The sequence below is a fragment of the Pseudomonas sp. MCal1 genome, from assembly GCF_026341415.1.
Classification (GTDB): domain Bacteria; phylum Pseudomonadota; class Gammaproteobacteria; order Pseudomonadales; family Pseudomonadaceae; genus Aquipseudomonas.
Window position 1 is genome coordinate 186,532 of the sequence record NZ_JAKUMP010000009.1, and the last position, 56,673, is coordinate 243,204.

Annotated in this window: 52 protein-coding genes and 1 riboswitch (2 of these 53 cut by a window edge); of the genes, 23 read left to right on the forward strand and 29 right to left on the reverse strand. The window is 60.6% G+C overall.

Annotation, left to right across the window (positions count from 1 at the left end):
* Window positions 1-1,220, reverse strand: the 5' portion of a protein-coding gene (locus tag MKZ87_RS16640; protein ID WP_085697802.1) for a putative bifunctional diguanylate cyclase/phosphodiesterase. Its footprint begins 904 nt before the window's first position; the window shows 1,220 of its 2,124 coding nt (coding positions 1-1,220); its start codon is at window positions 1,218-1,220; its stop codon lies off the left edge, out of view.
* Window positions 1,221-1,570: 350 nt separating this feature from the next.
* On the opposite strand from MKZ87_RS16640, the gene MKZ87_RS16645 reads away from it, so the two are divergent.
* The 7 genes from MKZ87_RS16645 to MKZ87_RS16675 all read left to right on the forward strand — a co-directional run bounded on the left by MKZ87_RS16645 (window position 1,571) and on the right by MKZ87_RS16675 (window position 6,611).
* Window positions 1,571-2,239 carry a polysaccharide lyase family 7 protein gene (locus MKZ87_RS16645; RefSeq protein WP_227233749.1) on the forward strand — a complete coding sequence of 223 codons (669 nt, stop codon included), beginning with the start codon at window positions 1,571-1,573 and terminating at the stop codon, window positions 2,237-2,239.
* A gap of 366 nt (window positions 2,240-2,605) precedes the next feature.
* Window positions 2,606-2,968: a DUF6124 family protein gene (locus MKZ87_RS16650; RefSeq protein ID WP_085697804.1), complete on the forward strand. Its 363-nt coding sequence runs from the start codon at window positions 2,606-2,608 to the stop codon at window positions 2,966-2,968.
* 266 nt (window positions 2,969-3,234) lie between these two features.
* Window positions 3,235-3,666 carry a hypothetical protein gene (locus MKZ87_RS16655; RefSeq protein WP_085697805.1) on the forward strand — a complete coding sequence of 144 codons (432 nt, stop codon included), beginning with the start codon at window positions 3,235-3,237 and terminating at the stop codon, window positions 3,664-3,666.
* An 811-nt stretch (window positions 3,667-4,477) separates the two neighbouring features.
* Entirely contained in the window at window positions 4,478-5,020 is a 543-nt protein-coding gene (locus MKZ87_RS16660) for a hypothetical protein (protein ID WP_139832586.1), read from the forward strand.
* Window positions 5,021-5,176: 156 nt separating this feature from the next.
* Window positions 5,177-5,338, forward strand: coding sequence for a hypothetical protein (locus MKZ87_RS16665; RefSeq protein ID WP_170929723.1), 162 nt, complete (start codon window positions 5,177-5,179; stop codon window positions 5,336-5,338).
* A gap of 114 nt (window positions 5,339-5,452) precedes the next feature.
* Complete coding sequence (locus MKZ87_RS16670) at window positions 5,453-5,896, forward strand: hypothetical protein (protein WP_085697806.1); 444 nt, start codon at window positions 5,453-5,455, stop codon at window positions 5,894-5,896.
* A gap of 154 nt (window positions 5,897-6,050) precedes the next feature.
* Window positions 6,051-6,611 carry a hypothetical protein gene (locus MKZ87_RS16675; RefSeq protein WP_139832587.1) on the forward strand — a complete coding sequence of 187 codons (561 nt, stop codon included), beginning with the start codon at window positions 6,051-6,053 and terminating at the stop codon, window positions 6,609-6,611.
* A gap of 217 nt (window positions 6,612-6,828) precedes the next feature.
* Here the strand turns inward: MKZ87_RS16675 and fba are convergent, their stop codons facing one another.
* The 6 genes from fba to tkt all read right to left on the reverse strand — a co-directional run bounded on the left by fba (window position 6,829) and on the right by tkt (window position 13,070).
* The gene (fba, locus tag MKZ87_RS16680; RefSeq protein WP_007959708.1) at window positions 6,829-7,893 is read right to left on the reverse strand and encodes a class II fructose-bisphosphate aldolase; all 1,065 of its coding nucleotides are present in this window, start codon (window positions 7,891-7,893) and stop codon (window positions 6,829-6,831) included.
* A 125-nt stretch (window positions 7,894-8,018) separates the two neighbouring features.
* A complete protein-coding gene (locus MKZ87_RS16685) occupies window positions 8,019-8,351 on the reverse strand; it encodes an MliC family protein (RefSeq protein ID WP_085697807.1) in 333 nt (110 codons plus the stop codon).
* 56 nt (window positions 8,352-8,407) lie between these two features.
* Complete coding sequence (locus MKZ87_RS16690; protein ID WP_085697808.1) at window positions 8,408-8,629, reverse strand: hypothetical protein; 222 nt, start codon at window positions 8,627-8,629, stop codon at window positions 8,408-8,410.
* A gap of 34 nt (window positions 8,630-8,663) precedes the next feature.
* On the reverse strand, window positions 8,664-9,827 hold the full coding sequence (locus MKZ87_RS16695; RefSeq protein WP_266201339.1) for a phosphoglycerate kinase: 1,164 nt from the start codon (window positions 9,825-9,827) through the stop codon (window positions 8,664-8,666).
* Between the two features lie 12 nt (window positions 9,828-9,839).
* Window positions 9,840-10,892 (reverse strand): erythrose-4-phosphate dehydrogenase, encoded by a 1,053-nt coding sequence (epd, locus tag MKZ87_RS16700; RefSeq protein ID WP_085702883.1) that lies wholly within the window; start codon window positions 10,890-10,892, stop codon window positions 9,840-9,842.
* Window positions 10,893-11,072: 180 nt separating this feature from the next.
* Complete coding sequence (gene tkt / locus MKZ87_RS16705; RefSeq protein WP_085697811.1) at window positions 11,073-13,070, reverse strand: transketolase; 1,998 nt, start codon at window positions 13,068-13,070, stop codon at window positions 11,073-11,075.
* Between the two features lie 271 nt (window positions 13,071-13,341).
* Here tkt and MKZ87_RS16710 point away from each other — a divergent pair, with 271 nt between their 5' ends.
* From MKZ87_RS16710 to MKZ87_RS16725, 4 genes are all read left to right on the forward strand, one after another.
* Window positions 13,342-14,337: an ArsR/SmtB family transcription factor gene (locus MKZ87_RS16710; protein WP_007959700.1), complete on the forward strand. Its 996-nt coding sequence runs from the start codon at window positions 13,342-13,344 to the stop codon at window positions 14,335-14,337.
* A gap of 18 nt (window positions 14,338-14,355) precedes the next feature.
* Window positions 14,356-15,546, forward strand: a complete 1,191-nt coding sequence (metK, locus tag MKZ87_RS16715) for a methionine adenosyltransferase (RefSeq protein ID WP_011336330.1) — start codon at window positions 14,356-14,358, stop codon at window positions 15,544-15,546.
* A gap of 203 nt (window positions 15,547-15,749) precedes the next feature.
* A complete protein-coding gene (gene ligB / locus MKZ87_RS16720) occupies window positions 15,750-17,426 on the forward strand; it encodes an NAD-dependent DNA ligase LigB (RefSeq protein WP_085702885.1) in 1,677 nt (558 codons plus the stop codon).
* Between the two features lie 98 nt (window positions 17,427-17,524).
* Window positions 17,525-17,920 carry a DUF1090 domain-containing protein gene (locus tag MKZ87_RS16725; protein ID WP_085697814.1) on the forward strand — a complete coding sequence of 132 codons (396 nt, stop codon included), beginning with the start codon at window positions 17,525-17,527 and terminating at the stop codon, window positions 17,918-17,920.
* 132 nt (window positions 17,921-18,052) lie between these two features.
* On the opposite strand, the gene MKZ87_RS16730 is transcribed toward MKZ87_RS16725, so the two are convergent.
* The gene (locus tag MKZ87_RS16730; RefSeq protein ID WP_085697815.1) at window positions 18,053-18,502 is read right to left on the reverse strand and encodes a c-type cytochrome; all 450 of its coding nucleotides are present in this window, start codon (window positions 18,500-18,502) and stop codon (window positions 18,053-18,055) included.
* Window positions 18,503-18,630: 128 nt separating this feature from the next.
* On the opposite strand from MKZ87_RS16730, the gene MKZ87_RS16735 reads away from it, so the two are divergent.
* Window positions 18,631-19,803, forward strand: coding sequence for a murein transglycosylase A (locus tag MKZ87_RS16735; protein WP_085702886.1), 1,173 nt, complete (start codon window positions 18,631-18,633; stop codon window positions 19,801-19,803).
* Window positions 19,804-19,852: 49 nt separating this feature from the next.
* Here the strand turns inward: MKZ87_RS16735 and MKZ87_RS16740 are convergent, their stop codons facing one another.
* Both MKZ87_RS16740 and MKZ87_RS16745 read right to left on the reverse strand, forming a co-directional pair.
* Window positions 19,853-20,236, reverse strand: a complete 384-nt coding sequence (locus tag MKZ87_RS16740) for an MAPEG family protein (protein WP_085697817.1) — start codon at window positions 20,234-20,236, stop codon at window positions 19,853-19,855.
* Window positions 20,237-20,275: 39 nt separating this feature from the next.
* Entirely contained in the window at window positions 20,276-21,109 is an 834-nt protein-coding gene (locus tag MKZ87_RS16745; protein ID WP_085697818.1) for an EamA family transporter, read from the reverse strand.
* A 219-nt stretch (window positions 21,110-21,328) separates the two neighbouring features.
* Between MKZ87_RS16745 and MKZ87_RS16750 the strand changes: the two genes are divergently transcribed.
* Both MKZ87_RS16750 and MKZ87_RS16755 read left to right on the forward strand, forming a co-directional pair.
* Window positions 21,329-22,498, forward strand: coding sequence for an MFS transporter (locus MKZ87_RS16750; RefSeq protein ID WP_085702887.1), 1,170 nt, complete (start codon window positions 21,329-21,331; stop codon window positions 22,496-22,498).
* Between the two features lie 104 nt (window positions 22,499-22,602).
* Window positions 22,603-23,868 (forward strand): cation:proton antiporter, encoded by a 1,266-nt coding sequence (locus MKZ87_RS16755; RefSeq protein ID WP_085697820.1) that lies wholly within the window; start codon window positions 22,603-22,605, stop codon window positions 23,866-23,868.
* Window positions 23,869-23,913: 45 nt separating this feature from the next.
* Here the strand turns inward: MKZ87_RS16755 and MKZ87_RS16760 are convergent, their stop codons facing one another.
* A complete protein-coding gene (locus MKZ87_RS16760; protein WP_085702888.1) occupies window positions 23,914-24,792 on the reverse strand; it encodes a formate/nitrite transporter family protein in 879 nt (292 codons plus the stop codon).
* A 73-nt stretch (window positions 24,793-24,865) separates the two neighbouring features.
* Window positions 24,866-25,273, reverse strand: coding sequence for an acyl-CoA thioesterase (locus MKZ87_RS16765; protein ID WP_011336338.1), 408 nt, complete (start codon window positions 25,271-25,273; stop codon window positions 24,866-24,868).
* Window positions 25,274-25,470: 197 nt separating this feature from the next.
* A riboswitch (S-adenosyl-L-homocysteine riboswitch) is annotated at window positions 25,471-25,569 on the forward strand.
* Window positions 25,570-25,592: 23 nt separating this feature from the next.
* Here MKZ87_RS16765 and ahcY point away from each other — a divergent pair.
* The 4 genes from ahcY to MKZ87_RS16785 all read left to right on the forward strand — a co-directional run bounded on the left by ahcY (window position 25,593) and on the right by MKZ87_RS16785 (window position 31,109).
* The gene (gene ahcY / locus MKZ87_RS16770; protein ID WP_234206085.1) at window positions 25,593-27,002 is read left to right on the forward strand and encodes an adenosylhomocysteinase; all 1,410 of its coding nucleotides are present in this window, start codon (window positions 25,593-25,595) and stop codon (window positions 27,000-27,002) included.
* Between the two features lie 192 nt (window positions 27,003-27,194).
* The gene (gene metF, locus MKZ87_RS16775) at window positions 27,195-28,040 is read left to right on the forward strand and encodes a methylenetetrahydrofolate reductase [NAD(P)H] (protein WP_085697823.1); all 846 of its coding nucleotides are present in this window, start codon (window positions 27,195-27,197) and stop codon (window positions 28,038-28,040) included.
* A 147-nt stretch (window positions 28,041-28,187) separates the two neighbouring features.
* Window positions 28,188-29,000, forward strand: coding sequence for a substrate-binding periplasmic protein (locus tag MKZ87_RS16780; protein ID WP_085697824.1), 813 nt, complete (start codon window positions 28,188-28,190; stop codon window positions 28,998-29,000).
* A gap of 222 nt (window positions 29,001-29,222) precedes the next feature.
* On the forward strand, window positions 29,223-31,109 hold the full coding sequence (locus MKZ87_RS16785) for a DEAD/DEAH box helicase (RefSeq protein ID WP_085702890.1): 1,887 nt from the start codon (window positions 29,223-29,225) through the stop codon (window positions 31,107-31,109).
* Window positions 31,110-31,248: 139 nt separating this feature from the next.
* Here MKZ87_RS16785 and MKZ87_RS16790 read toward each other — a convergent pair whose 3' ends face one another.
* Both MKZ87_RS16790 and MKZ87_RS16795 read right to left on the reverse strand, forming a co-directional pair.
* Window positions 31,249-31,842, reverse strand: coding sequence for a YceI family protein (locus tag MKZ87_RS16790; protein WP_085697911.1), 594 nt, complete (start codon window positions 31,840-31,842; stop codon window positions 31,249-31,251).
* A gap of 32 nt (window positions 31,843-31,874) precedes the next feature.
* On the reverse strand, window positions 31,875-32,426 hold the full coding sequence (locus tag MKZ87_RS16795; RefSeq protein ID WP_085697826.1) for a cytochrome b: 552 nt from the start codon (window positions 32,424-32,426) through the stop codon (window positions 31,875-31,877).
* Window positions 32,427-32,757: 331 nt separating this feature from the next.
* Between MKZ87_RS16795 and MKZ87_RS16800 the strand changes: the two genes are divergently transcribed.
* Window positions 32,758-33,258, forward strand: a complete 501-nt coding sequence (locus tag MKZ87_RS16800) for a hypothetical protein (protein WP_234206088.1) — start codon at window positions 32,758-32,760, stop codon at window positions 33,256-33,258.
* A 387-nt stretch (window positions 33,259-33,645) separates the two neighbouring features.
* Here the strand turns inward: MKZ87_RS16800 and MKZ87_RS16805 are convergent, their stop codons facing one another.
* Window positions 33,646-35,430 (reverse strand): flavin monoamine oxidase family protein, encoded by a 1,785-nt coding sequence (locus tag MKZ87_RS16805; protein WP_085702891.1) that lies wholly within the window; start codon window positions 35,428-35,430, stop codon window positions 33,646-33,648.
* Between the two features lie 223 nt (window positions 35,431-35,653).
* Between MKZ87_RS16805 and MKZ87_RS16810 the strand changes: the two genes are divergently transcribed.
* Both MKZ87_RS16810 and MKZ87_RS16815 read left to right on the forward strand, forming a co-directional pair.
* Window positions 35,654-37,060, forward strand: a complete 1,407-nt coding sequence (locus tag MKZ87_RS16810) for an adenosylmethionine--8-amino-7-oxononanoate transaminase (protein ID WP_085702892.1) — start codon at window positions 35,654-35,656, stop codon at window positions 37,058-37,060.
* A gap of 152 nt (window positions 37,061-37,212) precedes the next feature.
* Window positions 37,213-37,932, forward strand: coding sequence for a 16S rRNA (uracil(1498)-N(3))-methyltransferase (locus MKZ87_RS16815; RefSeq protein WP_085702893.1), 720 nt, complete (start codon window positions 37,213-37,215; stop codon window positions 37,930-37,932).
* Between the two features lie 4 nt (window positions 37,933-37,936).
* Here MKZ87_RS16815 and MKZ87_RS16820 read toward each other — a convergent pair whose 3' ends face one another.
* Window positions 37,937-38,839, reverse strand: coding sequence for a transporter substrate-binding domain-containing protein (locus MKZ87_RS16820; RefSeq protein WP_085702894.1), 903 nt, complete (start codon window positions 38,837-38,839; stop codon window positions 37,937-37,939).
* A gap of 41 nt (window positions 38,840-38,880) precedes the next feature.
* Complete coding sequence (locus tag MKZ87_RS16825) at window positions 38,881-40,122, reverse strand: D-amino acid dehydrogenase (RefSeq protein ID WP_085697831.1); 1,242 nt, start codon at window positions 40,120-40,122, stop codon at window positions 38,881-38,883.
* Between the two features lie 108 nt (window positions 40,123-40,230).
* Here MKZ87_RS16825 and MKZ87_RS16830 point away from each other — a divergent pair, with 108 nt between their 5' ends.
* Complete coding sequence (locus MKZ87_RS16830; RefSeq protein WP_085697832.1) at window positions 40,231-41,187, forward strand: LysR family transcriptional regulator; 957 nt, start codon at window positions 40,231-40,233, stop codon at window positions 41,185-41,187.
* Between the two features lie 51 nt (window positions 41,188-41,238).
* Here MKZ87_RS16830 and trhA read toward each other — a convergent pair whose 3' ends face one another.
* Window positions 41,239-41,856 carry a PAQR family membrane homeostasis protein TrhA gene (trhA, locus tag MKZ87_RS16835; RefSeq protein WP_011336351.1) on the reverse strand — a complete coding sequence of 206 codons (618 nt, stop codon included), beginning with the start codon at window positions 41,854-41,856 and terminating at the stop codon, window positions 41,239-41,241.
* A 141-nt stretch (window positions 41,857-41,997) separates the two neighbouring features.
* Here trhA and MKZ87_RS16840 point away from each other — a divergent pair, with 141 nt between their 5' ends.
* On the forward strand, window positions 41,998-42,918 hold the full coding sequence (locus tag MKZ87_RS16840; protein WP_085697834.1) for a LysR substrate-binding domain-containing protein: 921 nt from the start codon (window positions 41,998-42,000) through the stop codon (window positions 42,916-42,918).
* Between the two features lie 40 nt (window positions 42,919-42,958).
* Here the strand turns inward: MKZ87_RS16840 and madM are convergent, their stop codons facing one another.
* The 11 genes from madM to MKZ87_RS16895 all read right to left on the reverse strand — a co-directional run.
* Entirely contained in the window at window positions 42,959-43,723 is a 765-nt protein-coding gene (madM, locus tag MKZ87_RS16845; protein ID WP_266201347.1) for a malonate transporter subunit MadM, read from the reverse strand.
* Between the two features lie 5 nt (window positions 43,724-43,728).
* Window positions 43,729-44,121, reverse strand: coding sequence for a malonate transporter subunit MadL (madL, locus tag MKZ87_RS16850; RefSeq protein ID WP_025109166.1), 393 nt, complete (start codon window positions 44,119-44,121; stop codon window positions 43,729-43,731).
* Window positions 44,122-44,185: 64 nt separating this feature from the next.
* Window positions 44,186-45,106, reverse strand: a complete 921-nt coding sequence (gene mdcH, locus MKZ87_RS16855) for a malonate decarboxylase subunit epsilon (protein ID WP_227233777.1) — start codon at window positions 45,104-45,106, stop codon at window positions 44,186-44,188.
* Window positions 45,103-45,723, reverse strand: a complete 621-nt coding sequence (locus MKZ87_RS16860; protein ID WP_085702896.1) for a malonate decarboxylase holo-ACP synthase — start codon at window positions 45,721-45,723, stop codon at window positions 45,103-45,105. Before MKZ87_RS16860 ends, mdcH begins: the two co-directional genes overlap by 4 nt.
* Entirely contained in the window at window positions 45,717-46,502 is a 786-nt protein-coding gene (gene mdcE, locus MKZ87_RS16865) for a biotin-independent malonate decarboxylase subunit gamma (protein WP_085697838.1), read from the reverse strand. Before mdcE ends, MKZ87_RS16860 begins: the two co-directional genes overlap by 7 nt.
* Window positions 46,499-47,350 (reverse strand): biotin-independent malonate decarboxylase subunit beta, encoded by an 852-nt coding sequence (locus MKZ87_RS16870; protein WP_085702897.1) that lies wholly within the window; start codon window positions 47,348-47,350, stop codon window positions 46,499-46,501. The genes mdcE and MKZ87_RS16870 overlap by 4 nt, the downstream gene beginning before the upstream one ends.
* Window positions 47,343-47,642 (reverse strand): malonate decarboxylase subunit delta, encoded by a 300-nt coding sequence (locus MKZ87_RS16875; protein WP_003229075.1) that lies wholly within the window; start codon window positions 47,640-47,642, stop codon window positions 47,343-47,345. The genes MKZ87_RS16870 and MKZ87_RS16875 overlap by 8 nt, the downstream gene beginning before the upstream one ends.
* The gene (locus MKZ87_RS16880; protein ID WP_085697840.1) at window positions 47,642-48,514 is read right to left on the reverse strand and encodes a triphosphoribosyl-dephospho-CoA synthase; all 873 of its coding nucleotides are present in this window, start codon (window positions 48,512-48,514) and stop codon (window positions 47,642-47,644) included. The genes MKZ87_RS16875 and MKZ87_RS16880 overlap by 1 nt, the downstream gene beginning before the upstream one ends.
* Window positions 48,514-50,184, reverse strand: coding sequence for a malonate decarboxylase subunit alpha (gene mdcA / locus MKZ87_RS16885; protein ID WP_085697841.1), 1,671 nt, complete (start codon window positions 50,182-50,184; stop codon window positions 48,514-48,516). The genes MKZ87_RS16880 and mdcA overlap by 1 nt, the downstream gene beginning before the upstream one ends.
* A 128-nt stretch (window positions 50,185-50,312) precedes the next feature.
* A complete protein-coding gene (locus tag MKZ87_RS16890; RefSeq protein WP_085697842.1) occupies window positions 50,313-50,783 on the reverse strand; it encodes a chemotaxis protein CheW in 471 nt (156 codons plus the stop codon).
* Window positions 50,776-56,673 carry the 3' portion of an Hpt domain-containing protein gene (locus MKZ87_RS16895; protein WP_266201351.1) on the reverse strand. 15 nt of this gene lie beyond the right edge of the window, so the window shows 5,898 of its 5,913 coding nt (coding positions 16-5,913); its start codon lies beyond the right edge, outside the window — the gene reads right to left on this strand; it ends in the stop codon at window positions 50,776-50,778. The genes MKZ87_RS16890 and MKZ87_RS16895 overlap by 8 nt, the downstream gene beginning before the upstream one ends.

The window sequence follows — 56,673 nt, forward strand, 5'->3', positions numbered from 1 at the left end:
CAATCCGGGTAGGTGGCGATGCCGATGCTCGCACCCAAAGCAATATCGAGGCCTTCGATCTGCTGACAGATCGACACCCGCTCGATGAGTTTCTCGGCGATCTTCGCCGCTTGTTCGGGGAATTCCAGATCCAGCAGCGCGGTGAATTCATCGCCACCCATCCGCGCCAGAATGTCGAACGGCCGCAGGCAGGCTTTCAGTTGTTCGGAGACCCAGCGCAACACCCGGTCCCCGGCATCATGCCCGAGGGAATCGTTGACCCTTTTGAAGCCGTCGAGATCGAGGTACATCAGCACCCAGCTGCTGTCCGTGCGCTCGCCGCGCAGCAACAGGTTTTCCACAGTCTGGTAGAAACCCCGACGATTGAGCAGCCCGGTCAGCGGATCAGTGACCGCTTGAAATTCCAGCTGTTGATGCAGATGGCGCACCACCGACATGTCCAGGACCGTCACCACCATCGCGTGCTGTTCACTCGGCAACGCTGCGCAGGACAAGGCCACCGGCACCTGCTGGCCTGGTGCGGTACGCAGCAACGCGTCGTGTAAGCGCAACGTCTCGCCGCGTTTGTAACTGGCATAAAACTCGGAATCGACCCACAGCGGAATGTGCGGTTTCTGCAGGAAATCGAGAAACTCCTGCCCTTCCAATTCCTTTACCGGTGCATTGAGCAGCCGGGAAATCGCCGGGTTGGCGAAGCGGATCAGACCCTCCTCGCCCAGTACCAGAATCCCTTCGGCAGCGTTATCCAGCACCGACGCATTGAAGGCCCGCGCCGACTCCAGATCCTGACTCAGGCGCTGCAACGCCCGGCGATTGCGTTGATGTTCCAGCAACGCCTGGACTTTGGGTTTGAGAATCTGCGGATCGAACGGTTTGAACAGGTAATCCACCGCACCGCTGGCATAGCCCTTGATCACGGCGTCCTGGGACTGCTCGTTGGCGGTGAGGAAAATGATCGGGGTCAGGCGCGTGCGCTGGCTGCCGCGCATCAGACGCGCGACTTCAAAACCGTCCATGCCCGGCATCTGCACATCCAGCAGCACCAGATCGACGTCGTGTTCGAGCAGCAAACTGAGGGCTTCGAAACCGGAAGCTGCGGTCATAACCTGCCAGTCCTGGCGCTGCAGCAAGGCGCGCATGCTGATCAGATTTTCAGGGTAATCATCAACGATCAAAAGGACTGAGCTGCCTTCACCTGGCTGGGGTTGCGCGCATTCCATGCTGCTTCTCTTGTCGGGACATCTTGTGTCGGGGCATCTCGGATCAGTGTTCCGGCGTTTTCTCGTGAAAACCGTACAGTCACTGAGCGTTCACTCTAGTCCGGGATCTGTAAAAGCAATAGCTGTCATCCAGCCATCATTTAACCAAACCGATAGGCAGCCGACTAACGGTCACCGCTGAAGCCCTCGAAAACCGGGAAACATGGCATTTCGACAGGTTGTTGACGCCAATCATCCGCCAGACGGCCGTTAACAAAAAATCCCACTACGCTTATAAAGGCCGCCCCCAAGAACCGCGGGCTAGAGCATCTGGCACGCGCGTACAACTGCAACAGAGTGGAAGAACCGACATGATCGACCTCGCAACCTGGAACCTCAGCGTTCCCGTTGGCAGCCCGCCCTACACCGTCGAAACCTCCAGACTGGTGAACGGCTTCAAGGATCAGTACTTCCATTCCGACACCGGCACCCTGTTCTTCTGGTCCCCGGTGACCGGCTCGAAAACCGAAAACGCCATCTACCCGCGTACCGAACTTCGTGAAACCTACAGCAACGGCACCCTGCGCAACTGGTATTACCCGGACGCCGACAACCTGCTGCGCGCGACCCTCTCGGTCAACAAGGTGCCCAGCTCCGGCAAGATCGTCATCGGGCAGATCCATGCCTATGAAAGCCAGAAGCCGATGCTCAAGCTTGAGTACCAATACAAAGACAAAACCGAGACCGGCAACCTGGTGATCAAACTGCGCACCCATCCGGATCAGGACGAAAGCCGCGTCATCACCCTCGCCACCGGGATCAAACTCAATCGCGAGTTCAACTACCTCATTCACCTGAGCCCCGGCGGCGCGCTGGGCGTGAGTGCGGCCGGGTATCAGTGGGATTCGCAGATCAGCGCGACGTGGCGCAACAAGCCGCTGTATTTCAAGGCCGGCGTGTATGTGCAGGACAACACCGGGTACACCAGCGAGGGCGGGCAGGTGACGTTCAGCAAGCTGGATATCGATCACAATAAATAGCGGTGGCACACACGTTTAAGGCTGCTGTTTAAAGACGATTCGCGTTACGTCCTGAAGCCTACAACGGCTTGCGTCGCTGCCTACCGGTACGCCAGAATCCGCCGGCTTGTGCGCCTGGAGGGCCGTCGGTAACTTGATTCGGGTCACTGATTCGCAGTGATCGGGTTTAGTAGCCTGTGGTGTTTTCAGCTACGTGCAACGCGCTGTCCATCAGACATTCCAGTCTGACTGTGATGGTGGCTGTGCGCAGGGCGCTTCGGCGCGCCGGTTAATGCTGAATACTCCCCGGTCTACTAACCTGCGCACAGCTGCCACCCTTCTTTTAGTAGGGAAGGACCGGCAGCTCCTTACAGGAGTTTTCAGCTTATGTTCAAACCTACGCCTAACCCGCCAGAAACCGATCCGGCCTCCCCCTACGATTCCCTCGACCCCAAAAAACTCAACGAAGCCGCCGAACGCGCCCTCGACCACTACCTCTGCCCCGGCGCCCGTATCATGGCCACGGTCAACGAACCCGACCCCATGTACTTCGCCAACCCCGCCTACAACACCGAATCCCTCCTGGCCAACGCCAGCGAAACCCTCGGCTCCGCCAGCGAAATGCTCAACAACTTCGCCGCCACCCTCCCTCCCGCCGACCGCAAGACTGCGATAGGCATTGCGCAACTGGTGATGCTTGGAGAACTGGCGGTGAATCAGGCGCTGGACCACGTGGAGCCAAAAACTTAATCAGCAACTGGCTGAGGTAACTCATCTACCACAGAACCCGCCATAGGCGGGTTTTCTTCGCGCAGTACCGAAAAACTGCCAACAATAAATCCGTCACCTTCTTAATACGTCGCAAAAAACCAGTATCGACATATAACTATTCGATTTTGAACAAATAAGTAATTGATATAAAAAACTGTCATATTTGACAGTTAGAAAAACCAGAAAAACAACTCACACTATTGACACCAAAGCCAACAAACCTCGAGTAACCAAGAGAGAGCATCATGGCCAAGTACGTCGTACTTCCAGGAGTAACTCTTTATTACAGCGACGCTGTACAGCACCCACTAAAGTCACCATTCGGGGTTAATATGAAAGACCCTCAAAATGTTGTCTACCAGATTCACGGACTACCTTATGCGTCTTACCAGCGCCTATCCGGTATCAGCATAAAACTCCCCGCCAACACACCAATGGCTGGGGACTTGTCTCTCTATATCGACAACGTAACAATGGAAAAATATATCCAGACAATCATAAAAACCCTACGCACCATTTTCCACTCGACAGCGGCGCGACTCAATAGGTACGCCCGCATGAAGCTTAATAGTTTAGGAGCCATAAATCATGGCACAACCGACATACATAGTGACTTCAGCTACAACGTTTTTTTATTCGGACTCTACAATTCCTGCCGAAAAAACTATCGGCATTGACACTAAGTTTCCCCAAAACGCCGCTTATACACTATATGGAAAACCCTATGGGCAATTCCAGAGGCTAGGTGAATTCAACTTGGCTATTGACCCTTCAATCCCTTTACAAGTTGGCCAAACACCCGATGCATATGGTGACAACATCATGACCAACAACCCTGCCAATTTGTTCTCACATAACCGTCAAATATTAGGACCTCAACCGCTTAAAGTTTTTGCTGGAATGCCGGCCATGAGAATACTGGACACTGGAGATATTGAATGCTACGGCTCGGTGACTGATACAGCGAACAACAGGATTTACATAATCCTCTCCAGCGATCATTACCATACAACAGCCATAACCCAAGAACAACGAAACGTACCAAGTTGGGCCAGACAGAAATTTTTAACTAGTAGGATAAGACACACACGATCGCAGAGCATATAAAAACCGCCATATACAAAATCACAAATCTTCCCTATCAAGCTATATCCCCCCAACAACCAAACGGAGAATCAAACCATGAGCACTTCCACACCAACAATATCAACCCAGCGGTCAGTTCCATTTGTGCTTTTCCCATTCGACTCTATAGGTAGGGGCGCGAAATGCTGGATTAGAAGACCTGACGGCACAAGCGAAACAGTCGTATTAGACAACATAGATATGATTAACAGAAAAATTTACGCCACACGTCTCGACGGAACAAGTATTACCGAGGAAATCTCTGACATTGAACTATACCGAGAGAGCTACGTTGAGTGGCAAGCAGCCACAAAAAAATAGCGAGTTAACTTTTTAAAACATCAAAAGATGATGGAGAACAGAATGACTATCTTTCACTCCCAGGGCGAAGGTTTGCAATACAAAATTGGCGACACTATCAACTTCACCCACGACGGGTCAGCACTTTTCGACATGCGAATAATTGGAATCGACCAGACCGCAACCTCTTTAATTGCCGCACCTAATAGTGCTCCAAGCAAACTGAAACCCTACCTATTCAGGAATACAACACTCCTTACAAAAATAAGTTTCAAAGAACCGCCTAAAAACCAACTTTCAGTTGGTACGCAAACGCTCACTGCTTATCCAAGGAATGGTAATGGTGCAGTCTCAGGCGGCTTGATTGCATTTTGGGGAACGCCCGGTGCCGGGAGCACTAATTGGGATGACGGTGAGCCACCCTTAGTTCCACGCCCAGAGCACGCTTGGAATGTCCCTGATTATCCTGGGCAACAAACAAGTTGGCACTCGAACCTTTGCGTTTGCTGGAGGTGTCAGGCGATTTACGCTGCTGCCACTGCTTCTCTTGGTCATCCTGCAACGCCATGGGGAGATTATAGGTACGGTGACCCAGTGAAACCTTGAAAGATCAGAAAGGTGAGCTTAAAAAAATAGAAAAAAGGGGAGAAAAAGGGGACGGATTTATTTATCAACAAATAAATCTTCCCCTTTTTCCTTCCATGTAGACCATTCGATTTTTATACACCGCAAAATACTCACCAGCCAACGGAGGCACTTCACATGGCTAAGTACATCGTTTCTCCTGCACCTCTAGTTTTTTACTCCGATAGCAATATTCCAGCAGAACGAAAAATAGGTTTCGACCCCAAGGATATGAACAATGTTGCCTACACGCTCTACAACAAACCGTATAGCTTGTTTCGGCAAAATGACTTTAAGTGACTTTAAGGGGACAGATTTATTTAACATATGAATCCGCCCCCATAAAAAGCCCCTCATCTTTCCTCAAGCATTGAAAGACAGCGTGACCACCTTAACTAAAAAAGGAAGCTCTCCATGGCCACCCAATACGTTGTAGTTAAAGAACCATTTGCCCATTTCTATTCAGACACAACAACTGAAAGAGCGGAACCCATCATGGGTGTAAAACCAAGAGACACCAATAACGTCGCCTATACCTTGTACAACAAACCTTACGGCAAGTATCAATTTCTGGGCGGCTGTAATTTTTTGCTTCCAACATCCATTCCTTTCATACCCGGCATGGTCGTAGACTTTTATGCAGACAACACAACCACAGGCATAACTGCAAACTCATTCATCAACCAGCTGACACTACCCAGCAACTTCAACAATACCGATGTAAGGATTTTCATGGGCATTCCAGCCATGGACAAACTGGATAACGGCCTGATCGAGTGCTATGGCTCTGTGACAGACGCAGTGAACAACACTGTTTATGTCATGCAGTCTCTTTTCTTCACGATCCAGAAACCTTAGAAAACCGGATCATTGAATACCAAAGTGAAAAATTGAGGGGGCGTAATTTATAAATTTGCCATACACACCAAACCAATGAGTTCATCTGCAGAATAAATAAATCTGTTATCGGTCACTTTAACACCATCACACCAAGAAACCTGGAGTAACTGACATGAGTACAACACAAAACGTACAACGCCAGGTGCACCTGCGCACTGGCGACAAATTCACCGCGATCACAAAAAAAAACAAATTGGTCGACGGCACCATCGAATCGATAGACGGCGCAAGCGTAAAAGTAAAGAATACAGCAGGCATATTAGAAACTATTAGAAAGACTGATATCACTGCACTGCAGCTAGACAATTTTGATTATCATATACTTGATTATGTTGGCTCAAAGCCAGCAGCTTTCAACCCGCAGCCTGACTCCCCAAATATCTATCCGGGAATCGCAGAAACCGTAAGCATACCTAGTTTCCCACCCGCCGACCCAAAACCAATTACTGTTAAACCCTATATCCCTCCTGAACCTGATAGCACTCCGTGGATTTGGGATCGCTACAATAATCCCGGGTACGTGGAGGGTTCAAACGGACAACAATTACAACAAGGCTATGTTAGAAGCGACTCAACTACTTATGCATTGAAATTTACCTTCGAAGCGCAAGAAACAATTGAGGAGTCAACTGAAACCGTCAAGGTAAAAAGATATACATACCGCCCTGCATAAGCCAACCGACGACTCCAAGAGCTCTAGAGAACTATGAAGAGCTTATGGGGACAGCGAAACAAGAACTTATGGGGACAGATTTATTTATCATGCCATTGAGCAAACAGCAGCGCCGTTTGCTCTTACTTTTGGATAACCTCATGGCCCAAGAATATCGTCGCCCATAAAAAATCCGCCTCTCGGCGGATTTTTTATTCAATCAGCTCAACACCCAGTCTCAATTGACCTTGGCGTTCAACTCACCCTTCAGATAACGCTGATACATGCTTTCCAGCGAGATCGGCTTGATCTTCGAAGCATTGCCGGCAGTACCGAAAGCTTCGTAACGAGCGATACATACGTCGCGCATCGCCTTCACGGTTTCGCCGAAGAATTTACGCGGGTCGAATTCGCTCGGGTTGGTGGCCATCAGGCGACGCATGGCGCCGGTGGATGCCAGACGCAGGTCGGTGTCGATGTTGACCTTGCGCACGCCGTGCTTGATGCCTTCGACGATTTCTTCAACCGGTACGCCGTAGGTTTCTTTGATGTCGCCGCCGTACTGGTTGATGATCGCCAGCCACTCTTGCGGAACCGACGAGGAACCGTGCATCACCAGGTGGGTGTTCGGAATGCGCTTGTGGATTTCCTTGATGCGGTCGATCGCCAGCACGTCACCGGTAGGCGGCTTGGTGAACTTGTAGGCGCCGTGGCTGGTGCCGATAGCGATGGCCAGGGCATCAACTTGGGTCTTCTTGACGAAGTCAGCGGCTTCTTCCGGGTCGGTCAGCATCTGGCTGTGATCCAGAACGCCTTCGGCGCCGATGCCGTCTTCTTCACCGGCCATGCCGGTTTCCAGCGAACCCAGGCAGCCCAGCTCGCCCTCAACCGAAACGCCGCAGGCGTGAGCCATGGCGACAGTTTGTTGGGTCACGCGGACGTTGTATTCGTAGTCGGTCGGAGTCTTGCCGTCTTCGCCGAGGGAGCCGTCCATCATCACCGAGCTGAAGCCCAGCTGGATCGAGCGCTGGCAGACGTCAGGGCTGGTGCCGTGGTCCTGGTGCATGCACACCGGGATGTGCGGGAATTCTTCGATCGCGGCCAGGATCAGGTGACGCAGGAACGGGGCGCCGGCGTATTTGCGAGCGCCGGCCGAAGCCTGGACGATCACCGGGGAGTCAGTCTTGTCAGCGGCTTCCATGATGGCGCGCATCTGCTCAAGGTTGTTGACGTTGAAGGCTGGAACGCCGTAGCCGAACTCGGCTGCGTGGTCCAGCATCTGGCGCATGCTGATAAGTGCCATTGTGTGTCTCTCTCCCGGTTTGGGTCGTTAATCGTGCCAGCCTGCCGGAGCGGCGGCGGCTATTCAAGTGATTGCAGATCGGGGGTTGAGGCCCGGCCTGGTGATTCGATAAAGCAAATTCTGTGTTATTGGGCTTTGCAGCCCCGGCCGATCAGATCATTGGTAGCGACCCAGTAGACCAGGCCTTCATTACCTTTGATGTGAAACGCCAGCATGTCGTCGCTGTACAACGTGCCCGAGGCGCCCGGCTCTTCTTTCAGGCGATAGACCTGATCGCCACCGCCCAGTCGCACATCGACTGCCTTCTGGCCGGCGTCGGTGTAACGCCACAGCACCTTGGCCTGGCTGTCGCAGGTCCAGGTGGTCCAGTTATCCACAGGAGCGGACGACTGGAACGGGTTCCACTGCGCACAACCACCCAACAAGCCCAGTGCCGCAACGGCGATCAAACCTTTCATCCGTGTTCCTCGACCGGCAGCGCACGCCGCCGGACTTGAGTAAAGAGTCAGACCGGTCAAGGACAACCATGTTCCTTGGCCGGGGTTTGCGTCTCGTATTTGTCCAGACCGTCCGGCCCCGAGCGCTTGTTCAGCACCGGGTTGGTTTCGGCCTGCCAGTCGGCCTGGTAGCAGCCCTTCTGTGCCTCGCCGGGTGCCGGCTCCGGCGCAGCCTTCGGGTTACTCCCGCAGGCTGCCAATGTACCGGTCAGCAACAACAGCGCTAACGACTTGACCATCTGAACACTCCTTTGCCTGGCCAAACGGGCGGCCTCAGGCCTTGGCCCGGCTTTCCAGGACTTCAACGGCCGGCAGCTCCTTGCCTTCGACGAATTCGAGAAACGCGCCACCACCGGTGGAAATGTAGGAGATCTTTTCTGCCACGCCATATTTATCGATGGCGGCCAGGGTGTCGCCACCGCCGGCAATCGAGAACGCCGCGCTTTCGGCGATGGCTTCGGCCAGCACTTTGGTGCCGTTGCCGAACTGGTCGAATTCGAACACGCCGACCGGGCCGTTCCACAGAATGGTTTTCGACGACTTCAGCAGTTGGGCAAAGTTGGCCGCGGTTTGCGGGCCGATGTCGAGGATCATGTCGTCGGCAGCGACGTCAGCGATCAGCTTCACGGTCGCTTCGGCGCTTTCAGCGAATTCCTTGGCAACCACTACGTCCACCGGCAGCGGGACGCTGACTTTGGCGGCGATGGCACGGGCGGTGTCCAGCAGGTCCGGCTCATACAGCGACTTGCCGACCGGGTGACCGGCTGCAGCCAGGAAGGTGTTGGCGATGCCGCCGCCGACGATCAGTTGATCGCAGATCTGGCTCAGGCTGTTCAGCACGTCGAGTTTGGTGGAGACCTTGGAGCCGGCAACGATGGCCGCCATCGGCTTGGCAGGGGAGCCGAGGGCTTTGCCCAGTGCGTCGAGCTCAGCGGCCAGCAGCGGGCCGGCAGCAGCGACTTTGGCGAACTTGGCAACGCCGTGGGTCGAGCCTTCGGCGCGGTGAGCGGTGCCGAAAGCGTCCATCACGAACACGTCGCAAAGGGCGGCGTATTGCTGAGCCAGGTCGTCGGCGTTCTTTTTCTCGCCCTTGTTGAAGCGCACGTTTTCGAACAGCACGATGTCGCCGGCCTTGACGTCAACGCCGCCCAGGTAATCAGCTACCAGCGGCACTTCACGACCCAGCGCCTTGCTCAGGTAGTCGGCGACCGGCTTGAGGCTGTTCTCGGCGGAGAACTCGCCTTCGGTCGGACGACCCAGGTGCGAGCAAACCATCACGGCCGCGCCTTTTTCCAGGGCCAGCTTGATGGTCGGCAGCGAAGCCAGGATACGCGCATCGCTGGTGACAACACCGTCCTTGACTGGGACGTTGAGGTCTTCGCGGATCAATACGCGCTTACCTTGCAGATCGAGGTCGGACATCTTCAACACGGTCATGGGTCGCACTTCCTACGGTTTTTTTGAAGTCGCTGTCTGCAGATAGTGTTCTGCAACATCCAGCATTCGGTTGGCAAAACCCCATTCGTTGTCGAACCAGGCCAGGATGTTCACCAGCCGGGGGCCGGAAACGCGGGTCTGACTGGCATCGACGATGGCCGAATGTGGGTCATGGTTGAAATCACAACTTGCGTGGGGCAGCTCGGTGTAGGCCAACAGACCTTTGAGCGGGCCGCTGGTGGCAGCCTCGCGCAGGATCCGGTTGACCTCGCCGGCGTCGGTATCGCTCGCGGTCTGCATCGTGATGTCGAGGCAGGACACGTTGACCGTCGGCACGCGTACGGCTTTGGCCTGGATTCGCCCGGCAAGTTCCGGCAGCAGGCGCTCGATACCTCGCGCCAGCCCCGTGGAAACCGGGATCACCGACTGGAACGCCGAACGGGTGCGGCGCAGGTCTTCGTGGTGATAGGCATCGATCACCGGCTGATCGTTCATCGCCGAGTGAATCGTGGTGATCGACACATAATCCAGGCCGACTGCCTGATCCAGCAGACGCAATAGCGGCACGCCACAGTTGGTGGTGCAGGAGGCGTTGGACACCAGCAATTCATCGCCGGTCAGGCAATCCTGATTGACGCCGTAGACGATGGTGGCGTCGACATCCGCCTCGCTGGCCATCGGCTGCGAAAACAGCACACGCGGCGCGCCAGCGTCGAGGAAACGCTGGCCGTCTGCGCGGGTGTGCCAGGCGCCGGAGCATTCGAGCACCAGATCGACGCCCACCGACGCCCAATCGATGCCTTCGGGGGTGGCACTGCGCAGGACCTTCACGCAGCCGCCATTAATATGCAGACAATCGCCGTCGACCCTCACTTCGCCGGGAAACCGGCCGTGAGTGGAGTCGAAGCGTGTCAGGTATTCGATGCTGGCCATGTCGGCCAGGTCGTTGATCGCGACAATTTCAAACCCTGCCTTCTCGCCTCGCTCGAACAACGCACGCAAGACGCAACGACCAATCCGGCCGTAGCCGTTGAGTGCAACTTTGTAGGGACGCGGTTGAGGCATGGGGTTCTCGATTACCGTGGTGTATCCGTTGATGCGATGGCGCCTGAACCATCGCTATCGCGAGCAAGCTCGCTCCCACATGGGGCCTATGTTGCAAACACTATTTGTGTCACACAACAAATCCCCTGTGGGAGCGAGCTTGCTCGCGATGGCGTCAGTTCAGGCGACACCTATTCTGGATCAGTCTTCCAGCAGCTCTTCAGCCTGACCCAGGATGTTTTCCAGGGTGAAGCCGAACTCTTCGAACAGTGCCGAAGCCGGAGCCGATTCGCCGTAGGTGGTCATGCCGATCACGCGACCTTCCAGACCCACGTACTTGAACCAGAAGTCGGCGTGTGCCGCTTCGATCGCGATACGCGCGCCAACCTGCAACGGCAGGACCGATTGCTTGTAGCTGGCGTCCTGAGCATCGAACGCGCTGGTGCATGGCATGGAAACCACGCGCACCTTGCGGCCTTGCTCGGTCAGTTTGTCGTAGGCCTGAACGGCCAGACCGACTTCCGAACCGGTGGCGATCAGGATCAGCTCAGGCTCGCCTGCGCAGTCCTTCAGTACATAACCGCCACGGCTGATGTTGGCGATCTGGCCGGCATCACGGGTTTGGTGCTGCAGGTTCTGACGCGAGAAGATCAGCGCCGACGGGCCGTCCTTGCGCTCCAGGGCGTTTTTCCAGGCCACGGCCGATTCAACGGCATCGGCTGGACGCCAGGTGTCGAGGTTCGGCGTGCTGCGCAGGCTGGTCAGTTGCTCGATCGGCTGGTGCGTCGGGCCGTCTTCGCCCAGACCGATGGAGTCGTGGGTGTAGACGTGGATGACACGCTGCTTCATCAGAGCGGACATGCGCACGGCGTTGCGGGCGTACTCCATGAACATCAGGAAGGTCGCGCCGTAAGGCACCAGACCGCCGTGCAGGGCAACGCCGTTCATGATGGCGGTCATGCCGAATTCGCGCACGCCGTAGTACATGTAGTTGCCGCTGGCGTCTTCGGCGCTGACGCCTTTGCAGCCTTTCCACAGGGTCAGGTTGGAACCGGCCAGGTCGGCCGAACCGCCCAGCACTTCCGGCAGCAGCGGGCCGAACGCGTTCAAGGTGTTCTGGCTGGCTTTACGGCTGGCGATGGTTTCGCCTTTGGCCGCAACGTCGGCGATGTAGGCGTCAGCCTTCTCGGAGAAGTCGGCCGGCAGCTCGCCGCTCAGGCGACGGATCAGTTCATTGGCTTCGGTCGGGAATGCGGCGGAGTAAGCAGCGAAACGCTGATCCCACTCGGCTTCGACAGCGCGGCCTTTTTCCTTGGCGTCCCACTCGGCATAGATGTCGGCCGGGATTTCGAACGGGCCGTGGTTCCAGTTCAGCGCCTGACGGGTCAGGGCGATTTCCGCGTCACCCAGCGGGGCGCCGTGGCAATCTTCCTTGCCTTGCTTGTTCGGCGAACCGAAACCGATGGTGGTCTTGCAGCAGATCAGGGTCGGCAGCGGGCTCTTGCGAGCGGTCTCGATGGCGGTCTTGATCTCTTCCGGATCGTGACCGTCGACATTGCGGATCACCTGCCAGTTGTAGGCTTCGAAACGCTTCGGCGTGTCGTCGGTGAACCAGCCTTCGACTTCGCCGTCGATGGAGATGCCGTTGTCATCGTAGAAGGCGATCAGCTTGCCCAGGCCCAGAGTGCCGGCCAGGGAAGCGACTTCGTGGGAAATGCCTTCCATCATGCAGCCATCACCCAGGAACACGTAGGTGTGGTGGTCGACGATGTTGTGGCCGGGACGGTTGAACTGGGCGCCCAGTACCTTTTCTGCCAGGGCGAAGCCCACGGCGTTGGCCAGACCCTGACCCAACGGGCCGGTGGTGGTTTCAACGCCCGGGGTGTAACCGAATTCCGGATGGCCGGGGGTGCGGCTGTGCAATTGACGGAACTGTTTCAGGTCGTCGATCGACAGGTCGTAACCGGTCAGGTGCAGCAGCGAGTAGATCAACATCGAGCCGTGGCCGTTGGACAGCACGAAGCGGTCACGGTCGGCGAACGATGGATTGCTCGGGTTGTGCTTGAGGTAGTCGCGCCAAAGCACTTCGGCGATATCTGCCATACCCATGGGGGCACCGGGATGGCCGCTGTTGGCTTTTTGCACGGCATCCATGCTGAGGGCACGAATGGCGTTGGCACGCTCACGACGGCTAGGCATCGCTGATCTCCTGGGTGTGAATAGATTGAAACGGAAAAAAGGAGGGCATTTTCCCTCACCCGAGCGCCTCGGGGCAATGACAGATAGTCATCCGGAGGCGTTTTTCCAATGGATAACATCGGTTTCGGCAGGTGAAACCTTTCCGCTGTTCGTTTGTAGAGTTGACCGGACGGTGAGAAGTGCAATCGAATGCGCCATCCATCGAGCAATATCAAAACTTTTTGATATAGACCTTGCGATGCCTTCCGGCCGTCACTAGACTGCCAGCCCTATGAACTTACGTGTGCCTTCCATTCGCCATGACGATTGCGACGAGCTGGCGGCCCTGTGCAAGGCCGGCGGCGATCCACTGCGGCTGAATGTATTGCGCGCCCTGGCCAACGACTCGTTCGGCGTTCTGGAACTGGCGCAGATTTTCGATATCGGCCAGTCCGGCATGAGCCATCACCTTAAAGTGCTGGCGCAGGCGGATCTGGTGGCGACTCGCCGCGAAGGCAATGCGGTTTTCTATCGCCGCGCCCTGCCCCACACCGAGTTGCTGGGCGGCAAGTTGCACGCTGCATTGTTAGAAGAAGTCGACAATCTGGCGCTGCCGGCCGACGTGGAAACCCGGATCGCACAGGTTCACGGGCAACGCGCTGCCAACAGCCAGGACTTTTTTGCCCGGGTCGCGGAGAAATTCCGCGCCCAGCAGGATTTGATTGCCGGCCTGCCGCAGTACCGTGAAAGCGTGCTGGCCCTGCTCGACAAACTGAATTTCAATGGCGCAGCCACGGCCATTGAAGTCGGCCCCGGCGATGGTGCATTCCTGCCGGAACTGGCGCGCCGCTTCGGCACCGTAACCGCACTGGACAACAGCGCGGCGATGCTCGAACTGGCCCGTCAGGTATGTGAACGTGAACAGCTGGCTAACGTCAGCCTGCAATTGGCCGATGCATTGAATGGCGTGAGCCTTCAGGCCGATTGCGTGGTGTTGAACATGGTGTTGCACCATTTCGCCGCGCCGGCCGAAGCGCTCAAGCACATGGCCAGCCTGCTGCAACCGGGCGGTAGCCTGCTCGTGACAGAGTTATGTAGCCACAACCAGAGTTGGGCCAGGGAGGCCTGCGGTGATCTGTGGTTGGGGTTTGAACAGGACGATCTGGCCCGTTGGGCCACCGCTGCGGGACTCGTTCCCGGGGAAAGCCTCTATGTAGGCTTACGTAATGGTTTCCAGATCCAGGTCCGCCATTTTCAGCGACCGGCTGGCGACACTCACCATCGGTAAATTCAGGAAAACATCGAGATGAGCGAATACTCCCTCTTCACCTCCGAGTCCGTGTCTGAAGGACATCCGGACAAAATCGCCGACCAGATTTCCGATGCAGTGCTGGACGCCATCATCGCCCAGGACAAGCACGCACGCGTTGCGGTGGAAACCCTGGTCAAGACTGGCGTGGCCATCGTTGCCGGTGAAGTGACCACCAGCGCCTGGGTCGACCTGGAGCAGATCGTTCGTGACGTGATTTGCGACATCGGCTACACCAGCTCCGACGTTGGCTTCGACGGCGCGACCTGCGGCGTGATGAACATCATCGGCAAGCAGTCCCCTGACATCAACCAGGGTGTTGACCGTGCCAAGCCTGAAGATCAGGGCGCCGGCGACCAGGGCCTGATGTTCGGCTACGCCAGCAACGAAACCGACGTGCTGATGCCAGCACCGATCACCTTCTCGCACCAACTGGTGCAGCGTCAGGCCGAAGCCCGCAAGTCGGGTCTGCTGCCTTGGCTGCGCCCGGACGCCAAGTCGCAAGTGACCTGCCGTTACGAAGGCGGCAAGGTTGTCGGCATCGACGCCGTGGTGCTGTCGACCCAGCACAATCCTGAAGTGTCGTACAACGACCTGCGCGAAGGCGTGATGGAGCTGATCGTCAAGCACGTGCTGCCTGCCGAACTGCTGAGCAAGGACACCCAGTTCCACATCAACCCGACCGGCCAGTTCATCATTGGCGGCCCGGTGGGTGACTGCGGCCTGACCGGTCGCAAGATCATCGTCGACAGCTACGGCGGCATGGCTCGTCACGGCGGCGGCGCGTTCTCCGGTAAAGATCCATCCAAGGTTGACCGTTCGGCTGCCTACGCTGGCCGTTATGTTGCCAAGAACATCGTCGCTGCCGGCCTGGCCGAGCGTTGCGAGATTCAGGTTTCCTACGCGATCGGCGTGGCCCAGCCTACCTCGATCTCGCTGAACACCTTCGGCACCGGCAAGATCAGCGATGACAAGATCATCAAACTGGTCCGCGAAGTGTTTGACCTGCGTCCATACGCGATCACCACCATGCTCGACCTGCTGCACCCGATGTACCAGGAAACCGCAGCCTACGGCCACTTCGGTCGTGCTCCGCAGACCAAGACTGTTGGCGAAGACACCTTCTCCACGTTCACCTGGGAAAAAACCGACCGCGCCGACGCTCTGCGTTCCGCTGCCGGCCTGTAATTTTCCTGGCGGTACAGGAAGCCCCGCACGGTTCGCCGTGCGGGGCTTTTTCATTCGTACTCCGTGGGAGCGAGCTTGCTCGCGAAGAGGCCCGAATCAGCGATATCACATTCGGACTGGAAACAGCTCGCAAAACACCCATCTCTCTCAACAACAAATCCTCGCCTAGCCTTCAAGCATCTACCTGAGCAAGGACGCTCACGATGCTTGCCACACTGCGCCTGTTTTTGTTTTTCCTGCCGGTTTTCCACCTCAATACCTTCGCTGCCACCTGCCCGGACTGGCCCGCCGACCGGGCATCGAGCGAAGTCGCCGCCCTGCAACAACAGATCGACCGTTGGGACGACGCCTACCATCGCGAAGGCCGATCAGTGATCGCCGATGAGCTGTACGATCAGTCACGCCTGCGCCTGAACCAATGGCGCCGATGCTTCAAACTTCCTTCACCACCCGAGCCGTTGCGCACTGCATCAGGCCCGGTGGCGCACCCTGTCGCCCACACCGGCCTGGACAAACTTCATGACGCTGCGGACATCGCGATCTGGCTGCGCAACCGCCAAAACGTCTGGATACAACCCAAGGTCGATGGCGTGGCGGTCACCCTGATCTATCGCGACGGCCGGTTGCATCAGGCAATCAGTCGCGGGGATGGCATTCGCGGGCAGGACTGGACGGCTTCGGCCAAAAAGATCGGAGCCATTCCGCAACAGCTGACGCAACCACAGGATCTGCTGGTGCAAGGCGAACTCTACTGGCGCTTGAACGGACACATGCAGGCACGCGCCGGCGGCGCCAATGCCCGCGCCACCGTGGCCGGCCTGCTGGGGCGCAAGGATCTCGACGCGGAACATGCCGCCGGCATCGGGCTGTTTGTCTGGGACTGGCCGCAAGGGCCTGAGGACTTGCCAGAGCGAATCGCGGCCCTGGCGCAATTCGGCTTTCCCCCCACCGAACCGTACACCCAGGCCGTCGCCAGCCTGAACGACGCGCAACGCTGGCGCGATCACTGGTATCGCTCGCCATTGCCATTCGCCACGGACGGCGTGGTTCTGCGCCAGAGCCAGCGACCGCCCGCCGAACGCTGGCAGGCTCGTCCGCCCTACTGGGCTGTCGCCTGGAAATACCCTTTTGCCCAGGCGCTGGCCGAGGTACGCAAGGTGAATTTCAAGATCGGCCGCACCGGGCGCATCACGCCGGTGCTTGAACTGTCGCCGGTAACGCTCGATGACCGGCAGATCAAACGGGTCAGCGTCAGTTCGCTCAGGCGCTGGCAGGATCTGGACATTCGCCCCGGCGATCAGGTGGCAATCAGCCTGGCCGGGCTGACGATTCCGCGACTCGACAGCGTAGTGCTGCGCAGCAAAGAACGCGCCGATCTGAACGTTCCGCTGGCCAGCGACTTTCATGCCCTGAGCTGCTGGCAACCGACGCCGGGCTGCGAAAGCCAGTTCCTCGCGCGCCTGACCTGGCTCAGCGGGAAACAGGGGCTGGCCCTGCCCCATGTCGGTCGCGGTACCTGGGAGAAACTTCTCGAAACAGGCCGCCTGAACAGCCTGCTGGATTGGTTGACCCTCGACGGGCCGGAGCTTGCTAACATTGCCGGCCTCGGCGAGCGCAGCAGTGCCCGCCTGCTGCACAGTTTTCACAGCGCCCGCCAACGGCCGTTTCTACAGTGGCTCAAAGCCCTGGGATTGCCACCGACCGGTCAGGCAACACTCGCCGATTCGTGGCAGGCGCTGGCACAACGCAACACCGAACAATGGCAGGCAGAAGCCGGGATCGGCCCGGGCCGCGCGGCGCAATTGAGCGCCTTTTTTCGCGACCCGCAGGTACTGGCCCTGAGTGAAACCCTGCAAGCCGCCGGCGTCGACGGCTTCTGAACATGCAATCCCCGGCCCGCCGGGAACCCAATGTCCGCCGGAGCGCTCCAACAGCGCAGTGCTTTACCGACCCGATTGCCTTTGCACATGGAGCTTTTATGAAATTTCTCGCACCGCTCGCCCTGCTGTCTTTCTGCGCAGTCCTCGCCGCTCCCGTGATGGCCGACGAAGACGCGCCGGGCCTGACCGGTTGTGCCGCCAAGAAGCAGGGCATCATCAACCAGATCGAACAGGCCAAGTCGCGCGGCAACACCGACCAGCAGGCCGGCCTCGAAACCGCCCTGCGCGAAGTCACCGAACACTGCACCGACGCCGGTCTGAAGAAAGAACGCGAAAACAAGGTACTCGATGCCAAGCACGAAGTGAGCAAGCGCCAGGCCGATCTGGACAAGGCCATGAAGAAAGGCGATCCGGAGAAGATCGACAAGCGCAAGAACAAGCTCGCCGAATCGCGCAAGGAATTGCAGGACGCGCTGGACGAACTCGACAAGTAACCGCCAATGCGTTGAATGTGATGCCCTCTTCGCGAGCAAGCCCGCTCCCACATCAGACCGGGTTGCTCAGGTGAATACGGTCAAGTGTGGGAGCGGGCCTGTTCGCGAAGGCGTCCACTCAAACAACAGAAATCAATGGTCCCGAAATTCTTTATGGCAGGCACTGCAGGCATCTTCGACTTTCTGCACGGCCGGCCCCAGGTTACTGGCCTTGTAGGGTTGAACCTTGCTGGCGATCACCAGTTCACCGGTAGCCGCTTCAAGGGTGCGGGCCATTTCCTGGAAGCGGGCCTGTTTTTGCCAGACATCGTCCTTGGCGCTGGTGTGATCTTCCTCGCGCACCTGCGGGAAATGTTTCCACGGTTCATGGGACAACGCATCGAGCTTGACCGCACCTTCCGCAAATTTCGGCCCGTCGAAAGCAATGCGCCCGCGCAGCATGCCACCCAGGTCTTCGCTGGTCTTGAGCATCTGTTTGAAGATCGCCTTGCGCTGACCCAGCGGGGAATTCGGGTCGACACCGCCACAGGCGGACAAGGTCAGGCAGGCCAGCAATACAACAGAAATTCTTTTAAGAGTCATGGTGGCTTCAGGTCACGGAAATCGGCGGCCAGTATCCTCGGGTCACCGCCAAACACCAATAGCCCTATTAACAATAAGGGTTGCTTGAGCGCATGGAGCACTTCTGCAACCGGCACAGGAAATTCTCCATGAACAGCCGTTTCAAGGCCTGGCGTCATCCGCTTATCGCTACCCTCCCGCTCTTGGCGGTCCTCGCCGGCTGCACCGGTGGCGACAGCGCCAAGCCGAAAACCCACGCCTTGGCCACCTACTCCAGTGCCACCTGGGAAGCATTGCCGGCAGTGTCCGACAGCGATCTGGTGGCCGGTTTCGGTTCCTGGCGCAGCGCCTGCACCCGGCTCAAGGCTGATCCGGTCTGGGGCGCGACCTGCGCGGCAGCCGCCAATGTGCCGCAAAGCGCCGGCGACATCCGCGCCTTCCTCAAGCAGAACCTCGACGTCTTCGGCCTGCGCGCCGAGAACGACAACCCCAACGGCCTGATCACCGGCTACTACGAACCGGTCTATCCCGGCAGCCTGACGCAGACCGCCACCGCCAACGTGCCGGTGTATGGCGTGCCCGAGGACATGATCATTGTGTCGCTGGACAGCATTTACCCGGAACTGAAAGGCAAGCGCCTGCGCGGCCGCCTCGAAGGTCGCGTGCTCAAGCCTTACGACGACGCGGCGACCATCGAAAGCCAGGGCGTCAAGGCGCCGGTCGTGGCTTGGCTGACCGACCCGATGAATCTGCAATTCCTGCAGATTCAGGGTTCGGGGCGGATTCAGACCGATGATGGCCGCCAACTGCGTATCGCCTACGCTGACCAGAACGGTCACCCGTACCGGCCGATCGGCCGCTGGCTGGTGGAACAGGGCGAGCTGAAAAAAGAAGAAGTGACCATGGGCGCAATCAGCGACTGGGCCAAGGCCAACCCGTCGCGCATTCCGGAACTGCTGGCGAGCAACCCGAGCTACGTGTTCTTTACCCGCAACCCGGACAGCAACGAAGGCCCGCGCGGCTCGCTGAATGTGCCGCTGACCGCCGGTTACAGCGCGGCAGTGGATCGCAAGGTGATTCCGCTGGGCAGCCTGTTGTGGCTGTCGACCACTCGCCCGGACGGCACGCCGCTGGTGCGCCCGGTGGCCGCGCAGGACACCGGCGGCGCGATTGCCGGCGAAGTTCGCGCGGATCTGTTCTGGGGCACCGGCGATGCCGCCGGACAACTGGCCGGCGACATGAAGCAGCAAGGGCAGATCTGGATGCTCTGGCCAAAAGGCGCGGCGCTGCCGCAAGTGCCGCAGGTGGCCGACAAGCCGTAGGCACAATGCAAAAGATCGCAGGCCTCGTCAGCCTGCGATCTTTCAGGGTTCAGACCGACACGAAGAAGAAACTGGCAATCAGCCCCATCCCGACGAACCACACCAGCGACCGCAGCATCGCCCAGTCCGCCAGATAGCAAATGATGTAGAGCAGGCGACTGGTGATGAACAGCACCGCCAGCACATTGACCGTTACCAGCTCCGCAGTGCCCACCAGGTGCGCGACGATCACCGCCGTCGCAAACGCCGGGGTCACTTCAAAACTGTTCAGTTGCGCCGCATGGGCACGGCGCGCCACGCCATCCACGCTGTCCAGAAAGTCCCGGGGATCATGATTGTCCCGCAGTCTGAAACCACCCGAGGCCTTGGCCACGACGGTGCACAGATAGGGCAGAAAGATCGCGATCAACACACACCACAGAGCCACCGTCATAACGCCGTCCTTCTTTCGAGTTTTAGAGTTGCCGGGCGGTCAGAGCTTCATCACCAGCATGCCGACCAGCACCAGCCCACAGGCTAAGAGCCGTGGCCGGCCGAAAGGTTCTTTCAGGTATCGCATGCCGAACAGCACCACCAGGATCACGCTGATTTCACGCAATGCCGCCGCTTCGGCAATCGAACCCAACTGCATCGCCCACAGCACCAGAGCGTAGCTGAACAACACGCAGAACCCGACCGCCAGACCCAGCCTCCATTGCTCGCGCCAGAACAGCCTGAACGCCGGACGTTTGGCCACCCACGCCAGCAACGGAAACGGCCAGGCACTGAGCAGTGTGACCCAGACCAGGTAATCCAGCGGATGCGACCAGCGCCGCAACGCCTGGCCATCGATGTAGGTGTAGCAGCCGATGCACAAGCCGATCAGCGCCACTACCGGCAGCATCGACCACGGCAGGTGTTTCCCGCCGCCGCCCTGCCAAAGCAGGCAGGCCATGCCCAGCGGGATCAACAGGATCCCGAAGATCTGCTGGGTGGTCAGCACTTCGCCGGCGAAGATCAGGGTCAGCGCCAGTACGACCAGCGGCGACAATCCGCGCATCAATGGATAGACCAGCCCCAGGTCGCCGACCCGATAGGCCTGGATCAACAGGTAGCGATAAAGCAGCTCGAACGCCGCCGACGCCAGAATCCACGGCCAGATCTCCGGCGGCGGCAGGCTGATGAAAGGGAATGCCAGCGCGACGAACAACAGTGCCACGGTGTCCATGCAGGCCACCACCAGCAGCCGCTCGGCACTGAATTTGATCAACGTATTCCACGCTGCGTGCAACAGCGCCGCCACCAACACCAGAGCTGTCGCCAGCACGTGCCACTCCTTGCTTCTTGTTATTGAGCCTGAGCCAATTAGTCAGATTATTGATTCGCGATGTGTCAGCAGCTGTTTATACTGCAAGCGACCACGCCGCACTCAGTTGCGCACAGACAAATTCCAATAATTCCTGCCTGTCCCGTTCTCGTCCGAGAGCGGTCGCCGGCCTGCGTATGCCTGATCAAAGCGTCAAGACTAACGACAGAGACCTTGCGCATGCCACTCGCCTTGCTTGCACTCGCTGTTGCCGCTTTCGGCATCGGCACCACTGAATTCGTCATCATGGGCCTGCTGCCCGATGTCGCCCGCGACCTCGCGGTGAGCATTCCCCACGCCGGCCTGTTGATCACCGGCTACGCCCTGGGCGTGGTATTCGGTGCGCCGATCCTGGCGATCGGCACCGCCAACATGCCGCGCAAGGCCACACTGCTGGGCATGACGCTGATGTTCATCCTCGGCAACGTGCTGTGCGCACTGGCGCCGAACTACGCGACACTGATGGCGGCGCGGGTGGTGACTGCGTTGTGCCACGGGGCGTTCTTCGGCATCGGTTCGGTGGTGGCCGCCGGGCTGGTCGCGCCGAACAAACGGGCGCAGGCAATTGCAATGATGTTCACCGGCCTGACCCTGGCCAACGTCCTCGGTGTACCGCTGGGCACTGCGCTCGGCCAGTACGCAGGCTGGCGCTCGACCTTCTGGGCGGTCTCGGTGATCGGTGTGATCGCCGCCCTCGCCCAGTGGCTGTGGTTGCCGAAACACATCCCGATGGACAAGGCCAACCTCGCCAGCGAATTCAAAGTGCTGGGCAAGGTCAACGTGTTGCTGGCGCTGGGCATGAGCGTGCTGGCCTCCACCAGCCTGTTCAGCGTGTTCACCTACATCGCGCCGATTCTGCAGGACATCACCGGCGTCAGCCCCCACGGCGTGACTGTGATGCTGTTGTTGTTCGGCGTCGGCCTGACCGGCGGCAGCATGCTCGGCGGTCGCCTGGCCGACAGTCGCCTGCTGCCGTCGCTGGTGGGTGTGGCGCTGGCGGTGGTGGTGATTCTGGCGGCGTTCAGCCAGACCAGTCGAGCGGTGGTTCCGGCGGCGGTCACGCTGGTGCTGTGGGGGATTTTTGCCTTCGCCCTGTGCCCGATCCTGCAACTGCTGATCATCGATCAGGCGCATGAAGCACCGAACCTCGGTTCGACCCTGAACCAGAGCGCGTTCAACCTCGGCAATGCCGCCGGCGCGTGGATCGGCGGGCTGGTGGTCGCCAGCGGTGCGGACCTGGCCGACTTGCCGTGGACCGGCGCGCTGGTGGGTGTGCTGACCGTGCTGACGGCGCTGTTTTTCATCTACCTGCAACGTCGGGGTGTCGCTGCGGTCAATGTGTCCGGCTGATTTCCCCGGGGACACCATTGTGTCCCCACCCGGCGTCAGCCCATCCAACCCTTGCGTCCATGAGCGGGCGCGCTGTCTTTCACCCCCCATCCAAAGGACTCCGGATGCTTGAACTCGTTGCCGCTTTCATCTGCCTGACCACCCTCCTCACCTTCGTCAATTTCCGTTTCATCGGCCTGCCCCCAACCATCGGCGTGATGGTGACTGCACTGATGTTTTCCCTGTTGCTGCAAGGCCTGAGCCTGCTCGGTTACCCCGGTCTCGAAGAGCGCGTACAGCAGCTGATCGGCCAGATCGACTTCGGCGATCTGCTGATGAACTGGATGCTCTCGTTCCTGCTGTTCGCCGGCGCCTTGCACGTCAACCTGAGCGACTTGCGCAGCTACCGCTGGCCCATTGGTCTGCTGGCGACCTTCGGCGTACTGATCGCCACTGCCGTGATCGGCAGCCTCGCCTATTACATTTTTGCCCTGTTCGGCTGGCACGTGAGCTTCCTCTACTGCCTGTTGTTCGGCGCACTGATTTCCCCGACCGACCCGATCGCGGTACTCGGCGTGCTGCGTACGGCCAACGCCTCGAAGCCGTTGAAAACCACCATCGTCGGCGAATCGCTGTTCAACGACGGCACCGCCGTGGTGGTGTTCACCGTGTTGCTGGGCATCGCGCAACTGGGCGAAACCCCGACCGTCGGCGCCACGGCCATGCTGTTTGCCCATGAGGCCATCGGTGGCGTGCTGTTCGGCGGGCTGATCGGTTATCTGGTGTACCTGATGATCAAGAGCATCGAGCAGCACCAGATCGAAGTCATGCTGACCCTGGCGCTGGTGATCGGCGGTTCGGCGATGGCCACCGAGCTGCACGTCTCGGCGCCGATTGCGATGGTGGTTGCCGGTTTGATCATCGGTAACCTCGGCCGCAACCTGGCGATGAACGACATGACGCGCAAATACCTCGACGGGTTCTGGGAATTGCTCGACGACATGCTCAACGCCCTGCTTTTCGCGCTGATCGGGATGGAGCTGTTGCTGCTGCCGTTCAACTGGCTGCACGTGGCGGCGGCGACTCTGCTGGCGCTGGCGATTCTGCTGTCGCGCCTGCTCACCGTGGCCCCGGCCATCGTCTTGCTACGGCGCTGGCGCACGGTGCCGCGCGGCACGATCCGGATCCTGACCTGGGGTGGTTTGCGCGGCGGTGTTTCGGTGGCACTGGCCCTGGCCCTGCCGCTGGGCCCGGAGCGCGATCTGCTGCTGAGCATCACCTACATCGTGGTGCTGTCGTCGATCCTGTTGCAGGGCCTGACCATCGGCAAACTGGTCAAGCATGCAACGCGCGACGAGCCGGCAACCGCTGCCGAGCTCGCGCACCACTGATCATTTTTTGATCTGCTGCGGATCGGGCTATTTGGCCTGATCCGCTTACTCTTTCGGCGCAGCCGTATCTTTTGGCGCAGCCGTATCTTTCGGCGCACCGCTTTCACTGCGGATCTGCGCATGACTGATCAGGGCGAAGATGAAACTGCCGCCGATGATGTTCCCCGCCAGGGTCGGCCCGGCAAACACCGCCCAGAAATCACTCCACGGCAGCTCGCCGGCAAACACCAGATAGGACACCTCCGCCGAACCCACCACGATGTGCGTGAAATCGCCCAGCGCCATGAGATAGGTGATGAGGATGATGATCCACATCTTCGCGCTCTCCATGGACGGAATCATCCAGACCATGGTGGCGATCATCCAGCCAGAAACGATGCCCTTGGCGAACATCTGACTCGCGTGGTTCTCCATGACCTTGCGGCCGATTTCGAGAAAGGCCTCGTCGGTCTTGCTGTCAAAGATCGGCAGTTCGAGCATCACGTACGCCACCAGAATCGTGCCGCACAGGTTGCCGAACAGCACGACAGTCCAGAGCCGGATCAATCGGCCGAAATTGCCGAACGTCGGTTTGGTCATCACCGGCAGCACGGCGGTCAGGGTGTTTTCGGTAAACAGTTGCTGGCGGGCGAGGATCACTGCGAGAAAGCCTGCGCAGTAGCCGAAGCTGGCGATCACCTTGAATTCGTCGCCCTCGGGCAGACGCGAATTGAGCAGGCCCATGCCCATCAGCGACAGGCCCATGGTCAGCCCGGCGGCCAGCGCCGACCACCACAGCGCGGCAATGCTGCGCTCCAGTTCCTGGTCGCCCTGTTTGCGGATGATTTCATGCAGAACCGCCGCGCGGGGCGGCTGGCTTTTCTCGACTTCGTGTTGTTCCTTGGCCGAGAGGTCGGGGGTCTTGCCGTCTGTTGGTGTGGTCATGGCGGGAAACCGGTGGCGGAGTCATAAGGCTACGACACGCGCCGCTCGGCTTCCGTTCGCCGGTCAGACGCGATTACTCGGTAACGGGCACGTCATCCTTGAACTGGTCTTTGACGTATCTGATTTCGGTCCGCCCGTGCGGCGCCGGCAGACCGTCTTCGCCGAGGTTGACGAAAACCATTTTCTCGACGGTCAGAATGCTTTTGCGGGTGATCTTGTTGCGCACTTCGCAGGTCAGGGTGATCGAGGTACGGCCGAACTCGGTGGCGGTGATGCCCAGTTCGATGATGTCGCCCTGGCGCGAAGCGCTGACGAAGTTGATTTCGGAAATGTACTTGGTCACCACACGCTGGTTGCCCAGTTGAACGATCGCGTAGATCGCCGCTTCTTCGTCGATCCAGCGCAGCAGGCTGCCGCCGAACAGGGTGCCGTTGGGGTTGAGGTCTTCGGGTTTTACCCACTTGCGGGTGTGGAAATTCATCTTCACTCCTGAGCGTCTTGCCGAATGATGGCGCCATCTTGGCAGACTGAGTGGTCATGCTCCATGAGGCTTCTACTATGGTCGCGATTGGCGATCTTCATCCGGCCGACAGAAACCCTTTGGAAGATCAGTCTAGACGGCTATAATCGCCCCCGTTTCAAAACGGTAACCTTCACTTGATACCGTTTTCCCGCCACCTGTCCGAGGGGCGCTGCAGCAGGTTCAACCTGTCAGGCTCGGATGGGGCGTTGGCCGGCTTGCGCCGGACACTAAACGCACAACGGCGCCCATTCGCATACATTACGAATGGAGGCTCTTCATGAGCGCTGTTATCACGCCTGCAGATTTTAACGATTACAAAGTTGCCGACATGTCCCTGGCTGCCTGGGGCCGTCGCGAAACCATCATCGCCGAGTCGGAAATGCCGGCCCTGATGGGTCTGCGCCGCAAGTACGCTTCCGAGCAGCCTTTGAAAGGCGCAAAAATCCTCGGCTGCATCCACATGACCATTCAGACCGCCGTGCTGATCGAAACCCTGGTTGCCCTGGGTGCCGAAGTGCGCTGGTCGTCCTGCAACATCTTCTCGACTCAGGATCAGGCCGCTGCTTCCATCGCCGCTGCCGGCATCCCGGTTTTCGCCTGGAAAGGCGAGACTGAAGAAGAGTACGAGTGGTGCCTGGAGCAAACCATCCTGAAGGATGGCCAGCCATGGGACGCCAACATGATCCTCGACGACGGCGGCGACCTGACCGAGCTGCTGCACAAGAAATACCCACAGGTTCTGGACCGCGTTCACGGCGTGACCGAAGAAACCACCACCGGCGTACACCGTCTGCTGGACATGCTGGCCAAGGGCGAGCTGAAAATCCCGGCGATCAACGTCAACGACTCGGTGACCAAGTCCAAGAACGACAACAAGTACGGCTGCCGTCACAGCCTGAACGACGCCATCAAGCGTGGCACCGACCACCTGCTGTCCGGCAAGCAAGCGCTGGTCATCGGTTACGGTGACGTGGGCAAAGGCTCGGCCCAGTCCCTGCGTCAGGAAGGCATGATCGTTAAAGTCTCCGAAGTCGACCCGATCTGCGCCATGCAAGCTTGCATGGACGGTTTCGAACTGGTTTCGCCGTTCATCGACGGTATCAACGACGGCAGCGAAGCCAGCATCGACAAAGCGCTGCTGGGCAAGATCGACCTGATCGTGACCACCACCGGTAACGTCAACGTTTGCGACGCAAACATGCTCAAAGCCCTGAAGAAGCGCGCCGTAGTCTGCAACATCGGTCACTTCGACAACGAAATCGACACCGCTTTCATGCGCAAGAACTGGGCATGGGAAGAAGTGAAGCCACAGGTACACAAGATCCACCGTACAGGCCCGGGCGCTTTCGACGCTCAGAACGACGACTACCTGATCCTGCTGGCCGAAGGCCGTCTGGTGAACCTGGGCAACGCCACCGGTCACCCAAGCCGCATCATGGACGGTTCGTTCGCCAACCAGGTTCTGGCGCAGATTTTCCTGTTCGGCCAGAAGTACGCCGACCTGTCGCCAGCCCAGAAAGCCGAGCGTCTGACCGTTGAAGTACTGCCGAAGAAACTCGACGAAGAAGTGGCCCTGGAAATGGTTCGCGGATTCGGCGGCGTGGTCACCCAACTGACCAAGCAACAGGCTGACTACATCGGCGTGACCGTCGAAGGCCCGTTCAAGCCGCACGCTTACCGCTACTAAGACAAGAGCAGCTGCGAGCTACAAGCTTCAAGCGGCAAGCAAGGTCAAAAGCCGGACTTGCCGTGCGAAGCTTGAGAGCTCTGCCCCTATTTCAAAACAGTTTCAGGCAGCAGGTTTCACGCACGAGAGATCAGCGCACCTCCGCTTCTTTCGCAGCGTGTAACTTGCCGCTCGTAACTGGAGGCTCCCTCCATGTCCCAAGAACGCCGCTACAGCTTCGAGTTCTTCCCGACCAAGACCGATGCTGGGCATGAAAAACTGCTCGCCACTGCCCGTCAGCTGGCCACCTACAACCCTGATTTCTTTTCCTGCACCTACGGCGCGGGCGGTTCGACCCGTGACCGCACGCTGAACACCGTGCTGCAGCTGGAAAGCGAAGTCAAAATCCCCGCCGCCCCGCACCTGTCGTGCGTCGGCGACAGCAAGGACGACCTGCGCGGCCTGCTGAACGAGTACAAGGCTGCCGGCATCAAGCGCATCGTCGCCCTGCGTGGCGACCTGCCGTCCGGCATGGGCATGACCAGCGGCGAGCTGCGTCACGCCAATGAACTGGTTGAATTCATTCGTGAAGAAACCGGCAATCATTTCCACATCGAAGTCGCCGCTTATCCGGAGATGCATCCGCAAGCGCGCAACTACGAAGACGATCTCGCCAACTTCGTGCGCAAGGCCCGCGCCGGCGCCGACAGCGCGATCACCCAGTATTTCTTCAACGCCGACAGTTACTTCTACTTCGTCGACCGTTTGCAGGCGCTGGGCGTGGACATCCCGGTCGTGCCGGGGATCATGCCAATCACCAACTACAGCAAACTCGCGCGCTTCTCCGATGCCTGCGGTGCGGAAATCCCGCGCTGGATCCGCAAGCAGCTGGAAGCCTACGGCGATGACAGCCAAAGCATTCAGCGCTTTGGCGAACAGGTCGTCACCGAGATGTGCGAACGCCTGCTGCAAGGCGGCGCGCCTGGCCTGCACTTCTATTCCATGAACCAGGCCGAACCGAGCCTGGCAATCTGGAACAACCTGAAGTTGCCGCGCTAAAAAGACGTAACCGCAGGACCAGGAGATCGCAGTTGCGACAGCGCTTTCAGCGTTTTCGCCGCTGCGATCTTTTGCTTTTAACGCCCGAAACAGAGCTTCTGCGGCCAGTTTCTGGCTCTTTGCCGTTTCTCGTCGTAATCTCAAGCCATGCCTTTGATCACGCAGTTATTCGCCGTGCTGGTTTTTGCTTGCCTGAGCTTTGCGGCTCGGGGCGAGAAGCTGCGTATCGTCACCGAACCGTGGGCGCCGTACGTCTATGAACAGGGCGGCAAGAACCTCGGACTGGACTACGAAACCACCGCCATTGTGTTCAAGCGCCTGGGCATCGAAGTCGAATGGCAGTTCCTGCCCTGGAAACGCTGCCTGTCGATGCTCGAAACCGGCCAGGCCGACGGCGCGCTGGACATCTTCCACAGCGACGAACGCGACGCCACCCTGCTTTACCCGAGCGAACCACTGTCGGACGTCGAGTTCGTGATGTTCTATGCCAACGACCGGCCGCACCCTTTTCACAGCCTTGAAGACCTCAAGGGCCTGACCGTCGGCACCTCGCCGGGCTATCTCTACAGCTCCGACTTTCGCGAATCGACCCTGTTCACCCGCGAGCCGGCCCCGACCCACGAAGCCAACTTCGGCAAACTGGTGCGCGGGCGTATCGACCTGCTGATCACGGATCGCCGGGTGGGCCAGCATTTGCTCGATGAGTTGGGCATTCGCGACAAAATTACCGAAAATCCGACCGTCATCAGCCGCCAGAGCCAGTTTCTGGCCGTGCGGCGCAATGCCGGGATGGATCTGCTGGTGCAGCGCTTCGGCGCCGAGCTCAAGCGTTTCAAGCGCGAACCGGCCTACGCCGAGCTCAGCGCCCGCTACGGCGCGGCCCCCGCCCTGGCGGCGCCGCTGGGCAACGCCACCGCCAGCGGCAAAACCGTTGAGCAGCAGGAAAGCGGCGCGCAGTGATTGCTCTGTTATACTCCGGCGTTCCCGCCAGGCTCACGCCCGGACGCCCGGAACCGTAACAGGCCTCCCGACCCGCTACAGCGCAGCTTCTCAGCCCGCGCGAGCACTCCGGACGTGCCTTCGGAACCGCAGCAGGACCGGACGGGATTGCGTCCTCTTAAACGCCATTCGCGCCAGGCAAGACTCCCATTGGGCCAAGCCCTAACTGAAACAGGATTACTCATGTCCTTTGCTTCCCTCGGTCTCTCCGAGGCTTTGGTCCGCGCTATCGAAGATGCGGGCTATACCGAGCCTACTCCGGTGCAACAGCGGGCCATCCCCGCCGTGTTGCAAGGTCGCGACCTGATGGTTGCGGCACAGACAGGTACCGGTAAAACCGGCGGTTTCGCCCTGCCGATCCTCGAGCGGCTGTTCCCCAACGGCCACCCGGACAAATCCCAGCGTCACGGCCCGCGCCAACCGCGCGTGCTGGTCCTGACCCCGACCCGCGAACTCGCGGCCCAGGTTCACGACAGCTTCAAGATCTACGCCCGTGACCTGAAATTCGTCAGCGCGTGCATCTTCGGCGGCGTCGGCATGAACCCGCAGGTTCAGGCCATGTCCCGCGGCGTGGACGTCCTCGTTGCCTGCCCGGGTCGTCTGCTTGACCTGTGCGGCCAGGGCAGCGTCGATCTGTCCCACGTTGAAATTCTCGTGCTCGACGAAGCCGACCGCATGCTCGACATGGGCTTCGTCCACGACGTGAAGAAAGTCCTCGCGCGCCTGCCGGCCAAACGCCAGAACCTGCTGTTCTCGGCGACCTTCTCCAAAGACATCACTGACCTTGCCGGCAAGCTGCTGCACAACCCGGAACGCATCGAAGTGACGCCGCCGAACACCACGGTCGAGCGCATCGAACAACGCGTCTTCCGTCTGCCAGCCAGCCACAAGCGTGCACTGCTGGCCCACCTGATCACCGCCGGCGCGTGGGAACAGGTGCTGGTGTTCACCCGCACCAAGCACGGCGCCAACCGTCTGGCCGAGTATCTGGACAAACACGGCCTGCCGGCTGTGGCGATCCACGGCAACAAGAGCCAGAACGCTCGCACCAAAGCCCTGGCCGACTTCAAGGCGAATCAGGTGCGCATCCTGGTAGCGACCGACATCGCGGCTCGCGGTCTGGACATCGACCAGTTGCCACACGTGGTCAACTACGAACTGCCGAACGTCGATGAGGACTACGTGCACCGCATCGGCCGTACCGGCCGTGCCGGCCGTTCGGGCGAGGCAATCTCGCTGGTCGCGCCGGACGAAGAAAAGCTGCTGAAAAGCATCGAACGCATGACCAAGCAGAAAATCGCCGACGGCGACCTGATGGGCTTCGATGCCAGCACCATCGAGGCCGAAAAGCCGGAAGCCCGTGAACGTCCGGACATGCGCAACCCGCGCAACGCCCGTGGCCCACGCGGCGACGGCCCGAATGGCGGCGGTGGCGGCGGCGGTCGTAAAGACAAAGGCAAAGACAAGGGCAAGGAAAAACCGGCCGGCGAACGCGGTGAGCGTGGCGAGCGTGGTGAACGTCCTGCCCGTCAACAAAAGCCGCGCGAAGGCACCCAGGCTCGCGAACAACGCCAGCCGAGCCAGCCGCCACGCATCCCGGCAGATCGCGCTCCGGATGAATTCCTCGACGACGATATCGATAATTTCGGCAACCGCGTTGACTACGTGCCGAAGCAGGCTCCGGCCGGTGGCCGTGGTCGCCGTCCTGGCGGTCAGGGCCAGGGCGCAGGTTCGGGCGCGCCACGCGGCGGTCAGTCGCAAGGTCGCCAGAGCGGCCCGCGCAACAGCAACGGTTCGAGCACCGGCACCCCGCCAGGCAAACGCAACGGCCCGCGCAATGGCGCCCCGCGTGACGGCCAGGGTCGTCGCGATGAAAACTCGCGCAACCGCCGCCCGGCCCGTGACGATCAGCAACGCGCTGAACCGGCCGTGCAGAACCCGCGCAGCAGCGGGCCGAAGATCATGCACAAGGAATCGAAAGCCGACCGCTTCCCGACGCCTGAGCAGCTGGATCAACTGCCAAGCCGCCCACGCGGTGAAAAACCGGCCTTGCTGACCCGCAATCGCTGAGTTTTCGACTGCTATGAAAAATGCCCCGGCCTGAAAACCGGGGCATTTTTTTGTGCGTCGCCGAGACGAGCGTTGCCGAAGGCAATAAAAAACGCCCCCGGTCGCAAGACCGCGGGCGTTTTTTATTGCCAGGCGAAAATTACTTCGCTTTGACACCTTCAAACGAGATGTACAGGTCGACGTTGTCGGACTGTGGACCCAGATCCATCATCTTGCCGAAATCAGAGCGCTTGATGCTGGTAGTGCCTTCGAAGCCGGCACGGTAGCCGCCCCATGGATCCTTGCCTTCACCCAGGAAAGTGGCCTTGACCACGATCGGCTTGGTCACGCCGTGCAGGGTCAGGTCGCCGGTGACGTCAGCCGTGTCTTTGCCAGCGGCGTTCTTGCCGGTGGATTTGACGCTGGTGGAAACGAACTTGGCGTCGGCGAATTTGCCCACATCCAGGAAGTCTTTGCTGGCGATGTGCTTGTCACGCTCGGCGTGGTTGGTGAACACGCTGGCGGTCTTCACGTCGAATTCGATCTTGCTGTCTTCAGGCTTGGCAGCGTCGAAGCTGAACTTGCCGCTGATGTCCTTGAAGGTACCCGTGATGTAGCTGTAGCCCAGGTGGCTGATCTTGAAGTCGACGAAGGCGTGCTGGCCTTCTTTATCAACCACGTAGTCAGCGGCCATCACGTTGGCGGACAGAACGGCAGAACCGATTGCCAGAGCGGCCAGAGTCTTTTTCAACATGCTTTGTTTTCCTTTGGAGTCGAGGTTGAACATCAGGCTTTGCGTCCCAGCATTCGTGTCAGGGTCGCATCACGATCGATAAAGTGGTGCTTCAATGCTGCCAACGCATGAAGGCCGGAAAAAATTACCAGCGCCCACGCCAGCCAGAGATGAATCACACCGGCGGTATCTGCCTGATCCGGTAGTCCGGAAACCAGTGCAGGAACTTCAAACAGGCCAAACACCGGGATCCCGACACCGTCTGCGGTGGAAATCAGGTAACCGGCAATCATCACGGCAAACAGACCGAAGTACAGAAATGCGTGGCCGAACTTCGCGCCGAGGCGCGTCATGCGGCTGTAGCTTTCCAGCGACGGCGGCGGCGGGCTGACAAAGCGCCACATCACCCGCAACACCATCACTCCCAGCAGCACCAGACCGATGCTCTTGTGCAGATCCGGCGCGTCTTTACGCCAGGTGCTGTAGTAATCCAGCCCCACCATCCACAAGCCCAGCGCAAACAGCCCGAAGACCGCCAGCGCCACACCCCAGTGCATGAAGATGCTGACCCAACCGTAGCGCGAAGAAGAGTTACGTAGCTGCATTGCCCAAATCCTGTGAGAACTGCGAACCAAGACTAGCGAGTTATCTATCGAATTAAAGCGGAAAATTTTGCTTTGAAATATCGAGAAATACGATCAAGAGTCTTGAACAGGGGAGTTAAGGAAAGATTAAAGACGATTTTGTATCGCGATGTCAGGCGCTGATTGAGCGAAATCTGCTGAGCTCGTAGGGGCCGGGCCATAGGAAAAAGCACCCTCTCTTGAGGGTCGATGACAAGAAAAAAAATCTTTCAGCCAAGCAATATGTATAGCAACTTGTGTGGTCCAGCTTGATTGAATGGGTGCTCGACAACTCGACTCAAAGGTGGAAAACATGGCTATTCGTTACACCCCGTTTCAAGCAAGTGGCTCATCCGTATTACCGCCCAATCAGACAATGTCGCCCGGGCAGTTTCTGACATCCGAGAACGGGCGATTCCGATTGATATTGCAAGCCGATGGCAATTTGTTAATCAAAGATGGCGAAGCTGTAGTCTGGATCGCAGATGCACATCAAGCTTACAGCTCGACTTTGCATAAAAAAAAGATGCGTGAGCCCCTGCAGTTTGTGATCAGCAATAACGGTTTTCTTTATGATGCTTCGAGAAAACGATTATGGATTGCCGAAAGTACACACAGCATCGACAAATCGCTTTGGTACAACACTTGTCTGGTCATGCAGAACGATGGAAATCTGGTGATATACGACCAGCGCACAGGAAGCGTACGTTGGGCGCGCTTCGGCTTCGTCCCTGGCCGCCTCCCGAAGCCAAAACCAAGATGGTTGAGAAAGCTCCCGAACGGGATAGAAATTTATGAATGGAAGCTTTCCTGAGGGTTTCTCTCACCACAGCCAAAAGCCCCTTTTTCAAGAACTTCTGAACAACGGTGGTGGATCGAGACAGTCGGGCTTATATGGATCTATCCGACACTTATGGGCCAACTCTGAATCATGGCCTTTAAGTATCATTCGACCATCTACACAGCCGGACAGTCCGACCCACATAACAATCAGAACCGCTGCTTTCATATCGCCCTCCAAATTTATTGAAGAACATAGAATCAAGCTGAAGTGCGCTCAATCGCTTCTTTCCTGTATTTCTGTGGGAAGTATCCGATACATCGCCGATGTATGTAGGACTGTAGTGCCCTTCAAAACCTGCCAAAGATTCAGGATATAAAAAAACGCGGCCATTGAGCCGCGTTTTTTTGAGCCTGAAGGTTACTGAGCCTTCGTATCAGTGGTTGCCGCCGGTTTGGCCGCTGGCTTCTTCGCCGGTTCAGCTTTTTTCGCTGCAGGTTTGGCTGCAGGTTTTTTCGTTTCGGTCTTGGCCGCCGGTTTCTTCGCTGCAGGCTTGGCTGGCGCTTTCTTCGCCGGCTCGGCCTTCACCGGAGCCGCTGGCTTCGGTGCTTCTACCGGGGCTGGCGCAGGCGCCGGGGTCGGTGCCGGCGCTGGAGCGGCTGGAGCAGGTGCCGGCTCTGGCGCTTTTACTGGCTCTGGCTTCTTGTCGTCGTCCGAACCACCGAACAGGTTGGTGAAGAAGTTGCCTTTCTTCGCTGCCGTGGCCGCACCCGCTGCACCTGCCGCCGCGGCTGCGGTGGCCGCTGCCGGGCCGACCTTGATCGGTTCGAAGGATTTGCCTGCCGCCAGGTCTTCAACCTGACTGGCCGCGCGCTGGCCGGTGCGCAGCGCGCCTTCCAGGGTGCCCGGGTACAAGGTGTCGGTGTGTTCGCCGGCAAACGCTACGCGTTGCAGTGGACGTTCCCACAGGCGCCAGAATTTGCTGATCTGGCCAGGACCGAAGGCCAGGTAAGAGCCGCCAGTCGACGGGTCAGTGCTGTAACGACGGATTTCATAGCCGGTGAACGAGCCACGGGCCTGTGGATAAAAGGCGTGAAGACGGATCAGTACCTGATCGACCATCTGCTTGTCGCCAAAGGCCTGCATGACGCGGGCGTTGTCGCCGGACAGGTTGATCACCACGTTGGCGCCGCCCTTCAGGGCTGGCTCGATCCACAACATGCCCAGGCCGGTGTTGCTGTAGATCTCGCCGGACATCCGCGCCTTGCTTTCCCACACCGGCGTCTTGAACTTCAACATGATCTGGTCGCGCCAGCCGTAGTTGGTGCCCTTGATCGCGGCCAGGTGCTGGGCATCCAGCGCCGGGGTCAGCTGGATCTTGTTGAGGGCGCGCAACGGCACCGCCAGCACGACGTAATCCGCCTGGTAGCCAACGCTGCCGACCTTGACGGTGACGCCATCCTTGTCCTGGGTGATGGCGGACACCGGCGAGTTGGTCTTGATGGTTTTCAGCTGTTTGACGAAGGCCTGGGCCAGCACCGGGCTGCCGCCGACCAGACGCGAAGCGCGCAGGTCACGGTCGGACACGCCGCGATACACCCGGCTCTGCTGCGCGAAATACAGCAGCGACAGACGCGAAGGCTCGTCGTAGTGGGTGCGGATATCCTGGTTGATCAGCTGACGCGCAGTGGCCGGCAGATTCTGCTTGTCGAGCCAGCTCGAGACGTTGATCTGGTCCAGGGCGTGCAGAGTGTTGGTCGCCGCCGGATTCTGCGGGTCGTCGATCGAGCGCGCCAGATCGTCACGGGTTTTCTCGTAGCGCTTGAGCGCTTCGGCCGTGGCCGGTTGTTTGGTGGTGAGGTCGGCGGCGGAGAAATACTCGCCGTCGATCAGGTAACCCGGAGTCCGCACGAATTCAGGGGCTGGCGTGGTGTTCAACTTGAAGGTCGACACGTACTTGTTCAGCACCGGTTGAGTCTTGTCGTTGCCGATCCACTCGCTGGTGGCCATGCCCGAGCGACCGCCCAGGCTCGGTTTGGCTTCGAGCAGCGTGACTTGCCAGCCCTTGTTCTGCAGTTCGTAAGCCGCCGTCAGGCCCGACAGGCCGCCGCCGATCACGATTGCGGTTTTATCCTTGGCCAGCGCCGTAACGCTAAACAGCCCCAACACCACTAGCGCACAGGCGCGCAGCCAACCGACAGACATTCAGCGAACTCCGGAAAAACACGTAGGAAAATGCAGTTTTGCGGGTCATACGACCCAAAGAATCGCGAAGAATACGTCAGCCATCAAAACGCCGCCAGCGACGTCTATCGGCCCGTACAAAGTAGCTCAATCGACACAATGGGTTGTTCCGGCGCGATGCATTGCATAGGCTTGCGCGATTGTTTGCCCGCGCCTGACGCGAGCCGCCTCGAGGAGACTGAATATGGGCCTGAACAACCAGTGGATGCAACGCGATCTCGCGGTGCTGTGGCATCCCTGCACCCAGATGAAAGACCACGAACAGCTGCCGCTGATCCCGATCAAGCGCGGTGAAGGTGTCTGGCTGGAAGACTTCGAAGGCAAGCGTTATCTGGATGCGGTCAGCTCCTGGTGGGTCAACGTGTTCGGCCACGCCAACCCGCGCATCAATCAGCGCATCAAGGATCAGGTCGATCAGCTGGAGCACGTGATTCTGGCCGGTTTCAGCCATCAGCCGGTGATCGAACTGTCCGAGCGTCTGGTGAAGATGACGCCGGAAGGCCTGAACCGGGTGTTCTACGCCGATAACGGTTCGTCCTGCATCGAAGTCGCGCTGAAAATGAGCTTTCACTACTGGCTCAACCGCGGCCAGCCGAACAAGAAGCGCTTCGTCACCCTGACCAACAGCTACCACGGCGAAACCATGGCGGCGATGTCGGTCGGCGACGTGCCGCTGTTCACCGAGACCTACAAAGCGTTGCTGATGGACACCCTCAAGGTGCCGAGCCCCGATTGCTACCTGCGTCCGCAGGGCATGAGCTGGGAAGAACACTCGCGCAACATGTTCGCGGCCATGGAGCAGACGCTGGCGGAAAATCATGACAGCGTCGCGGCCGTGATCGTCGAGCCGCTGATCCAGGGCGCCGGCGGCATGCGCATGTATCACCCGGTCTATCTCAAGCTGCTGCGCGAGGCTTGCGACCGTTACGGCGTGCACCTGATCCACGACGAAATCGCCGTCGGTTTCGGTCGCACCGGGACGATGTTCGCCTGCGAACAGGCCGGCATCCGACCGGACTTCCTCTGCCTGTCGAAAGCCCTCACCGGTGGTTATCTGCCGTTGGCGGCGTGCCTGACCACCGACGAGGTTTACGGCGCGTTCTACGACGACTACCCGACCCTGCGCGCCTTCCTGCATTCGCACAGCTATACCGGCAACCCGCTCGCCTGCGCGGCGGCGCTGGCGACCCTGGACATTTTCGAGCAGGACAACGTGATCGAGCGCAACCGGGCGTTGGCTCAACGCATGGCCTCGGCGACGGCGCATCTGGTGGATCATCCGAATGTCTCGGAAGTCCGTCAGACCGGCATGGTCCTGTCCATCGAGATGGTCAAGGACAAAGCCACGAAAGAGGCTTATCCGTGGCAGGAACGCCGCGGCCTGAAGGTGTTCCAGCATGCGCTGGAGCGTGGCGCATTGCTGCGTCCGCTGGGCAGCGTGGTGTATTTCCTGCCGCCGTACGTAATCACCCCGGAGCAGATCGACTTCCTTGCCGAAGTCGCCAGCGAAGGCATCGACATCGCCACCCGCGAGAATGTCAGCGTGGCGGTACCGAAGGATTTCCATCCCGGGTTCCGTGATCCGGGTTGATTCGGCTTACTTGAGATTTGCAGTGCCTGGACTGCCTCTTTCGCGAGCAAGCTCGCTCCCACAGCGAAATGCATTCTAAATGTGGGAGCGAGCTTGCTCGCGAATGAAGTCGACTCCGATCCAACTGATTCACATCTTTTCAGAGAACCACCATGAGACTGTCCCGCTTCTTTATCGACGCCCCGCTGAGCACCGGCGAACACGAACTGCCGGAAGCCCAGGCGCATTACATCAGCCGCGTGCTGCGCATGGCCGAGGGCGATGCGGTGCAGTTGTTCGACGGTTCCGGCCACGAGTTTCGCGGATCGCTGGTGGAAGTCGGCAAGAAACGCGTGGTGGTGCAGATCGACGAGCAGTTCGCAGGTCAGGTCGAATCGCCGTTGCAAATCCACCTCGGCCAGGGCCTGTCACGGGGCGAGCGGATGGACTGGGCGATCCAGAAAGCCACCGAACTGGGCGTGACCGAAATCACCCCGATCTTCAGCGAGCGCTGCGAAGTCCGCCTCAAGGACGAACGCGCCGACAAACGCCTGCTGCACTGGCGTCAGGTGGCAATCAGCGCTTGCGAGCAATGCGGTCGTTCACGAGTGCCGGTAATTCACCCACCGGTGCTGCTCACCGACTGGCTGAAGCAGACCGAAGCCGAGCTGAAACTGGTACTGCACCCGGTCGCCGAGCCGCTGGTGAGCCACGCCAAACCATCGACCCTGGCGTTCCTGATCGGCCCCGAAGGCGGCTTGTCCGACGCCGAAGTCGAGCAGGCCAAGGCCAACGGTTTCCACGCCGCCCGCCTCGGTCCGCGCGTGCTGCGCACCGAGACCGCGCCAGTTGTGGCGCTGGCGGTGGCGCAGCAACTGTGGGGTGATTTCTAACCCGTCACTGCACCGGATCACTGATCGGTCTGGCAATGATTGCCTTGAGTTCGCTGGTCATCGGGAACTCAAGGTTCAAGCCTTTGGGCGGGATCGGCTGTTCGAACCACTTGCGGTAGATCCCGTTGATCTCCCCCGAGCTGTACAGGTCGGCCAACACACCGTTGACCAGTGCAAGGAACTGCGGATCATCCTTGCGCACCATGCAGCTGTAGATTTCCCGCGACTGCTCCTCCCCCACCACGACCCAGTTGTGCGGGTCGCGCGCCTTGGCCCGTTCGCCGTAGAGCAACGCATCGTCCATGTAGAACGCCGCCGCGCGCCCCGATTGCAGCATCTGGAACGCCTCGCCGTGATCCTTGGCACTGATCACGAACATGTTCAATTTGTGATCGAGGTTGTAGCTCTTCAGATAGCGTTCGTTGGTGGTGCCGGCGGTGGTCACCACGTTCTTGCCGCGCAGGTCATCGAAGCTGTGGATTGCGCTGTCCTTTGCGGTCAACAACTGGCCTTTGACGTAGATGAAACCGTAGGAGAACGCGACCTGCTTCTGCCGTTCGGCCGTCACTCCGGTGGAGCCGCATTCAAGGTCGACCGTGCCGTTCTGCACCAACGGAATCCGCGTCTGCGAGGTCACCAGGTTGTACTTCACCTTCAGCTCCGGCAGCGCCAACTGCTGTTTGATGCGCTCGACGATCCTGTCCGCCAGTTCCACCGAATACCCCATTGGCTGCCCGGTGTGATCGCCCACATACGAGAACGGCACCGACGCATCGCGATAACCCAGGGTGATGCTGTTGGCGCTGGCAATCTTGCCGAGCGTACCGGTCAGCGGCACTTCATTGGCCTGTGCCTGGGCGCCGATGAACAGCGCCAGTGTGCAGCCGAGCAACGTGATTTTTTGCATTGTTATTCTCCGTTGTGGGTGGGGTGTTTTAGCAGAAAACGTCACGCCGCACGGGGATTGAACCCGTGCAGATCAATGGATGTGCGTTGCTGGCCGATCAGTTCGCTGAGCAACTGCCCGCTGCCGCAGGCCAGGGTGAAACCGAGCGCACCGTGGCCGAGGTTGAGCCACAGATTGCGATACGCCGTGGCGCCCAGCAGCGGAACGCCGGTGGGCGTTGCCGGACGCATGCCGGCCCACTCAATGGCGGCGTCATAGTGGCCGGCGTCGGGAAAGGTGTCGCGGGCCTGGCGTTTGATCAGCGCCAGTCGCTCGGGGTCCACCGCCGGGTCGAAACCGACGATGTCGACCATCGCCGCCACGCGTAACTGTTCGCCGATGCGGGCGTAGACGATCTTGCGGTCGTAGTCGGTGATACTGACGTCCGGTGCCCGGTGTTCACTGCCAATCGGTACGGTCAGGCTGTAGCCCTTCAGCGGATACAGCGGCAGGCGCAGGCCGGGCAGCGCCAGCAACGGGCTGCGATGGCCGGCGGCGATTACCAGTTGTTCGACCGGGAGGGTTTCTTCGCCAAGTTCGATGGCCGTGACGGCGCCGTGGCTATGACGGATGCCGGTGACTGCCTGACCGAGGCGAAACTCGCAGCGGCCCGACGCGTTCAATCGCGCCGCCAACTGTTGGCAGAAACCGTGGCAGTCGCCGATCTCTTCATCCGGCGTGTAGATCGCGCCCACAAACGGCGCCTTGGCCAATGCCGGTTCCAGTTGCGTACATTCGGTGGCGGACAACACCTGCTGTTGCCGCGGATCGGCCAGGCCCTTGCGCGCATGGTCGAAGCTGGCGGCGTTGCGGAAGGTCACCAGTTTGCCGTTGCGCCGCCAGTTGAAACCGGCCAGCCCGTCGTCCTCGCGCCAGCGTTTCAGCGTGCTCTGGCTGAACAGCGCCAGACGTAACAGATGCGCGGCGTTTTCACGATTGACCGAGGTGCGGCAGGCGGCGAGAAACGACGCCATCCAGCGCCACTGCGTCGGGTCCAGGCGCGGGCGCAGCTTCAGCGGTGAATCGCCACGCAGGATCCAGCCGATCGCCTGCAGCGGCACACCGGCATCGGCCAGCGGCGCAACATAGCGATAGGACAACTGGCCGCCGTTGGCGAAGCTGGTTTCGCTGCCCAGCGACTGCCGCGCCTCGACCACTGTCACTTCGAAGCCGTCGCGCACCAGCGCATAGGCCGTTGCCAACCCGATCACGCCGCCGCCGATGATGCACACACGCTGAGCCATGTCCGTCCTTAATCGCTCTTGAAGACGAGACCGAGGTTAGGGCGAGGTGACAGGCGCCGAACAATGAATAAAGATGCCAGACCTATAAACCAAGGTTATGGACTTGCCATGCGCCTTCGCCACATCGAGATTTTCCAGGCCATCCGCCAGACCGGCTCGGTCAGCGCCGCTGCGCAATTGCTGCACGTCTCGCAACCGGCGGTGACCAAGGTGCTGCAGCACGCCGAGCAGCAGTTGGGCTTTCCATTGTTCCTGCGGGTGCGCGGCAAGTTGCAGGCGACCCCGGAAGCGCTGGAGCTGGAGCGCGAAGTCGACAAGGTCACCGAAAGCCTGCAAAGCGTGCGGCGTCTGGCCCAGAGCCTGCGCCGCGAGCCCGGCCATAGCCTGCGGATCGGCGCGACGCCTGCCCTGGCGCTGTCGTTGCTGCCGCCGGCGATCCGGCAATGGACGGCGCAGTTCCCGGACATCGCCTGCGAACTGTCCAGCGCCCACAGCCGCGAGCTGATGCAGAACCTGCTGATGCGCGAAGTGGACGTGGCCCTGACGTTGCAGTTGCCGGATCATCCAGGGCTGAAGGCGCAGGCATTGGCAGTGGGCGTGTTGGTGGCGCTGGCACCGAAAGGTTATTGGCCAGAGGAAGACGCGGGTCAGCCGTTGTCGCTGATGGCCCTGGCTGGTGCGCCGCTGATCGGGCTGTCCAGCGCCGACCCGCTGGCCGCCCGGCTCGACAGTTATCTGGAAGCCGTCGAGCCCCCGCCTCGGGTACGGATCGCCGTGCAGACGTACTCACTGGCGCGAGCGATGGTGGAGTCCGGCGCCGGGGTGGCGGTGATCGATCCGTTCACGGCGCTCGGTGCTTCGCCGACCAGCACTGTGATCCGCCCTCTCGCCCCGCCGCTGCCGATCACGCTGTACGCGGTAACTCGCGCCACTGAACCGCCGCCGCATACCCTCGGCGACCTGTTGCAGATATTCAGCAGCCGCGCGCAGATAGAACTGCAAAACCTGGGCCCTGCGGGAGCGGGCTTGCCAGCGATTGCGCTGGCCCCTTCAACACCTGAGTGACTGACAGTCCGTCACCGCGGGCAACCCCGCTCACGCAAGGTTTTGGGTGATCTACAGGACGTAAAACAGAATCGCCACAAAGTGCAGCAGACTCCCGGCGATCACGAACAGATGCCAGATCCCGTGGGCATGCCGTAACCGATGGTCGAGGGCGAAAAAGATGATCCCCACGGTATACAGCACGCCCCCCGACGCCAGCCAGGCAAACCCCGCAGTCCCCAGCGCCGCAATCAGCGGCTTGACCGCCACCAGCACGATCCAGCCCATCACCGCGTAAATCACGATCGACAGGATCCGCGCCTCGGAGCGCGGTTTGATCTCTTGCAGGATGCCGATGAGCGCCAGGCCCCAGACAATCCCAAACAACGTCCAGCCCCACGGCCCGCGCAGGGTCACCAGGCAGAATGGCGTGTAACTCCCGGCGATCAGCAGGTAGATCGAAAAGTGATCGACCTTCTTCATGATCGCTTTCTTGCGCCCGCGCACGCTGTGGTACACGGTGGATGCGCTGTAGAGCACCAGCAAGGTGAAGGCGTAAATCGCCACGCTGACGATCTTCCACGGGCTGCCGTCGAGGCTGGCGATCACCAGCATCCAGACGCCCCCGACAAACGCCGCTACCGCCCCGACCAGATGCGTCCAGGCGTTCAGTTTTTCTCCGTGATACATGTGTCGCACACCTCGATTTCATTACCGCAGCGCGCAAGGCTCGGGCCTTGAGCGTAAAAGCGCAATGTTTCCGTTCAACGCGGGCCTGCGCCTGTCCTGATATTTGGGCACAATCGACCGATACCAAGAAGAGTCCGCGCCATGCTGATCGACGAAGAATTGACCCTGAAGAAACTCGAGGTGTTCCTCGCCTTCATGCGCACCGGCAACCTCGCCCGCGCCGCCGCCGAGTTGCAGACCAGCAACGTCAGCGTGCACCGCGCAATCCATTCGCTGGAAAGCGCCCTGCGCTGCCCGTTGTTCAAGCACGAAGGGCGCAACCTGACGCCGCTGGAAAGCGCCTTCGTACTCGAAGAGCGGGCGCAGAAGCTGATTCAGGACGTGGTCGAAAGCGTGCGCCTGACCCGCGAAGCCGCCGGGTTCTCGGCCGAGCGCTTCAAGCTCGGTTCGCTGTATTCACTGACGGTGAAGACCGTGCCGCAGCTGATCATGGGTTTGAAGATCCGCCGCAGCGAACTCAACATCGACCTGATCCTCGGCTCGAACATCGACCTGCTCTACAAACTGAAAAACATGGAAGTCGACGCGATCCTGGTGTCGCTGGACGACACCGTCAACGACCCGGACTGTGAACAGATTCCGCTGTTTTCCGACGACATCTTCCTCGCCACCCCGGCCGATTCCCGTTTTGCTCAGCGCAGCGAAGTGGACCTGGCGCAGGTGCGCGACGAAACCTTCATCACCCTCACCCAAGGCTTCGCCACCCATCAGGACGGCGTCCGGGTGTTCAGGCAAGCGGGGTTCGAACCGAAGGTGGCGATGCAGGTCAACGACATCTTCACCCTGCTGAGCATGGTCAGCTCCGGGGTCGGTTATGCGTTGCTGCCGGGGAGGATTGCGGCGGTGTACGAGAACCGGGTGAAGCTGATTCCGTTGCAGGAGAAGTACCGGTTGCAGCAGCACATCGGCGTGGTGTTTTTGAAGGCCAAGGAGCGTGATCCGAATTTGCTGGCATTGCTTGCGGAGTGTCGGATGTATGCCAATCGCCAGGTCTCGCAATGATCGTTCCCACGCAGAGTGGGAACGATCACCCATCATCGTCCTAGCCCATCAAACCACGCATCAGCAGAAACAACAGCGAAGGCCCGAGCAAGCATCCAAGTGCGGTATAGAACGCCGCCGTCAGGCAACCGTAAGGCACCAGTTTCGGATCGGTGGCCGCCAACCCTCCGGCCACACCACTGGACGTCCCCATCAAACCGCCAAAAATCACCGCACTGCGTGGGTTGTTCAGACCGATCATCGGCGCCACGAACGGCGTCATTACCATCACCAGAATTGCCTTGATCAACCCTGCGGCGATAGACAGCGCCATGACCTCGGAACTCGCGCCAATGGCCGCGCCGGTTACCGGTCCGACGATGTAGGTCACCGCCCCTGCGCCAATGGTCGTCAGACTCACCGCATCGGTATAACCGAATGCTATCGCCACCCCGACCCCGGCAACAAATGACGTGCCCACGCCGACAAACAACGCCAGCACACCAACAAACCCGGCCCGCTTCAGCTCATCGACACTGACGCCAAACGCCGTGGCAACAATCGCGAAGTCCCGCAGCATGGCGCCGCCAAGTAAACCGATACCCGACAACAACGGAATGTCCACGACCCCTTTCTGACCGCCAGTCAGGGCTCCGCCGATATACGACAGCACCAAGCCGAGCAAAATGGCGATGGCCGAGCCGTGCAGACGGCCCTTGGTGAAGGTGTTGGACATCCAGTAGGACACCCACATGGTCAGGCCGACAATCAGGAAACCGCTGATCAGCCCGTAGCCGGTGATGACTTTCATCATTGATTCGTACATGGCGCTCACCCCGCAGTCTTGGCAGGTGTGATCGGCGCCGGTTCCTTGTTACCCAGGCGCACCAGCACCGGCACCAAGGCAAAGGCAATGACCACGGCGAGCGTTCCCGCAAGGATCGCCATCGGCCCGCCCTTCAGCGCGCCGTAAACATTCTGTTGCGCGGCCATGGCGACCACGATCGGAATGTAGATCGCACTCCAGAACTCGACGCCCTGTTCGGTCTTGCCCTTGAGCCAGCCACTTTTGTTCAAGTAACTGCCCAACCCGATCAACAGCAGCATCGCAATACCGACACCGCCGACATTGGCCGGCACGCCGATCAACTTGCCGAGCAGTTCACCGACCCAGATACCCACCAGCGTACAAAAGGCGAGAAACGCCACACCGTAAATAATCATTGTTGTAGTCCTCAAAGTGCATCGTCGAATGTTGTTTTTGTTGTTCGAAGCCTGAGTCGGTGATTTAGGGTCGTCGGCCCTCCTCCTCTCGCAACAGCGCCTGCAAGGTGTCGAGCCGGGCACTGTCGAAGGCAGTGACGGTCCCCTGTTCGAACACCCGGCGCGCCAGCCCGGTCAGCACCGCACCGGGCGGCAGTTCGATCTGTAGTCGCACGCCGCGCTCGTAGGCGCTTTGCACGGTGCCGCGCCAGTCCACCACGCGGCACATGTTGAAGGCGAGGTCGTCGCGCAGCGCTTCTACCTTGGTCACAGGCCTTGCGCGACTGCCGCTCAGGTAAGCGATTTTTGGTGTTTTCAGCTCTACCTGGGTGAACGCCTCGGCGAGGGTTTGCGCCGGCTCATCCAGCAAAGGGCAGTGGGACGGCACGCTGACCGCCAGACGTTTTGCCAGCCCGGCGCCACGACTGCGCGCCAGCTCGGCCACTGCCTGCATCGCCTTGTCGCTGCCGGCAATCACCACCTGGTTATCGGCGTTGATGTTGGCCAGGTACACCGGTGTATCTGCGCTGTGCACCTGAGCCAGCAAATCTTCGACTGTGGAGAGTTGCAGACCGATGATCGCGGTCATCCCGAAGCCCTGTGGATAAGCCTGCTGCATCAACTCGCCGCGCAGGCTGACCAGATGCAACGCATCGCTGAAGCTCAACGCTCCCGCGACCACCGCTGCCGGATACGCACCGATGGACAGGCCGGCGACGTAATCGGCGGTAAGTCCGGCCTGCAACAATTGCCGCGAGGCGGCGACGCCGGCGATCAGCAGGCAGAGCTGAACCGCCCGGGTGCTGCGTAATGCTTCGCCGGAATCCAGCCGCAGGACGTCTTCACCGAGGCTATCGCTGGCCTCAATCAGCGTTTCCCGAGGCAAACGCTGGAGCATGCCGGGCTGCTGCGCGCCCTGACCGGGAAACACCAGCAGGCTGCTCACGCTGCCAGCTCCTGCGGGTTCCACGGATCGCTCACCAGACAGGCTTCATGGGCGTTTTTCAGCAGCACCCGCGAAGTGTTTCCGGCCCACTCGCGCAGGGCGACAGCACCGAATGGCGTCTGCAACTGCATGTCGACCCGGCAGATCGCCTGATCGAAAACCGCCACCAGTTCACGTGCCTGGTGACGGGTGATGAGTTGCGGTGTACGCAGGATCAGATCGAGATCACTGGCTTCGTGCATGGCCGCAAAACCGCTCGCCAGTTCAAACCCGACACTGCCACTGACACCCCAGACCCAGCCGCAATCATCGAGCATCGAGCGCAGTTGCCGAAGTGCCTGCATGACCGGCAGATCACGCTGGCTGTCGACCTGACAAAGCGCTTCCGGGCTGACCCGGCAAGCAATCGAATCGAGCGCCATGAACGCCGCCAACCGCTGCTCACGCAAGCGACCGCGCACGCCCACCGCCACGAATCCCTCCTCACTCAACGCCCGCCGCACCACCACCGGTTGCCCGGCAGCCAGCGAGTCAATCGCCCACTGCGGCGCATCCGCCGGCAGTTGCGCCGGCGTCATGCCCCACAGCAGGTCGTGGGCCAGAGGCGTGTTCACCACTGCGCCCTCAACAGTTCACGCACGCGGCTGGAGGCTTCGCGATTTTTCGCACCGAGACGATTGCTCAAATCCGTCGCGCCAATATCGCCGATCGCCTGCTTCAGGCATTCGCCGACCCGCGCCAGATCCTCCGCCGTCGGCTGCTCGATCTGCTGCACCGACAGGGTTTCCCAGAGCAACCCGAGACTGGCATAGCTGTCGATGTCATAGGCCATCGGCGGCACGCTGGACGCCAGGGTTTCCAGTTCTTCGACGCTGCGCAAGGTCACCCGCGCCGCCGAAGCCTTGCCCATCGCATGCACCATCACCCCCGGATCACGCAGGGCGATCAAGCGATTAGCCTGATAACCGTGAGCGAGAAACGCCCCTGACATGGCCTTGCCCACCAGCAGCGCTATCACTGGGTGCCCGGCCAGACGCGCGCGAGCATAAGCGTCCGCCGCACCGGCCAGAGCCTGGTGAATGCCGAGGGCTTCTTCGCGGCGACCGTAGGCCTGGCTCGGCACATCGACGATGGCGATCAAGGGACGCTTTTGCGGTTTATCACGGTCGGCGGTGATCGCATCATCCACAGCCTTGGCCAGACCCCAGCCTTCGAGCAACCCGACTTCGCCGTTGCGAGCGCGAGGGAAACGGTTTTGCGGATCGGCGACCACTGCGATAAACCGCCCGAGCTCACCATCGGCGACCTTCAACGAGGGCGGCAAACCCTCAACGGCCTTCGCGCCCGCACTCAAGGCGTTGAACCAGTTCAAACCGCGCACGGAATAACCACTCATGAGCGCTCTCCTTGATACAGATCGCGAACCACCGAAGGCTCGATTTGCTTGTCAGTGTCCAGGCTCGTCAGGCGTTGCAGGAACCACTCGGCCCGTTGACTGCGCGGTTGTTTCGGCAGGCCTTGGTGCAGCAGCTCGCCGACCTGATGGCGAATCTGCGCCACGTCATCAGCGGCATAACGGTCTACCAGGCCACTGGCGAAACGTTGCTCGCCACCGGTCAGGCTCCAGATGAAGGGCCGGTCGCGGGAGTCGTATTCCTCGATCCCGGCTTCCTGCTCGATCACCTGCGGACCGTTCAGGCCGAGGCGTGCTTCCTGGGTCACCAGCAAATAGCTGCACAGTGCGGCGGCAATCGACATCCCGCCAAAGCAACCGACGCTGCCGGCCACCACGCCGACCACCGGTTGGTAACGCTGCAGATCGACAATCGCCGCGTGTATATCGGCAATCGCCGCCAAGCCAAGGTTGGCTTCCTGCAGACGCACACCGCCGGTTTCCAGCAGCAGGATGGCGCGGGTCGGGATGCCTTTGCGGTTGTCTTCGGCGGCCAGCTCCAGCGCGCCGGCGATTTTCGCGCCGCCGACCTCACCGAGACTGCCGCCCTGAAACGCGCCTTCAATCGCCGCGATCACCACCGGCAAACCGTCGAGGCGGCCCTTGGCGATCACCACACCGTCATCCGCCTGCGGCACCACGCCCTGACGCTCGAGCCACGGCGACATGACGCGTTGAAACGGGTCGAGCAGTTCGCGGAAGGTGCCGGCGTCGAGCAAGGCTTTCGCCCGCTGCCGTGCGCCGAGTTCGACGAAGCTGTGTTTGTGCAAAAGTGTTGAGGTGTCAGTCATGGCCGATCTCCTCGAAGCCTTGCTCCAGACGCAGGCGCACCACGCCCGGGGTCGCGCCGAAGTCGTGGATATCGATGGCCATCGCCGGTGGCGTGGTGCCGTCGAACATCCGCGCGAACAGGTGCTGCCAGCGCTGCTGCGCGCCGTTGACCGAGGTCTGCACGTTGATCGTCAGCTTGCCGGCCAGGCCCGGTTCGATCAGCACTTCCAGATCGCCCGAGCCGACACAACCGACCAGCGCGCGACCGCGCGGCGGCTGCCCGGCGGGGAATTCAAAGGATAAGGTTTCCATCAAAACGCTCCCTGAAGGATGCCGTCGCGCTCGATTCGATCAAGCAGCAGGCTGGCGGCGAGCAAGTCGGCGGCGCCACCGGGCGAGGCATTCAATGCGATGAGTTGTTGATCCAGTTCATGCAGGCGGCGGCGACCGGTGAGGCTGGCGCTGCCACCGGCGTCGAGCACGGCCTGGGCGCCGTGCTGCATGGCGTGCAGGCCCTGTTCGCCGGCGCGGTACAGGACGCAGGTGTCGGCGAGCTCAGTCATGATCGCCAGCAAGCCATCGAGCCGGGCGTTCTGTTCGCCATGGCCGGCGGCGCGGCTGCGTTGGAGCTGCGGCAAACCGCGCTGCACCACCGACGGGAAACCGAGCTGCGCTTCTTCCCGGGCACCGCGAGCGCCGTAGCGTTGGGCGACTTGCGCGCCATGGCTCAGCGGGCGCGGCGCATGACGGTCATCGAGCAATGCCAGGCGCGCAGCGCGCAGGGTAACGGCGCCAGCGCTGGTGGACCTGGTGTCCAGCGCAGCAGCCGTGACCAGCAGGCCCAGCGCCCAGATCGCCCCGCGATGGGTGTTCACGCCGTGGGTGGTGGCGAGCATCGCTTGCTCGCCTTCCCGGCCGATGCGGCCAATGGCTTCGCGCAGCGGCAAGCCGATCTCGCCGAACTCGAGCGCGGCCTCGGCCATTTCCTTGAACGCCGGCCACAACGCCAACGCCGAGGCGTGCATCAATCCCAAGTGCAGATCGGTGTGCGCACCGTTGCCACGTCGGTCCACCAGCGCCGGTTTCGGCGACAGGTCGGCTTCGTCGATCAGCGCGTCCACTGCCAGGTCCGCCAGCCGTTCCGCGAGGGTGATGGTTTTCGGTTGCAGGTTGAGTGCGTGCATTACCAGCTCCTGAACTTGGCGGGCGGGTTATAGAGGCCGCCGGACCACTCGACCAGATCGGCCACGCTTTTCGCCGCCAGCAATTCGCGGGTGGCGTCGGTGCGACGGATGCCAAGGTCTTCGGGCAAGGCGATCAGGCCTTCGCGGCGCATGCGTTCAGTGTCTTTCGGGTTGTGACGCAGGCCGATGGCCGTGACGCCGGCGACCGCAGCGATCATCGCCTGACGCTCTTCCAGCGAGCGCGCCTTGTACAGGTAGGCGATGCCCTCTTCGGTCAGCAGGTGAGTGACGTCGTCGCCGTAGATCATGATCGGCGCCAGCGGCATGCCGCTTTTCTTCGCCACCTCAACCGCGTCGAGGGTTTCGACGAAGGTCGGTTTGCCGCCCTCCTGGAACGTCTCGACCATCTGCACCACGAGTTTCTTGCCACGCTCGAGCATCGGCTGCTGCGAATCGTCATGCCGCATATCGAGCCATGCCGGAGTGCCGTGACGGCGACCGCGCGGGTCGTGACCCATGTTCGGCGCGCCGCCGAAACCGGCGAGACGGCCACGGGTCACGGTGGAGGAATGGCCGTCGCCATCGACTTGCAGGGTCGCGCCGATGAACAGGTCTACCGCGTATTGCCCAGCCAGTTGGCAGAACATCCGGTTGGAACGCAGCGAGCCGTCGCGCCCGGTGAAGAACACGTCCGGGCGAGCGGCGATGTAGTTTTCCATGCCCAGCTCGGTGCCGAAGCAATGCACGCTTTCGACCCAACCACTTTCAATCGCCGGGATCAAGGTGGGGTGCGGATTGAGCGTCCAGTTACGGCAGATCTTGCCCTTGAGGCCAAGGGATTCGCCGTAGGTCGGCAGGATCAATTCGATGGCCGCGGTGTTGAAACCGATGCCGTGGTTCAGCGACTGCACGTTGTGTTTTTCGTAGATGCCGCGGATCGCCATCATCGCCATCAGCACGTGTACAGGCTTGATGTGGCGAGGGTCGCGAGTGAACAGCGGTTCGATGTAGAACGGCTTGTCCGCCACCACCACGAAATCGACCCACGATGCGGGGATGTCCACGCGAGGCAGTTCGCTGACGTCGTCCACCAGTTGGTTGACCTGGACGATGACGATGCCGTCGCTGAAGGCTGCCGGTTCAATCAGCGCCGGGGTGTCTTCGGTGCTCGGGCCGGTGTAGATGTTGCCGGCACGGTCGGCCATGAACCCGGCCGAGAGCACGACGTTGGGAATCAGGTCCACCACCAGCCGGGCGTAGAGTTCGATGTAGGTGTGGATCGCGCCGACTTCCAGCAGACCGTCTTCGAGCAACTGGCTGATGCGCAGGCTCTGGGTGCCGGCAAAGGAGAAATCGAGTTTGCGGGCGATGCCGCGTTCGAACAGGTCCAGATGCTCTGAGCGACCGACGCTGGGCATGATCATGTGCAGGTCGTGGAGCTTTTCAGGATCGGCCCTGGCCAGAGAGCGCGAGAGGAAATCTGCCTGCTTCTGGTTGTTGCCCTCCAGCACCACACGGTCGCCGGGCAGGATCAGCGCCTCAAGCGCCGCGACGATCCTGTCGGTGGGCAACACCGCACCGTCGGCCAGCCCGCGCACCCTGTCGAGGCGCCGCTGCTTCTCGTCACGCCGCCGCGTCCAGCGCGAGTCGGGGGATATTGTTGTTGTCATGCTCACTCCACGGGTTCGCTGTCGTGGAGCTACCTTAGGAGTGTCAGGTGGGGGCATCAATCAAGCGCGGTGGCAAACCGTTACGGTCAGCGTAATGAATACTGGCCTCATCGCTGGCAAGCCCTGGTTCAGTGAACCAGTCCGGCATCCACCAACAATTTCTCCAATGCCAACAAATCCGGCACCTTCGCCACCTGCTCCCCGACCTGCACCGCTGCCTGCTCCAGCGCACACAGCGGCACGTCGACATAACTCAACTGGCTGTCGAGCTTGTACGAGCGCGGAATCCCCTGCACCAGCAGCGCGATGAACTTCAACTCAGGCCGCCCGCCGAGGGCGTTGAGGATGACGATCCGTGCCCGCTCGCCGATGACGATCTTGTTGCCGCAGGCCGACTCGAAACTCAGCAGCGGAATCTGCCGCTCGCGCCAGGTCACCCGGCCCAGATACCACGGCGGCGTGTCGAGATCGAAGGCGCTGGACTGGTAGTCGATCAGCTCGGCAACGGCGACGTTGGGCAGGATCAGGTTGCGATCCGCCAGCGGCAGCAGCAGCCCGGTGAGTTGGCTGGTGCGTTGGTTGTCCCGGCGTTCATGCATGTTTTTTGCTCCACAGCGCGATGCTTTCGAGCAGCACCGATTCCTGGTACGGCTTGCCGAGGTAGTCGTTGACGCCGATGGCCATCGCGCGGTCGCGGTGTTTCTGGCCGGTGCGCGAGGTGATCATGATGATCGGCAGGTGTTTCAGGCGCTCGTCGTGGCGCACCTGGGTCGCCACTTCGAAGCCGTCCATGCGCGGCATTTCGATGTCGAGCAGCATCAGGTCCGGCATGTGTTCTTCCAGCAGCAGCATCGCATCGACCCCGTCCTTGGCGGTCAGCACGTTCATGCCGTGGCGTTCCAGCAAACGACTGGTGACCTTGCGCACCGTGACCGAATCGTCGACCACCATCACCAGCAACGGCTTTTGCGGTTCGCTCTCGATTTCGTGACTGGCCGGCCGCTGCGGCAACCGCGCCTGCATCGCGCGGATCGGCGCCAGCAGGTCGAGAATCAGCACCACCCGGCCATCGCCGAGAATCGTCGCCCCGGACACGCCCTGCACCGACGCGAACTGCGGGCCGAGGCTCTTGACCACGATCTCGCGGGTGCCGGCCATCGTGTCGACCTGCACCGCAATGTGCCGGTCGTTGCACTGCACCAGCAAGACCGGCACCGGCAGGCTCTGGCCGGACAGCTTCGGCCGTGGCGCGGTTTTCAGCAGCTCGCCCAAATAGCACAGTTCATAACGCTGACCGCCGTATTGATAACTCGGCGGGTCGAGACGGAAATGCCCGTCCAGTTCATTCGGCAGCACACGGACGATGCCGTCGATGGTGTTCAGCGGAATCGCGTATTGATCCTCACCACACTGCACCATCAGCGCACGGTTGACCGACACGGTGAACGGCAGGCGAATGCGGAAGTGCACGCCCTGCCCCGGCACCGAGTCGATGCTCATGGTGCCGCCCAGTTGCCGGACTTCTTCGTGCACCACGTCCATGCCCACGCCACGCCCGGAAATCTGGGTGATTTTCTCGGCCGTGGAAAAACCTGGCTGAAGAATGAACTGCAGCACATCGCGATCACTGATCTGCGCGTCAGGTGCCAGCAATCCTCGCTTGATCGCCTTGCGCCGCACAGCGTCCAGCGGCACGCCGGCGCCATCGTCGCGGATGTCGAACACGATGTCGCCGCCCTCGCGGGACAGGTCGAGGCTGATCTGCCCCTGCGCCGGTTTGCCCGCCGCCAGCCGGACTTCGGCGGACTCCAGACCATGGTCGACGGCATTGCGCAGCATGTGCTCCAGCGGTGCGGCCATGCGTTCGAGTACGTTGCGGTCCATCTCGCCTTCGGCGTTGCCAACGGTAAACGCGACGTCCTTGCCCAGCTCTTCGGCGACCTGTCGGACGATGCGTTTCAAACGCGGCAACATGCGCTCGAAAGGCACCATGCGCGTGCGCATCAGGCCTTCCTGCAACTCGGTGTTGATCCGCCCCTGCTGCTGCAACAGGCTCTCGGCGTCGTGGGCGCGCCGGTCGAGGGTTTCCTTCAGATCCAGCAAGTCGGAAGCGGACTCGAACAGCGCCCGGGACAACTGCTGCAACTGCGAATGGCGGTCCATTTCCAGCGGGTCGAAATCTTCGTAGCCGAGGCGTTCGGCATCCACTTGCTGACGACTGAGGATCCGCCCCTGGGTTTCGGTGTCGAGCCGGCGCAACTGGTCGCGCATGCGCTCGATGGTGGTTTCCATCTCGTGCAGAGCGGTCTGCGCATCGCTGACTTGCTGTTCGATGCGCCCACGGAAAATCGAGGTTTCGCCGGCGAGGTTGACCAGTTCATCCAGCAGCTCGGCGGAGACCTTGACCATGTCCGCCCCGGCTTCGGGCGCCGGAGCAGCAGGCTCAACCTTCACCGCCACCGGCGGCACCGGCGCCGGAGTTTGCACCACCGGATGGCTGAAATTCTGGATCGCGCTGATCAGCCGATCCGCCGGTGGGCATGGCTGGCCGGCGCGCACCGCATCGAGCATCTGGGCCAACCGGTCATGACCACGCTGCAACAGGGCAAACAGTTCGGCACTGCCCTGCAGGGTACCGGCGGACAGGCTTTCGTAAAGGTATTCGAGCTCATGGGCGAGGTCGCCGATCGGGCCGATTTCCACCATCCGCGCGCCGCCCTTGAGGGTGTGCAGATCGCGCAACAGGGTTTCCACTTCCTGGCGATTGCCGGGCTCGGCCTGCCAGCGCAGCAACGCGGCACCGGAGTTTTCGATGATGTCGAAACCTTCTTCGAGGAAGATTTCCAGCAGCTCCGGATCGTGTCCGTGGCCGTCCTGCGGGACGCTGGCTGACGGCATTTCAGGATGGGCGCAAGAGCCCTGACGCAAGCGCCGGATCGCCTCGATCAGGTCCTGCGCCGGGTCCAGCGCCTGATGCCGATGCAACTGTTCCAGGAACAGCGCCAGACGTTCGTGGCTCTGGCGCAGCAATCGGTCGAGGGCTTCGCTGTGGCTGTAACGACGATCCACCAGACCTTCGTAAAGGCCTTCCAGCTCATGGGCCAGATCGCCGACAGCTGCCACCTCGGCCATCCGTGCGCCGCCCTTGAGCGTGTGCAGATCCCGTTGCAGCGACGACAGCGGTGCGCCGTTCTCCGGGTCTTTCAGCCAGCGCTGCAAGGCTTGCCCGGCGTTGTCGAGAATGTCGACCGCCTCTTCGAGGAAGATCTCGACGATCTCGCCGTCCGGCCCGCTGTCGGTGCTGTGTTGTTGCAGTTCGGCGGTGGCGCTGCCCAGTTCGCGAATGCTCGGGGTACGGCTGCCATCACTGCGGATCAGGCCCATGGCCGACGGGTCGAGGCTTTCGTCGAGCAGTTCGTGCAAGGCGCGGATGCGCTGCGGTTGCGGGGTGATTTCCTGGCCGGCGGCCAGTTCGTCGAGCATGTTGATCAGGGCTTCATGGGCCTGCTGCGCCTCATGGAAAAACCGCTCGCTGACCGCCAGGCTGCTTTCTTCGACGGCGCCGTACAGATCGAGCAACGCTTCGCACAGCACGTCCACCGGCAGCAGATCCGCCAGGTGCGCGCCCTCGCCCAGGGTCGTCAGTTCATCCAGCAGCGCGCTGAGTTCCTGACGTTCTCCGGGGTGTTGTTGCCAGCGCTGCAGGAGGTTTTCGGCGTCGAGCAGGATGTCCATGCCCTGGGCCAGGAAGTTGTTGATCAGTTGCGGATCGCGCTTGACCCGCAACGCACTGCTCGGCGCGCTGAGGATTGATTCCAGGCGCTCGCCGAGCAGGGTTTCGGTGCGTTTGATCAGCGACTGCGCGCCGACAATCGGCGCCAGCGGATCGTGTTTGAGCTGACGCAGACCGACGCGGAACAGGCCCTCGGCTTCGAGCAGCAGTTCCACTTCGTCCAGGTCCAACGCCAGTTGATGGGCCTTGAATTCCCGGGCGAGCTTGTCGAGCGGCGCCGCCAATTCAGCAATCGGTGAAACCCCCGCCATCGAGGCGCTGCCCTTGAGCGTGTGCAGTGCACGCTGCAATTCGTCACTGGCCTGCAAAGGCACATGCTCGGCGGCCTGATCGAGAAAACGGTTGAGGCTGGCGAGATGGGTTTCGGCTTCGTTGCGAAAAATCTCCAGCAGCAGCGGATCGAGGGCCGCGACGTCTTCCACGTCTTCAGCCGGCAGCGGTGTGTCGCCCTTGGCCAGCGCATGAGCACGGGCCGCCAGTTGATCGACATCGTGGCGCTGACGCTGGCCGTTGGTGGCGAATTCGCCGATCAGATCGGGCAACAGCAGCAGCGTGTCGGCAAGCAACTGGTGCACCGCCGGGCCGGGTTCGACGCTGTGCTCAAGCACGCGGTTGAGCAGGTTTTCCACCGCCCAGGCCAGTTCGCCGAGAACCAGCGCACGCACCATCCGGCCGCTGCCCTTGAGGGTGTGGAACGCTCGGCGCAGCTCACTGAGGGCGGCGCGGTCATCGGGCTCGGCAGACCAGCGCGGCAGGTATTTGCTCAATACTTCGAGCACTTCCCCGGTCTCTTCGAGGAACACTTCGCGCAGCTCGTCGTCCACCGGTTCTTCATCGGCCGGTGGCGGCAGCAGGCTGCCCGGCGTGGTCAGCGCCGGCGGGTTGACCGCCGACACCGGGCTGGCCAGCACTTCGGCCAACGACTGCACGATCTGCGGATCATCCAGCTCCTGCAAATCCTGCATCACCAGGGCTTCGCTGGGGCTGAGCACATCGTCGAGCACCGGCACATGCGGCTCGCCGGGCTGTTCGTCGGGAAAGAAACCGAGACTGGCGAGGCTTTTCTGCGCGATATCCAGCAAGTGCTCGCTGGGTGCCTGCGGGTCATCGGTCATGCGCTCAAGGTAGTACTCGAGGCTGCTGATGGCGTCGGCGAGGCTGTCGAGTTGCTGCCAGCCCGGCTCATGAGGGTCGAGCAACAGATGCTCGCGGATGAACCCGTTGCAGGCTTCGAGCAGGCTTGCCGCGCGCGCCAGCGGAATCATCGCCAGGGCACCGCGCACCTGGGTCAGCAGCGCCGGCAGGCTTTGCAGTTGCTGGCGATCCCAGTCGGCGTCGATGTAGTCGACGATCATGTCCTTGGCCTGTTGCAGGCAGATGCGCGCTTCCTTGATCACGATCTGATGGATCTGCGTCAGGTCGGTGGTCGGCAGGCGCGAGTCTTCCGGGCTCTCCGGCTCCACCGTACCCACCATCCCGGCCAGCGTCGCTTCGACGTAGAGCAAGGCGCCGGCGACGTCCATCAGCGTGGCATCGTTCGGTTCGCGCTGGCCCTGCGCAAGGCTGAGCACCACTGCCAGTTGATCGATGATGACCTTGCGCGGCTGACCGAAACCAAGCACCGCCAGCGTATCGGCGATCTGCCGCAGCGGCGCCAGCAGGCTGTCCAGGTCCGAGGCGTGCTGGCGGTCGCTGCGCACGAACAGATCGAGGCGTTCCTTGACCCGTACCAGCTCTTCGCACAGCGCCGCGAGCACCGAGCGCATGGCGTCGCGGTCGGGACCGGCCAGGCGCGCGCGTTCTTCGTCGACCATCGCGCTGTCGGGCAGCGCGTCGTCCAGGGAGTAGCGATCTTTCATGGTCAGCATCTGCCCGGTGGGATGTTCGGCTTTGGCGATATAAAACAGCAGGCTTTTCAGCAGTTCAGGCGGTGGCGGCTGGTTGAGGCCGGGCATGCCCTGTTCGAGCAGGCGCTTGAGTTCCTTGTCGGCGTCCTTGAACAGACTGCGCAGGGCCGGGCTGTTGGCGATTCGCCCTTCGCGCATGCCCTCGACCAGAGCCGAGGCGACCTGCCACAACGGGCTCAGCGGCGAGTGACCGCTGAGTGCTTCAAGTCGGGTAAAAACCTTGGCCAGATAACCGAGATGCGTCTGGTCGTCCTGCTCGCGGAGCAATCCGACCAGCGCCATTTGCAGCATCTGGCGCAACTTGCGCAGCACATTCGCCAGCTCTGGCGGTTCCAGCAGCGCCAGTGTTTCTTCGCTCAAAGGCGCCAGTTCGGGCAATTGCGGGCTGAACAGGCTGGTTTCCGACAACAGGCTTTCGCCTCGGGCGCTGCGCAAGTCGTTGATCAGCGGCAGCACCACCAGCGGCAGGTCACGGCGGGCGCCCTGCACGCGGTCGAGGTAAGTCGGCAACTGGCCCAGCGCCTGCAACAGCAAGTGCAGCGCTTCGTCGCGGTGACTGACACGGTCGTTCTGCAACGCTTCGACCAGGTGTTCCATTTCTTCGGCGAGCAATGCCGCGCCATAGAACTCGACCATCTGCAGGCTGCCATGCACCTGATGGATGCAGGCCAGACACTCGTCCAGCCCCGGCACCGACTGCGGATCGTCGAGCACGGCTTCAATGGCCTGATGCGCCTGTCTCAGCGTCTCGGCTATTTCACCCTTGACCCATTCGAGGGCCACGTAGTC

Bases quoted from the DNA above. Each gene is read 5' to 3' on its own strand.
- MKZ87_RS16880 (WP_085697840.1), bottom strand. From the start codon at position 48,514: ATGCACGCACTCAACCTGCAACCGAAAACCATCACCCTCGCGGAACGG.
- MKZ87_RS16710 (WP_007959700.1), top strand. From the start codon at position 13,342: ATGAACTTACGTGTGCCTTCCATTCGCCATGACGATTGCGACGAGCTG.
- metF (WP_085697823.1), top strand. From the start codon at position 27,195: ATGTCCCAAGAACGCCGCTACAGCTTCGAGTTCTTCCCGACCAAGACC.
- MKZ87_RS16735 (WP_085702886.1), top strand. From the start codon at position 18,631: ATGAACAGCCGTTTCAAGGCCTGGCGTCATCCGCTTATCGCTACCCTC.
- MKZ87_RS16690 (WP_085697808.1), bottom strand. From the start codon at position 8,629: ATGGTCAAGTCGTTAGCGCTGTTGTTGCTGACCGGTACATTGGCAGCC.
- MKZ87_RS16650 (WP_085697804.1), top strand. From the start codon at position 2,606: ATGTTCAAACCTACGCCTAACCCGCCAGAAACCGATCCGGCCTCCCCC.
- MKZ87_RS16740 (WP_085697817.1), bottom strand. From the start codon at position 20,236: ATGACGGTGGCTCTGTGGTGTGTGTTGATCGCGATCTTTCTGCCCTAT.
- MKZ87_RS16840 (WP_085697834.1), top strand. From the start codon at position 41,998: ATGCTGATCGACGAAGAATTGACCCTGAAGAAACTCGAGGTGTTCCTC.
- fba (WP_007959708.1), bottom strand. From the start codon at position 7,893: ATGGCACTTATCAGCATGCGCCAGATGCTGGACCACGCAGCCGAGTTC.
- MKZ87_RS16755 (WP_085697820.1), top strand. From the start codon at position 22,603: ATGCTTGAACTCGTTGCCGCTTTCATCTGCCTGACCACCCTCCTCACC.
- MKZ87_RS16890 (WP_085697842.1), bottom strand. From the start codon at position 50,783: ATGCATGAACGCCGGGACAACCAACGCACCAGCCAACTCACCGGGCTG.
- MKZ87_RS16685 (WP_085697807.1), bottom strand. From the start codon at position 8,351: ATGAAAGGTTTGATCGCCGTTGCGGCACTGGGCTTGTTGGGTGGTTGT.
- MKZ87_RS16785 (WP_085702890.1), top strand. From the start codon at position 29,223: ATGTCCTTTGCTTCCCTCGGTCTCTCCGAGGCTTTGGTCCGCGCTATC.
- MKZ87_RS16665 (WP_170929723.1), top strand. From the start codon at position 5,177: ATGGCTAAGTACATCGTTTCTCCTGCACCTCTAGTTTTTTACTCCGAT.
- MKZ87_RS16675 (WP_139832587.1), top strand. From the start codon at position 6,051: ATGAGTACAACACAAAACGTACAACGCCAGGTGCACCTGCGCACTGGC.
- MKZ87_RS16645 (WP_227233749.1), top strand. From the start codon at position 1,571: ATGATCGACCTCGCAACCTGGAACCTCAGCGTTCCCGTTGGCAGCCCG.
- madM (WP_266201347.1), bottom strand. From the start codon at position 43,723: ATGTACGAATCAATGATGAAAGTCATCACCGGCTACGGGCTGATCAGC.
- MKZ87_RS16695 (WP_266201339.1), bottom strand. From the start codon at position 9,827: ATGACCGTGTTGAAGATGTCCGACCTCGATCTGCAAGGTAAGCGCGTA.
- MKZ87_RS16660 (WP_139832586.1), top strand. From the start codon at position 4,478: ATGACTATCTTTCACTCCCAGGGCGAAGGTTTGCAATACAAAATTGGC.
- MKZ87_RS16780 (WP_085697824.1), top strand. From the start codon at position 28,188: ATGCCTTTGATCACGCAGTTATTCGCCGTGCTGGTTTTTGCTTGCCTG.
- MKZ87_RS16875 (WP_003229075.1), bottom strand. From the start codon at position 47,642: ATGGAAACCTTATCCTTTGAATTCCCCGCCGGGCAGCCGCCGCGCGGT.
- MKZ87_RS16820 (WP_085702894.1), bottom strand. From the start codon at position 38,839: ATGCAAAAAATCACGTTGCTCGGCTGCACACTGGCGCTGTTCATCGGC.
- tkt (WP_085697811.1), bottom strand. From the start codon at position 13,070: ATGCCTAGCCGTCGTGAGCGTGCCAACGCCATTCGTGCCCTCAGCATG.
- MKZ87_RS16725 (WP_085697814.1), top strand. From the start codon at position 17,525: ATGAAATTTCTCGCACCGCTCGCCCTGCTGTCTTTCTGCGCAGTCCTC.
- MKZ87_RS16760 (WP_085702888.1), bottom strand. From the start codon at position 24,792: ATGACCACACCAACAGACGGCAAGACCCCCGACCTCTCGGCCAAGGAA.
- MKZ87_RS16750 (WP_085702887.1), top strand. From the start codon at position 21,329: ATGCCACTCGCCTTGCTTGCACTCGCTGTTGCCGCTTTCGGCATCGGC.
- MKZ87_RS16670 (WP_085697806.1), top strand. From the start codon at position 5,453: ATGGCCACCCAATACGTTGTAGTTAAAGAACCATTTGCCCATTTCTAT.
- MKZ87_RS16830 (WP_085697832.1), top strand. From the start codon at position 40,231: ATGCGCCTTCGCCACATCGAGATTTTCCAGGCCATCCGCCAGACCGGC.
- MKZ87_RS16730 (WP_085697815.1), bottom strand. From the start codon at position 18,502: ATGACTCTTAAAAGAATTTCTGTTGTATTGCTGGCCTGCCTGACCTTG.
- MKZ87_RS16825 (WP_085697831.1), bottom strand. From the start codon at position 40,122: ATGGCTCAGCGTGTGTGCATCATCGGCGGCGGCGTGATCGGGTTGGCA.
- epd (WP_085702883.1), bottom strand. From the start codon at position 10,892: ATGCCTCAACCGCGTCCCTACAAAGTTGCACTCAACGGCTACGGCCGG.
- MKZ87_RS16655 (WP_085697805.1), top strand. From the start codon at position 3,235: ATGGCCAAGTACGTCGTACTTCCAGGAGTAACTCTTTATTACAGCGAC.
- MKZ87_RS16765 (WP_011336338.1), bottom strand. From the start codon at position 25,273: ATGAATTTCCACACCCGCAAGTGGGTAAAACCCGAAGACCTCAACCCC.
- MKZ87_RS16790 (WP_085697911.1), bottom strand. From the start codon at position 31,842: ATGTTGAAAAAGACTCTGGCCGCTCTGGCAATCGGTTCTGCCGTTCTG.
- madL (WP_025109166.1), bottom strand. From the start codon at position 44,121: ATGATTATTTACGGTGTGGCGTTTCTCGCCTTTTGTACGCTGGTGGGT.
- MKZ87_RS16810 (WP_085702892.1), top strand. From the start codon at position 35,654: ATGGGCCTGAACAACCAGTGGATGCAACGCGATCTCGCGGTGCTGTGG.
- metK (WP_011336330.1), top strand. From the start codon at position 14,356: ATGAGCGAATACTCCCTCTTCACCTCCGAGTCCGTGTCTGAAGGACAT.
- MKZ87_RS16815 (WP_085702893.1), top strand. From the start codon at position 37,213: ATGAGACTGTCCCGCTTCTTTATCGACGCCCCGCTGAGCACCGGCGAA.
- ligB (WP_085702885.1), top strand. From the start codon at position 15,750: ATGCTTGCCACACTGCGCCTGTTTTTGTTTTTCCTGCCGGTTTTCCAC.
- MKZ87_RS16800 (WP_234206088.1), top strand. From the start codon at position 32,758: ATGGCTATTCGTTACACCCCGTTTCAAGCAAGTGGCTCATCCGTATTA.
- trhA (WP_011336351.1), bottom strand. From the start codon at position 41,856: ATGTATCACGGAGAAAAACTGAACGCCTGGACGCATCTGGTCGGGGCG.
- MKZ87_RS16795 (WP_085697826.1), bottom strand. From the start codon at position 32,426: ATGCAGCTACGTAACTCTTCTTCGCGCTACGGTTGGGTCAGCATCTTC.
- mdcE (WP_085697838.1), bottom strand. From the start codon at position 46,502: ATGAGTGGTTATTCCGTGCGCGGTTTGAACTGGTTCAACGCCTTGAGT.
- mdcA (WP_085697841.1), bottom strand. From the start codon at position 50,184: ATGACAACAACAATATCCCCCGACTCGCGCTGGACGCGGCGGCGTGAC.
- MKZ87_RS16870 (WP_085702897.1), bottom strand. From the start codon at position 47,350: ATGACTGACACCTCAACACTTTTGCACAAACACAGCTTCGTCGAACTC.
- MKZ87_RS16805 (WP_085702891.1), bottom strand. From the start codon at position 35,430: ATGTCTGTCGGTTGGCTGCGCGCCTGTGCGCTAGTGGTGTTGGGGCTG.
- ahcY (WP_234206085.1), top strand. From the start codon at position 25,593: ATGAGCGCTGTTATCACGCCTGCAGATTTTAACGATTACAAAGTTGCC.